Annotated in this window: 62 protein-coding genes and 2 tRNA genes (2 of these 64 cut by a window edge); 42 read left to right on the top strand and 22 right to left on the bottom strand. The window is 60.5% G+C overall.

Features of this window, described 5'->3' with window-relative positions:
- Both argC and ACQKP1_RS07795 read left to right on the top strand, forming a co-directional pair.
- Positions 1-768, top strand: the 3' portion of a protein-coding gene (gene argC / locus ACQKP1_RS07800; protein WP_427274835.1) for an N-acetyl-gamma-glutamyl-phosphate reductase. It extends 165 nt beyond the left edge of the window; only the last 768 of its 933 coding nucleotides appear in the window; its start codon lies off the left edge, out of view; its stop codon occupies positions 766-768.
- Between the two features lie 136 nt (positions 769-904).
- Entirely contained in the window at positions 905-1729 is an 825-nt protein-coding gene (locus ACQKP1_RS07795) for a DODA-type extradiol aromatic ring-opening family dioxygenase (protein ID WP_427274834.1), read from the top strand.
- Positions 1730-1735: 6 nt separating this feature from the next.
- Here the strand turns inward: ACQKP1_RS07795 and ACQKP1_RS07790 are convergent, their stop codons facing one another.
- A complete protein-coding gene (locus tag ACQKP1_RS07790) occupies positions 1736-2839 on the bottom strand; it encodes a COX15/CtaA family protein (protein WP_427274833.1) in 1104 nt (367 codons plus the stop codon).
- A gap of 116 nt (positions 2840-2955) precedes the next feature.
- Between ACQKP1_RS07790 and ACQKP1_RS07785 the strand changes: the two genes are divergently transcribed.
- Complete coding sequence (locus ACQKP1_RS07785; protein WP_006727534.1) at positions 2956-3183, top strand: DUF2842 domain-containing protein; 228 nt, start codon at positions 2956-2958, stop codon at positions 3181-3183.
- A 115-nt stretch (positions 3184-3298) separates the two neighbouring features.
- Positions 3299-4561 carry a GNAT family N-acetyltransferase gene (locus tag ACQKP1_RS07780; RefSeq protein WP_427274832.1) on the top strand — a complete coding sequence of 421 codons (1263 nt, stop codon included), beginning with the start codon at positions 3299-3301 and terminating at the stop codon, positions 4559-4561.
- 27 nt (positions 4562-4588) lie between these two features.
- Here ACQKP1_RS07780 and ACQKP1_RS07775 read toward each other — a convergent pair whose 3' ends face one another.
- Positions 4589-6781: a GumC family protein gene (locus tag ACQKP1_RS07775; RefSeq protein ID WP_427274831.1), complete on the bottom strand. Its 2193-nt coding sequence runs from the start codon at positions 6779-6781 to the stop codon at positions 4589-4591.
- A 189-nt stretch (positions 6782-6970) separates the two neighbouring features.
- On the opposite strand from ACQKP1_RS07775, the gene ACQKP1_RS07770 reads away from it, so the two are divergent.
- The 6 genes from ACQKP1_RS07770 (at position 6971) to ACQKP1_RS07745 (ending at position 12165) form a co-directional block, all read left to right on the top strand.
- On the top strand, positions 6971-7540 hold the full coding sequence (locus ACQKP1_RS07770; RefSeq protein ID WP_371418475.1) for a polysaccharide biosynthesis/export family protein: 570 nt from the start codon (positions 6971-6973) through the stop codon (positions 7538-7540).
- Positions 7541-7543: 3 nt separating this feature from the next.
- Complete coding sequence (locus tag ACQKP1_RS07765; RefSeq protein ID WP_427274830.1) at positions 7544-8686, top strand: glycosyltransferase family 4 protein; 1143 nt, start codon at positions 7544-7546, stop codon at positions 8684-8686.
- A gap of 109 nt (positions 8687-8795) precedes the next feature.
- On the top strand, positions 8796-10352 hold the full coding sequence (locus ACQKP1_RS07760) for an undecaprenyl-phosphate glucose phosphotransferase (RefSeq protein WP_427274829.1): 1557 nt from the start codon (positions 8796-8798) through the stop codon (positions 10350-10352).
- The gene (locus ACQKP1_RS07755) at positions 10349-11581 is read left to right on the top strand and encodes an O-antigen ligase family protein (RefSeq protein ID WP_427274828.1); all 1233 of its coding nucleotides are present in this window, start codon (positions 10349-10351) and stop codon (positions 11579-11581) included. Before ACQKP1_RS07760 ends, ACQKP1_RS07755 begins: the two co-directional genes overlap by 4 nt.
- 63 nt (positions 11582-11644) lie before the next feature.
- Positions 11645-11938, top strand: a complete 294-nt coding sequence (locus tag ACQKP1_RS07750) for a hypothetical protein (protein WP_069041666.1) — start codon at positions 11645-11647, stop codon at positions 11936-11938.
- A 77-nt stretch (positions 11939-12015) separates the two neighbouring features.
- On the top strand, positions 12016-12165 hold the full coding sequence (locus ACQKP1_RS07745) for a hypothetical protein (protein WP_006727526.1): 150 nt from the start codon (positions 12016-12018) through the stop codon (positions 12163-12165).
- A gap of 18 nt (positions 12166-12183) precedes the next feature.
- On the opposite strand, the gene ACQKP1_RS07740 is transcribed toward ACQKP1_RS07745, so the two are convergent.
- The gene (locus ACQKP1_RS07740; RefSeq protein ID WP_427274827.1) at positions 12184-13206 is read right to left on the bottom strand and encodes an extracellular catalytic domain type 1 short-chain-length polyhydroxyalkanoate depolymerase; all 1023 of its coding nucleotides are present in this window, start codon (positions 13204-13206) and stop codon (positions 12184-12186) included.
- Positions 13207-13654: 448 nt separating this feature from the next.
- Here ACQKP1_RS07740 and ACQKP1_RS07735 point away from each other — a divergent pair, with 448 nt between their 5' ends.
- The 24 genes from ACQKP1_RS07735 to ACQKP1_RS07620 all read left to right on the top strand — a co-directional run bounded on the left by ACQKP1_RS07735 (position 13655) and on the right by ACQKP1_RS07620 (position 31221).
- A complete protein-coding gene (locus tag ACQKP1_RS07735; protein ID WP_427276423.1) occupies positions 13655-14848 on the top strand; it encodes a tyrosine-type recombinase/integrase in 1194 nt (397 codons plus the stop codon).
- Positions 14848-15210 (top strand): hypothetical protein, encoded by a 363-nt coding sequence (locus ACQKP1_RS07730; protein WP_427274826.1) that lies wholly within the window; start codon positions 14848-14850, stop codon positions 15208-15210. Before ACQKP1_RS07735 ends, ACQKP1_RS07730 begins: the two co-directional genes overlap by 1 nt.
- A gap of 77 nt (positions 15211-15287) precedes the next feature.
- A complete protein-coding gene (locus tag ACQKP1_RS07725; protein ID WP_427274825.1) occupies positions 15288-15488 on the top strand; it encodes a helix-turn-helix transcriptional regulator in 201 nt (66 codons plus the stop codon).
- Positions 15485-15736 (top strand): hypothetical protein, encoded by a 252-nt coding sequence (locus ACQKP1_RS07720; protein WP_427274824.1) that lies wholly within the window; start codon positions 15485-15487, stop codon positions 15734-15736. Before ACQKP1_RS07725 ends, ACQKP1_RS07720 begins: the two co-directional genes overlap by 4 nt.
- 56 nt (positions 15737-15792) lie before the next feature.
- Positions 15793-15972 (top strand): hypothetical protein, encoded by a 180-nt coding sequence (locus ACQKP1_RS07715; RefSeq protein WP_427274823.1) that lies wholly within the window; start codon positions 15793-15795, stop codon positions 15970-15972.
- 67 nt (positions 15973-16039) lie between these two features.
- Positions 16040-16282 (top strand): hypothetical protein, encoded by a 243-nt coding sequence (locus ACQKP1_RS07710; protein ID WP_427274822.1) that lies wholly within the window; start codon positions 16040-16042, stop codon positions 16280-16282.
- A complete protein-coding gene (locus ACQKP1_RS07705) occupies positions 16263-17948 on the top strand; it encodes an AAA family ATPase (protein ID WP_427274821.1) in 1686 nt (561 codons plus the stop codon). Before ACQKP1_RS07710 ends, ACQKP1_RS07705 begins: the two co-directional genes overlap by 20 nt.
- Before the next feature lie 162 nt (positions 17949-18110).
- On the top strand, positions 18111-18293 hold the full coding sequence (locus ACQKP1_RS07700; RefSeq protein WP_427274820.1) for a hypothetical protein: 183 nt from the start codon (positions 18111-18113) through the stop codon (positions 18291-18293).
- Between the two features lie 357 nt (positions 18294-18650).
- Entirely contained in the window at positions 18651-18965 is a 315-nt protein-coding gene (locus ACQKP1_RS07695; protein WP_427274819.1) for a hypothetical protein, read from the top strand.
- An 80-nt stretch (positions 18966-19045) separates the two neighbouring features.
- Positions 19046-19753: a hypothetical protein gene (locus ACQKP1_RS07690; RefSeq protein WP_427274818.1), complete on the top strand. Its 708-nt coding sequence runs from the start codon at positions 19046-19048 to the stop codon at positions 19751-19753.
- Between the two features lie 380 nt (positions 19754-20133).
- Positions 20134-20538: a hypothetical protein gene (locus ACQKP1_RS07685; RefSeq protein WP_427274817.1), complete on the top strand. Its 405-nt coding sequence runs from the start codon at positions 20134-20136 to the stop codon at positions 20536-20538.
- On the top strand, positions 20522-21913 hold the full coding sequence (locus tag ACQKP1_RS07680; RefSeq protein WP_427274816.1) for a phage portal protein: 1392 nt from the start codon (positions 20522-20524) through the stop codon (positions 21911-21913). The genes ACQKP1_RS07685 and ACQKP1_RS07680 overlap by 17 nt, the downstream gene beginning before the upstream one ends.
- A gap of 15 nt (positions 21914-21928) precedes the next feature.
- Positions 21929-23764: a prohead protease/major capsid protein fusion protein gene (locus ACQKP1_RS07675; RefSeq protein ID WP_427274815.1), complete on the top strand. Its 1836-nt coding sequence runs from the start codon at positions 21929-21931 to the stop codon at positions 23762-23764.
- The gene (locus tag ACQKP1_RS07670; protein ID WP_427274814.1) at positions 23764-23994 is read left to right on the top strand and encodes a phage head-tail joining protein; all 231 of its coding nucleotides are present in this window, start codon (positions 23764-23766) and stop codon (positions 23992-23994) included. Before ACQKP1_RS07675 ends, ACQKP1_RS07670 begins: the two co-directional genes overlap by 1 nt.
- Positions 23991-24308 carry a DUF2190 family protein gene (locus tag ACQKP1_RS07665; protein WP_427274813.1) on the top strand — a complete coding sequence of 106 codons (318 nt, stop codon included), beginning with the start codon at positions 23991-23993 and terminating at the stop codon, positions 24306-24308. The genes ACQKP1_RS07670 and ACQKP1_RS07665 overlap by 4 nt, the downstream gene beginning before the upstream one ends.
- Positions 24308-24673, top strand: a complete 366-nt coding sequence (locus ACQKP1_RS07660; protein WP_427274812.1) for a hypothetical protein — start codon at positions 24308-24310, stop codon at positions 24671-24673. Before ACQKP1_RS07665 ends, ACQKP1_RS07660 begins: the two co-directional genes overlap by 1 nt.
- A gap of 137 nt (positions 24674-24810) precedes the next feature.
- A complete protein-coding gene (locus ACQKP1_RS07655; protein WP_427274811.1) occupies positions 24811-25086 on the top strand; it encodes a phage tail assembly protein in 276 nt (91 codons plus the stop codon).
- A 123-nt stretch (positions 25087-25209) separates the two neighbouring features.
- Positions 25210-27378, top strand: a complete 2169-nt coding sequence (locus ACQKP1_RS07650) for a phage tail tape measure protein (protein WP_427274810.1) — start codon at positions 25210-25212, stop codon at positions 27376-27378.
- Positions 27378-27944, top strand: coding sequence for a hypothetical protein (locus tag ACQKP1_RS07645; RefSeq protein ID WP_427274809.1), 567 nt, complete (start codon positions 27378-27380; stop codon positions 27942-27944). The genes ACQKP1_RS07650 and ACQKP1_RS07645 overlap by 1 nt, the downstream gene beginning before the upstream one ends.
- Before the next feature lie 123 nt (positions 27945-28067).
- On the top strand, positions 28068-28577 hold the full coding sequence (locus ACQKP1_RS07640) for a hypothetical protein (protein WP_427274808.1): 510 nt from the start codon (positions 28068-28070) through the stop codon (positions 28575-28577).
- Positions 28531-30270, top strand: coding sequence for a phage terminase large subunit family protein (locus ACQKP1_RS07635; RefSeq protein ID WP_427274807.1), 1740 nt, complete (start codon positions 28531-28533; stop codon positions 30268-30270). The genes ACQKP1_RS07640 and ACQKP1_RS07635 overlap by 47 nt, the downstream gene beginning before the upstream one ends.
- A gap of 10 nt (positions 30271-30280) precedes the next feature.
- Complete coding sequence (locus ACQKP1_RS07630) at positions 30281-30709, top strand: hypothetical protein (protein ID WP_427274806.1); 429 nt, start codon at positions 30281-30283, stop codon at positions 30707-30709.
- Between the two features lie 180 nt (positions 30710-30889).
- Positions 30890-31135 carry a hypothetical protein gene (locus tag ACQKP1_RS07625; protein WP_427274805.1) on the top strand — a complete coding sequence of 82 codons (246 nt, stop codon included), beginning with the start codon at positions 30890-30892 and terminating at the stop codon, positions 31133-31135.
- A gap of 7 nt (positions 31136-31142) precedes the next feature.
- Positions 31143-31221 (top strand) — tRNA-OTHER (locus tag ACQKP1_RS07620).
- Positions 31222-31457: 236 nt separating this feature from the next.
- Here ACQKP1_RS07620 and ACQKP1_RS07615 read toward each other — a convergent pair.
- From ACQKP1_RS07615 to ACQKP1_RS07580, 8 genes are all read right to left on the bottom strand, one after another.
- Positions 31458-31534: transfer RNA gene (locus ACQKP1_RS07615), tRNA-Pro, on the bottom strand.
- 121 nt (positions 31535-31655) lie between these two features.
- Positions 31656-32066 (bottom strand): hypothetical protein, encoded by a 411-nt coding sequence (locus ACQKP1_RS07610; protein ID WP_427274804.1) that lies wholly within the window; start codon positions 32064-32066, stop codon positions 31656-31658.
- A gap of 80 nt (positions 32067-32146) precedes the next feature.
- Complete coding sequence (locus ACQKP1_RS07605) at positions 32147-32680, bottom strand: MerR family transcriptional regulator (RefSeq protein ID WP_203019979.1); 534 nt, start codon at positions 32678-32680, stop codon at positions 32147-32149.
- Positions 32681-32805: 125 nt separating this feature from the next.
- Entirely contained in the window at positions 32806-33144 is a 339-nt protein-coding gene (locus ACQKP1_RS07600) for an integration host factor subunit alpha (RefSeq protein WP_006727522.1), read from the bottom strand.
- A 108-nt stretch (positions 33145-33252) separates the two neighbouring features.
- Positions 33253-34224 (bottom strand): beta-ketoacyl-ACP synthase III, encoded by a 972-nt coding sequence (locus ACQKP1_RS07595; RefSeq protein ID WP_427274803.1) that lies wholly within the window; start codon positions 34222-34224, stop codon positions 33253-33255.
- A gap of 16 nt (positions 34225-34240) precedes the next feature.
- A complete protein-coding gene (gene plsX, locus ACQKP1_RS07590; protein WP_203014796.1) occupies positions 34241-35287 on the bottom strand; it encodes a phosphate acyltransferase PlsX in 1047 nt (348 codons plus the stop codon).
- Positions 35288-35388: 101 nt separating this feature from the next.
- Positions 35389-35949, bottom strand: a complete 561-nt coding sequence (locus ACQKP1_RS07585) for a YceD family protein (RefSeq protein WP_203014794.1) — start codon at positions 35947-35949, stop codon at positions 35389-35391.
- Between the two features lie 60 nt (positions 35950-36009).
- Positions 36010-36549 carry a ubiquinol-cytochrome C chaperone family protein gene (locus tag ACQKP1_RS07580; RefSeq protein ID WP_203019978.1) on the bottom strand — a complete coding sequence of 180 codons (540 nt, stop codon included), beginning with the start codon at positions 36547-36549 and terminating at the stop codon, positions 36010-36012.
- 256 nt (positions 36550-36805) lie between these two features.
- Between ACQKP1_RS07580 and ACQKP1_RS07575 the strand changes: the two genes are divergently transcribed.
- Positions 36806-37294 (top strand): outer membrane protein assembly factor BamE, encoded by a 489-nt coding sequence (locus ACQKP1_RS07575; RefSeq protein ID WP_006727516.1) that lies wholly within the window; start codon positions 36806-36808, stop codon positions 37292-37294.
- A 96-nt stretch (positions 37295-37390) separates the two neighbouring features.
- Here the strand turns inward: ACQKP1_RS07575 and ACQKP1_RS07570 are convergent, their stop codons facing one another.
- From ACQKP1_RS07570 to ribH, 4 genes are all read right to left on the bottom strand, one after another.
- Positions 37391-39529, bottom strand: a complete 2139-nt coding sequence (locus tag ACQKP1_RS07570; RefSeq protein WP_040300466.1) for a sodium-translocating pyrophosphatase — start codon at positions 39527-39529, stop codon at positions 37391-37393.
- Positions 39530-39683: 154 nt separating this feature from the next.
- Positions 39684-40910, bottom strand: a complete 1227-nt coding sequence (locus ACQKP1_RS07565; protein ID WP_427274802.1) for an MFS transporter — start codon at positions 40908-40910, stop codon at positions 39684-39686.
- A gap of 10 nt (positions 40911-40920) precedes the next feature.
- Positions 40921-41400 (bottom strand): transcription antitermination factor NusB, encoded by a 480-nt coding sequence (gene nusB / locus ACQKP1_RS07560; RefSeq protein WP_006727513.1) that lies wholly within the window; start codon positions 41398-41400, stop codon positions 40921-40923.
- Between the two features lie 3 nt (positions 41401-41403).
- Positions 41404-41862: a 6,7-dimethyl-8-ribityllumazine synthase gene (gene ribH / locus ACQKP1_RS07555; RefSeq protein ID WP_427274801.1), complete on the bottom strand. Its 459-nt coding sequence runs from the start codon at positions 41860-41862 to the stop codon at positions 41404-41406.
- A gap of 328 nt (positions 41863-42190) precedes the next feature.
- Here ribH and ACQKP1_RS07550 point away from each other — a divergent pair, with 328 nt between their 5' ends.
- Positions 42191-42553 carry a hypothetical protein gene (locus ACQKP1_RS07550; protein WP_427274800.1) on the top strand — a complete coding sequence of 121 codons (363 nt, stop codon included), beginning with the start codon at positions 42191-42193 and terminating at the stop codon, positions 42551-42553.
- A gap of 233 nt (positions 42554-42786) precedes the next feature.
- On the opposite strand, the gene ribD is transcribed toward ACQKP1_RS07550, so the two are convergent.
- The 4 genes from ribD to ACQKP1_RS07530 all read right to left on the bottom strand — a co-directional run bounded on the left by ribD (position 42787) and on the right by ACQKP1_RS07530 (position 47169).
- Positions 42787-43875, bottom strand: a complete 1089-nt coding sequence (gene ribD / locus ACQKP1_RS07545; RefSeq protein WP_427274799.1) for a bifunctional diaminohydroxyphosphoribosylaminopyrimidine deaminase/5-amino-6-(5-phosphoribosylamino)uracil reductase RibD — start codon at positions 43873-43875, stop codon at positions 42787-42789.
- Between the two features lie 4 nt (positions 43876-43879).
- Positions 43880-44356: a transcriptional regulator NrdR gene (gene nrdR, locus ACQKP1_RS07540; protein WP_427274798.1), complete on the bottom strand. Its 477-nt coding sequence runs from the start codon at positions 44354-44356 to the stop codon at positions 43880-43882.
- Between the two features lie 12 nt (positions 44357-44368).
- On the bottom strand, positions 44369-45658 hold the full coding sequence (glyA, locus tag ACQKP1_RS07535; protein ID WP_427274797.1) for a serine hydroxymethyltransferase: 1290 nt from the start codon (positions 45656-45658) through the stop codon (positions 44369-44371).
- A 182-nt stretch (positions 45659-45840) separates the two neighbouring features.
- Positions 45841-47169, bottom strand: a complete 1329-nt coding sequence (locus ACQKP1_RS07530) for a L,D-transpeptidase family protein (protein ID WP_427274796.1) — start codon at positions 47167-47169, stop codon at positions 45841-45843.
- A gap of 326 nt (positions 47170-47495) precedes the next feature.
- Here ACQKP1_RS07530 and ACQKP1_RS07525 point away from each other — a divergent pair, with 326 nt between their 5' ends.
- Positions 47496-47882, top strand: a complete 387-nt coding sequence (locus ACQKP1_RS07525; protein ID WP_427274795.1) for a hypothetical protein — start codon at positions 47496-47498, stop codon at positions 47880-47882.
- 74 nt (positions 47883-47956) lie between these two features.
- Here the strand turns inward: ACQKP1_RS07525 and ldtR are convergent, their stop codons facing one another.
- Complete coding sequence (gene ldtR, locus ACQKP1_RS07520) at positions 47957-48466, bottom strand: transcriptional regulator LdtR (protein ID WP_054150565.1); 510 nt, start codon at positions 48464-48466, stop codon at positions 47957-47959.
- Between the two features lie 132 nt (positions 48467-48598).
- Positions 48599-49036 carry a DUF6163 family protein gene (locus ACQKP1_RS07515; RefSeq protein ID WP_427274794.1) on the bottom strand — a complete coding sequence of 146 codons (438 nt, stop codon included), beginning with the start codon at positions 49034-49036 and terminating at the stop codon, positions 48599-48601.
- 185 nt (positions 49037-49221) lie between these two features.
- On the opposite strand from ACQKP1_RS07515, the gene hemB reads away from it, so the two are divergent.
- From hemB to ACQKP1_RS07500, 3 genes are all read left to right on the top strand, one after another.
- The gene (gene hemB, locus ACQKP1_RS07510; RefSeq protein WP_203014757.1) at positions 49222-50238 is read left to right on the top strand and encodes a porphobilinogen synthase; all 1017 of its coding nucleotides are present in this window, start codon (positions 49222-49224) and stop codon (positions 50236-50238) included.
- A gap of 88 nt (positions 50239-50326) precedes the next feature.
- Entirely contained in the window at positions 50327-50785 is a 459-nt protein-coding gene (locus ACQKP1_RS07505) for an RDD family protein (protein ID WP_427274793.1), read from the top strand.
- Between the two features lie 121 nt (positions 50786-50906).
- The gene (locus tag ACQKP1_RS07500) at positions 50907-51668 is read left to right on the top strand and encodes an arginyltransferase (protein ID WP_427274792.1); all 762 of its coding nucleotides are present in this window, start codon (positions 50907-50909) and stop codon (positions 51666-51668) included.
- An 85-nt stretch (positions 51669-51753) separates the two neighbouring features.
- On the opposite strand, the gene ACQKP1_RS07495 is transcribed toward ACQKP1_RS07500, so the two are convergent.
- Positions 51754-52797 (bottom strand): class I SAM-dependent methyltransferase, encoded by a 1044-nt coding sequence (locus ACQKP1_RS07495; protein WP_427274791.1) that lies wholly within the window; start codon positions 52795-52797, stop codon positions 51754-51756.
- A gap of 164 nt (positions 52798-52961) precedes the next feature.
- Here ACQKP1_RS07495 and ACQKP1_RS07490 point away from each other — a divergent pair, with 164 nt between their 5' ends.
- A complete protein-coding gene (locus ACQKP1_RS07490) occupies positions 52962-55025 on the top strand; it encodes a putative bifunctional diguanylate cyclase/phosphodiesterase (protein ID WP_427274790.1) in 2064 nt (687 codons plus the stop codon).
- 103 nt (positions 55026-55128) lie between these two features.
- Positions 55129-55478 carry the beginning of a cyclic nucleotide-binding domain-containing protein gene (locus tag ACQKP1_RS07485; RefSeq protein WP_427274789.1) on the top strand. Its footprint extends 793 nt past the window's final position, so the window shows 350 of its 1143 coding nt (coding positions 1-350); its start codon is at positions 55129-55131; its stop codon lies off the right edge, out of view.

Genomic DNA, 55478 nt, shown 5'->3' with positions numbered 1-55478 from the left:
CTCTGCCTGCCCGACGATGCGTCGAAGCAGGCCTATGAAATGACGGCGGCCAACAACAATGTCCGCCTGCTCGACGCCTCCACGGCATTTCGCGTGCACCCGGACTGGGCCTATGGCTTTGCCGAAATGGATAAGGCACAGAAGGCAAAAATCCAGGCTGCGCGCTATGTGTCCAATCCTGGCTGCTATCCGACCGGTGCGATCGGTCTCATCCGGCCGCTGCGCGCTGCAGGAATCCTGCCGGACGGCTATCCTGTCTCGGTCAATGCCGTCTCGGGCTATACCGGCGGTGGCAAGCAGATGATCGCGCAGATGGAAGACAAGACCCATCCTGAGCACCTTAGCGCCAATAACTTCCTCTACGGCCTCACCCTTAAGCACAAGCATGTGCCGGAGATGCAGACCCATGGCCTGCTCGACCGGGCGCCGCTCTTTGCCCCCTCCGTCGGCCGCTTCGCCCAAGGCATGATCGTCCAGGTGCCGCTCTTCTTGGAGGATCTCGCCGCCGGCACGACAGTCGAGAGCATCCATGCGGCCCTCGTCGCCCATTATTCGGGCCAGGATATCGTCAGTGTCGTTCCGCTGGCGGACAGCGCCAAGCTGCCGCGCATCGATGCCGAAGAACTGGTCGGACAGGACACGATGAAGCTGTTCGTCTTCGGGACGCCCGGTGGCGCGCATGTCAATCTCGTGGCGCTGCTCGACAATCTCGGCAAGGGCGCGTCAGGAGCGGCTGTGCAGAACATGGACCTGATGCTGTCGGCTTAAATGGCCTGTTTGCCGGCGAGGTCGACGCTCCGACCTCGCATCGCCTGCGTTCATGATTAGCGAACGAAATGTCGATCATCTGCCTGATTTCAGGTGACGACCAGGGGTGCTAGTGTCCTCGTGAAAGTGAGGCACCATGAGCAACCGTTTTCCCGTCTACTTCATCCCTCATGGCGGCGGTCCCTGGCCGTTCATGGAATTCCCGCGGGATGCGGAGGGCAAGGCACCGTGGGACGATCTGCGCGCCTTTCTGCAGGGCCTTGATGCGGAGATCGGACGCCGGCCGAAAGCCGTGCTCGTCGTCTCCGGCCATTGGGAGAAGGAACCGGTGCCGACGGTGAGCACGGCCATAAAACCCGGCATGCTCTTCGACTACTACAATTTCCCGCCGCACACCTATGAACTCTCCTACCCTGCTCCCGGTTCGCCTGAGCTTGCGGCCCGCGCCAGAGCATTGCTTGCGAATGCGGGTATCGAGAGCGCAGAGGATGACACACGCGGCTTTGACCACGGCGTCTTCATTCCCTTGATGCTGGTCTATCCGGATGCAGCCGTGCCGATCACCATGATCTCGCTCAAGAACACGCTGGATGTCGAAAGCCATGTGGCGATGGGCGAGGCGCTGGCCCCTCTGCGCGACGAGGATGTGCTGATCATCGCATCCGGCATGAGCTATCACAACATGCGGATGTTCCGGCAGGCCGAACCGAACCATGTGCAGCAGGCGATCCGCTTCGACGATTGGCTGAGCGAGGCGGTCGCCGATCCGGACAGCGAGACGCGGGCGAAGGTGCTTTCGACCTGGGACCAGAACCCGGATGCGCTGGCCTGCCATGTGCCAGACCACGACCACCTTGTGCCGCTCTTCGTGGCATCGGGTGCGGCAGGCTCCGATGCTGGCCGGCAGGTCTTCCGGGGAGAATTCCTCGGAAAACCCTACTCCGCCTATCGCTTCGGCTAGTTCGGCTCAGTCGCGGATTTCCACCAGGACCGGCTTCGGGCGCTCGCCGTAGAATGCGCGCAGATGGGCAACCGCAAAGGCAAGTACAACCAGCGCCATGCCCTGGTGGGTGACGCCTGCATGCAGCGGCACCTGCGTGACGAGCGTGACGATGCCAATCACCGCCTGGATGCTGATGAGGACGAAGAGGACCACGCTGCGGCGTGCGTGGGTGGTCTCTGCCGCCCCGCGAAGGCATTGGATCATGTGCCACAGCGCAGCACCCCAAAGAACATAGGCGCCGATGCGGTGAATATATTGCACCGTCTTCGGATTCTCGAAGATGTTGATCCAGGCCGGCGTCTGAAGGAAGAGCCCCTCGGGCACCCAGGCACCGTCCATCAGTGGCCAGGTGTTGTAGGTGAAACCGGCATCGAGCCCCGCAACGAGCGCGCCGAGATAGATCTGAACAAAGGTCATGATCAGCAGAACGCCCGCGAAAAGACGGCTCCTCTCAGTCGGCGCCGCATCGTCCGTATGCGGGTAAAGGCTGCGATAGATCCAGACGCAGCTGGCGAAGATGAAGCAGGCCATCATCAGATGCACGGCCAGACGATACTGGCTGACGTCAGTCCGCTCGCTCAGGCCCGAGGAGACCATCCACCAGCCGATGAAGCCTTGGAGACCGCCGAGCGCCAGGAGACCGACGAGAGGCGCGCGCAGGCTCGGCTCGATCTTGCCGCGGATCCAGAAATAGGCGAGCGGCAGTGCAAAGATGACCCCAATCAACCGGGCGAGCAGACGATGCGCCCATTCCCACCAGAAGATGAACTTGAACTCATCAAGGCTCATGCCCTTGTTGATCTGCTGGTACTGCGGGATCTGCCGGTAGAGTTCGAGCTCTTCCTCCCACTCTGCGGCGGTGAGCGGCGGAATGACGCCATGGATCGGTTTCCACTGCGTGATCGAAAGCCCAGAGTCGGTCAGGCGCGTTGCGCCGCCCACCAGGACGAGACAGAAAAGTGCGAAAATCACGACGCCCAGCCAGATCCGGATCGCCTTTCGGTCGGCATCCACACGGGCTATATCTTTGCGCACCTGCAACTCGGTTCCGGTCAATACAGCTGTCATTCGTCAATCCTCTTTTCGCCCGTTGATTTGCATCAGTCAGGCGTGCAAAACAAGCCCGCCGGTTTGCGGCAAGCGGTCGCGTCACTGAAGGCGGCGACTTCGAGTAGGAAGAAGGCATGACACGGCGCCCGAAACTGAGATCCTTTGTCGGCACGATCCTGATCATCCTGATCGTGTCGATCTATGCGCTGCTCGCCACGACCATCGCAACAGCGACGCTCGCCACGGCTCCGTGGTGGGCCCATCTGCTTTACTTCCTGTTGACCGGACTGCTCTGGGTCATCCCCGCCATGCTGGTGATCAAGTGGATGGCCGGCCCCTTCAAGAAGAAGGACGCGGATTAACTCCGCCTTTACCCTCGCACGGTGTCGGACGATCCATATCCAAAGCCGATAACCGTTTGTTCGCAGTGTAAGCCTAAGCTCCGGCGCGTCAGTGAAACGGGACGGGATAGGGTGCATGCGGGCCCAGATACGCCATGATGCAATGGCATTTGCCGAAGATCTGCCAGATGACGGCGCCACCGTCGAACCCAATCATGCGAGCCTCGACAGCCCGGCCGGACAGCTCTCGCTGAGGGTCCACCCGCGCATGGCGCCCGTCGAACGGGCATGGCGGCAGCTCGAGTCCGATCCGTGGAACTCTCTGCATCAAGGCTATGACTGGTGCCGCGCCTGGGTCGAGACCCATGGCCATCCGCTTGCCATCGTCGAAGGACGCCTGAACGACGAGATCGCCTTTCTCTTGCCGCTCGAAATCGAACGGCACTATCTCGTGCGCAATGCCCGCTTCATCGGATCCGCCTTCACGAACTTCAACAGTGGCCTGTTCAGCGCCGCCTTCCGGTCGGTCGCTCCGACGCTTTCTGGTCCCACTCTGGAAACACTGCTTGTCGAAGCCTTGCGTGACCACGCCGATCTACTCAGCTTGACGAACATCCCCTTCGACTGGCGTGGCGAGCGGCATCCGCTATCGGCTCTGCCGCATATCCGCAACCAGAACGCATCCTTCCAGCTGCCGCTGTGTGCGACCATGGAAGAGACGATAGCGCCGCTGAATGCCAAGAGCCGCCGCAAGAAGTATCGGGCGCAGGTGCGCAAGCTGGAAGCCGCAGGCGGATTCGACCATATCCGCCCGACCAAGCTTGCCGAGCAGCAAGCCCTGCTCGAACGCTTCTTTCAGCAGAAGGCCGCCCGGTTTGCCGTAGGCGGCTTGCCGAATGTCTTCCAGCCCGCGGAGACAAAGGCCTTCTTTCGCATGCTTCTCGAATTCGATCGGGGCGGAAGCGACGTGCCGCTCGAACTGCATGCTATTCGCCTGAAGGGTGAGCATGACGGCAAGATCGCCGCGATCACCGGTCTGTCGCGTAAGGGCGACCACGTCATCTGCCAGTTTGGCTCGATCGACGACAGTCTGATGGCGGAGGCCAGCCCCGGCGAACTCCTGTTCTGGTTGGTCATCGAGCGCAGCGCCCTGAACGGTGCTGCCCTGTTCGACTTTGGCATCGGCGATCAGGACTACAAGCGGCGCTGGTGCTCCGTGCAAACCGTGCACCATGATGTCTTGCTGCCTCTGCGCCCTGCCGGTCACCTCGCGGCGATGACGCATCGCGGCCTCACCCGGATGAAAACCTTCATCAAGGGCAATCCGCATCTCTATACGCTCATCCAAAGGATCCGAGCCCAGGGCACGGCTGCGCCGACTGCCAAACCAGAGGATTGATCGTTCCAGGCCTGGGAACGGCCGATATCATGCTGCCTCTCTCGCGTGGCGGCTTGGCGGCGTCTTCACCGAAAGCAGGACGAGATCAGAGTAGCCGACATCCTCGAAGGTAACCATGATCTCGGCAAGTTCATCAGCCTTGGGATCGGGAGCCGAGAGAATGATCTCGTGGCGGCCATTGCGGCTGAGACGTGCAACGCCTTGTGCATTGGCAGGGCCGCATTCTACCAGCACCAGATCGTAGACGTCTGCGAGCGCATCGACGATCATGGATAGACGATCCGCACCCCGCATGGCCTGGCGGATATCCGCATTGCCCTGGGGCACGATATCGGCCGTCGAGGAACGATCCGGATGGATGCAATCGGCAAAGGCCGCTTCGCCCGTCAACAGATCCGTGACCCCAGGAAGATCGCGCCAGGACGCCATCAATCGCGTCGGGCAGGCCGATCCCGTCATATCGACGAGTACCATGCGCTTGCCGCGATCAGCCAGTTCGCGGGCGAGAGCGACTGTGCCGAGCGAACCATCGTCGCCGGACGGCGAGATTGCAAAGGCGATCCGCGTCTCCTGCTCCACGAGAAAGTTGGCGACAGACGCGATCGAGAATTCGTCGTGCTCCTCGGCTGTCTCAGCCGCCGGGATCTTGGCAGTGACGACCTGCTCCAGCTCCTCCACCAGATCGGCGTCCGGGGCAACGTTCAACAGGCTCGCGGGCGTATCGGTCGAACGATCGGGCTTGCCCGGATGGGGAGCGGCTTCCTGCCGAGGAAGTGCCTCTTCCTCACGACGGACGGCGACGGGGGCCACTGATCCCGTCGGACGCAATGCGCGACCGCTGAAAAGTTCGGCCAGCATCACGGCAACGGCCGCGAGGATCATGGTCGAGAGCGTGGCAACGATCGTGATCGGCAGGACCTTCGGGAAGTTCGGCTGCTGCGGCTCGATCGCGGTGGAGATCACGCGCGCGTCGGCAGGGCTCGAATCCTTGTCGAGGCGTGACGACGCCTCGCGGTAGCGGGCCAGATAGGTTTCGAGCAGCTGACGCTGGGCCGTCGCCTCGCGCTCCAGCGACTTCAAGCCCACTTCGTCCTCGCCTGCACGGGCCGTGTCCGCCTTCAGTGTATTCAGCTGGGCTAGCAGCTGTGTTTCGCGTTCACGGGCAACGGCCGCTTCATTTTCCAGGCCAGCCGCTACCTTCAGGGATTCGGCCCGTACCTGCTCGCGGATACCCGAAAGTTGAGCGCGCAATGCCTTCATCTGGGGATGCCCCTCGAGGAGGCGCGTGGAGAGATCGGAAATCTGGGCGCGGAGTTGCGATTCGGCGGCCCTCAAGCGCTGGATCGATTCCGAGCGGGCAACCGCATCCAGCGTTTCGGTCGACCTTCCAGCTTTAATGCTGGCGCGCAGGTTCTCGGCGGTCGCTTCCGCATTTGCCCGTTCGCCACGCACTCGGGCAAGTTCTGTCGAGATATCGGAGAGCTGCTTGCTGCTGAACGAGCTCTGATCGGAGCCGAGCGACATCAGGCCCGCCGAGGAGCGATATTCAGCAACCTTCTGCTCGGCTTCGCGAACTTTCTCGCGCAGGTTGGCGATCTCTGTCTCTAGCCAGCGGACGGCGTCGGAATTGCTGTCGAGCTTGGCACCGCTCTGCAAGGAGCGGTAGACGTCCATCATGGTGTTCGGGACGGCTGCCGCGAGCTTCGGATCCTGCGATGTGAACTCGATCCCGATCACCCGCGACTTGTCGACCTGATAGACGGCGAGCTTTTCCTTGAAGGCGTTGATGACGCGCTCTTCGGGCGGAAGTTCCAGCGGGTTACTCTTCAGTCCAAAGAGCACGAGGAAGTCGGTGACGACGGAAGGGCTGGAGTCCGGATCGAATTCGGTGCGCTCATGCAGCTTGAGGTCCCGGGCCACCTGTTTGATCAGATCGACGGATTGAAGCAGTTGCACCTGGCTTGCGATATTCAGTTCATCGGGCAAGGGTTCGGCGGTCGAGGACGCGGTTCCCGATGCGGAGAAGTTCGGCTCCCGCGGCTCGATCAGAAGTTTTGCATCGCCCTTGTAGGTGGGCGAGATCGCATTGGCACCGATGAAGGCCAACACCCCGACAAGAGCGGTCGCGGCCAGGATCCTCCCCTTTCGCTCCCACACGGCGCGAAAGAGCTGGGCCAGGTCGATATCGACATCATGTTGATCGCGGTCCACACTCGGCATTACAGACTCCCGGAACATCTTGCCCGCGAAAGTAAAGGATCATGGTAACTCAAGGGTTAACCGTGATGCTCCCAGTTTTGGCGACTGGATGAGCCAAGCTGCCTCCGGTCGTTTACCCGGCATTAACCCTAATCATTCGATAACAGGCCAACGAATATGGGTTCAGTGGGAGCGCAGCAGCGCATGGCGATGGTCGGCAAACAGGCGATGGTTTTGATCGCAAGCGTGGTCCTGTCGATCGGCGTATCGGGCTGCGCGAGCTATCGCCCCGCCCCGAAGGTCTTTCACGAGGCCACCATCCAGCCGTATCGGCTCGACAGCGGCGACCGTCTGCGCGTCACCGTCTTCGAACAACCGAGCCTCACCAACACCTACACCGTTGACCAGGCCGGCTACATCGCCTTCCCGCTGGTCGGTCAGGTTGCGGCTCGCGGTGCGACCCTCACCCAACTCGAAGGCGCGATCGCCCAGAAGCTCAAGCAGGGATACCTGCGTGACCCCGACGTTTCCATCGAAGTCGATCGTTATAGGTCCATCTTCGTCATGGGCCAGGTCGGGCAGCCGGGGCAATACGCCTATGTGCCGGGCATGACGATCCTGAACGCCATCGCCGTCTCCGGCGGTTTCAACAGCCGCGCCAATCAGCGGGATGTCGACGTGACCCGCAAGATCAACGGACAGATCATCACCGGCCGTGTGCCGATCACCGACCCGATCCTCGCCGGAGACACCGTCTACGTGCGCGAACGGCTGTTCTGATCAATGGTCGAAGCCCAGTCCCTGCGCATCGTGCATTGCTTTCGGTCGCCGATCGGCGGTATCTTCCGCCATGTCCGCGATCTGGCAGAACTGCACAGCGCGGCCGGACACAAAGTCGGCATTCTTTGCGACAGCTCGACGGGCGGCGCCCATGAAGACCGTCTCTTCGAGCAGATCATGCCGCATCTTTCGCTCGGCGTTACACGCTTCCCGATCCGGCGTTCGGTCGGCTTGAAGGACATGGCAGCACTTGCCGAAGCTTACAAACTCATCAAGGAATTGCAGCCGGATATCCTGCATGGTCATGGCGCCAAGGGCGGCGTGATCGCGCGGTTGATCGGCTCACTGCTGCGGGTTCGAAGGTATCGCGTCGCCCGCCTCTATTCACCGCATGGCGGCAGCCTGCATTTCTCGCGGTCAAAGCCATCAGGACAGGCCGTCTTCATGGCCGAGCGCGTTCTGGAGCGGATGACGGAATCGATCTCCTTCGTCTGCGACTACGAGCGCCAGACCTACGAGACGAAGATCGGCAAACCCCATTGCCAGGCGACCCGGGTCTACAACGGCATCAGCGAGAGAGACTTCGGGCGTATCCCGGTCGAAGCCGAGGGCGTGGATTTCGCCTATATCGGGATGCTGCGGGATCTCAAGGGGCCGGATGTGTTCATCAATGCCTTCGCAGAAGCTGAACGACTGGTCGGTCGACCGTTGAGCGGCGTAATCGTGGGAGACGGCCCCGACCTCAACCGCTATCGCGGGATGGTCGAACAGAAGGGCCTCAGCCACCGGATTGGCTTCAAACCCGCCATGCCCATCGCCGAGGCCTTTGCACTCTCCGACATCATCGTCGTCCCCTCGCGCGCCGAGGCCATGCCCTATATCGTCCTGGAGGCGCTGGCGGCGGAAAGGACGGTTATCGCCTCACGGGTCGGGGGCATTCCCGAAATCCTCGGCAATGACAGCGAGGCCCTTGTCGAGGCCGGCCGCGCAGATCTCTTCGGTGCCGTGATGGCCAGGGCGCTCACCGAACCGGGCTGGTCGAGGCGAACCATGCCGAGCCCTGAGAGCTTCCGCTCTCGCTTTTCGGCAAGCGTGATGGCCAGAGACATCGAAGCGCTTTATCGGGCGCAACTCGCACGCATTTGACCGCGGCTTGCGCCGAAACAGCACAGATCACACCATTTCTGAGGGGATCCTAAAGCGTTTCTTAGGACCTTCGCCGTAGTCTTCCCGCACACACGTGCGAGATCCAGAGATGAACAAGGTCGACAAACCCGAGGCATTCGATCTTGACGCATTGCGTCGCGGTCAGACGGCCGGCGACGACCCCCTGCACAAGGTGGAAGGGGAGCGCAAGGCCGAAATCAGCGCGTTGGCACGCCAGATCGCGTCGCAATATGCGGTGGCCAACTATTCGCCGTCAATCGTGATTGGCCAGCTCCGGTTTCTGGAGTTCTTAAGTCTGTTCGGGATTGCGCTCGGCGTGAACTTCTTCGTCGCCGTCGATCCGGGCGCTCACTTCCTCGACACGAGCATCAGTGCCTTTGTCGGCTCGCTGCTGGCATTGCTCTTCATGCAGGCCAGCGATTGCTACCACGTATCGATTCTGCGCTCGCCGATGGGATCCATGGCGCGGGTGCTCGGAAGCTGGATGGCTTCCCTCGGTTTTGTCGCTCTGACGAATTTCCTGTTCATCGACTATGACCCCAATTACCGCAGCATACTGGCCGCATGGTTCGTACTCGGTGCGATTTATCTCCTGATCGAGCGCAATCTTATCGGGTTTGGCTTTCGCCGCTGGGGACGCAACGGCGTGATGGAGCGTCGCGCCGTGATCGTCGGCGGCGGCAAACCTGCCAAGGACCTGATCCGCGCTCTGGAACAGCAGCCGGAAAACGACATCCGGATCTGCGGCATCTTCGACGATCGCAACTCTGCACGCTCCCCGGACGTGGTCGCCGGTTACCCGAAGCTCGGGACTGTTGCTGAACTCGTGGAATTTGCGCGCCTTGCCCATATCGACATGTTGATCATCTCGCTGCCGCTCAGCGCTGAAGCCCGCATCATGCAGCTCTTAAAGATGCTCTGGGTGCTACCGGTCGATATCCGCCTGGCTGCCCATTCCAACAATCTGCGTTTCCGGCCGCGCGCCTATTCGCATGTCGGCGCAGTCCCGCTTCTCGACATTCTCGACAAGCCGATCCGTGACTGGGATTCGGTTGCCAAGCGCGCCTTCGACATCTTCTTCAGCGTTCTCGCTCTCATATTGCTGTGGCCGGTGTTCATCGCCACGGCGATTGCGGTCAAGATGACATCCAAGGGACCGGTGTTCTTCGTGCAGAAGCGTCATGGCTTCAACAACGAGGTGATCAACGTCCTGAAATTCCGGTCGATGTATACGGAAATGAGCGACCCGACGGCGAAGAATGCCGTCACCAAGAACGACCCGCGCGTGACCCCGGTCGGCCGCTTCATCCGTAAAACGTCGATCGACGAGTTGCCGCAGATCTTCAACGTGCTGCGCGGCGATCTCTCGTTGGTCGGCCCGCGTCCCCATGCTGTCCTTGGCCAGACCCGCGACAAGACCTTTGGCGAGATCGTCGAGGGTTACTTCGCCCGGCACCGGGTCAAGCCCGGCGTCACCGGTTGGGCGCAGATCAACGGCTGGCGCGGAGAAATCGACACCGATGACAAGATCAAGTTCCGTACGGCCTACGACCTCTGTTACATCGAGAACTGGTCTCTCTGGTTCGATCTGAAGATCCTGTTCCTCACGCCACTCAGGCTACTCAATACCGAGAACGCCTATTGAGTGCCGTCGTCAATCAAGCAAGGCCCTTCAACCCGCAGGCAGCTGCCGTTCAGCTGATGATCTCCTGGATCATGGCATTCGGCGTCTTCCTGTCGGGCTTCGTCATATCCGAGCCTGCCCCTTACGAACTTCTGATGGTCGGCCAGGTCGCTCTCTGGTTCCTCTTTGGCCTGAAGATCTCGCGGGTCGTGGCCCCCCTGCTCGCGCTGTTGTTGATCTTCAACGTCGGAGGACTTTTGGCACTGACCATGCTAAGGACCATCCTGACGGAACAGGTGCTCTATGTTGCGGTGTCGATCTTCCTGGCGCTCACGGCCGTGTTCTACGCTGCGGTCATCGAGGACAGGCCGCAGCGGCTGAAACTGATCTTCCAGGCCTGGGTGGCTGCGGCCATCATCACGGGCATGCTCGGGATCCTCGGCTATTTCCACGCCTTTCCCGGGGCGGAGATGTTCACCCGCTATGACCGCGCCATGGGGGCCTTCCAGGATCCCAACGTCTTCGGCCCCTTCCTCGTCGCCCCGACCCTCTACCTCATGCATGGCATGCTGAAAGGCCGGCTCTTGGAATCACCGTTGCGGATCGTCGGTATCCTGATCCTCGCCTTTGCCGTGTTTCTGTCCTTCTCGCGCGCCGCCTGGGGACTGTTTCTCTTCTGCACCTTAGCCCTGGTCTTCGTCATGCTCCTCAAGGAGCGGACCAACGCCTTTCGCCTGAAGATCCTGGTGCTGTCGCTTGCGGCGGTTATTGCCATGGTCTTGGCGCTCTCGGTCGCACTGCAGTTCGAGAAGGTGCAAGCGCTGTTCGAGACCCGGACCCAGCTGGTGCAGGAATATGACGGCGGCCACCTGGGGCGCTTCGCCCGCCACCGTCTGGGTTTTGAACTGGCGATGGAGAGGCCACTCGGGATCGGGCCGATGATGTTCGGTCGGATCTTCCCGGAGGACGAACACAATATCTGGCTGAAATCCCTGATGGCCTATGGCTGGATCGGCTTCGTGTCTTACGTGACCCTGATGATCTGGACCGTGTCGATGGGCTTCCGCTACTTGCTGCGCGAGCGACCATGGCAACCCTATCTTATGGTCGCCTGGATTGTCCTTGTCGGCCATATCCTGATCGGCAACGTGATCGATACAGACCACTGGCGGCATTTCTATCTGGTGCTCGGCATCGTCTGGGGCTGCGGAGCTGCCGAATGGCGTCATCAGCGGGCCTTGCGGAACTGACGCAGATAGTGCCGATTGAGGCCGCTGCATTGAATTCTTGCCGGCGCACCCCATACTTTACTTATGATCACACCTGCTCAGATACGCGCCGCGCGCGCCATGCTCGACGTCACCATCGACCGATTGTCCCAGGAAAGCGGCGTGCCCGCGCTCCTGATCCTGCAGATCGAAGCCGGGAATGGCTATGATGCCACACCACAGCATTACGCGGCGCTGAAGACCGCGCTGACGGATATGGGCGTCGTCTTTCTGGAGGCGGGCGAAGGCGGCCAGGGTGCAGAAGGACTTCGTCTTGCCGCGCGCGGCGGTGACGACGGCATGCGCCCCGAAGAACTAACCGCCGCCAACGACGATTGAGTTTTTCCTATATGGCGATGGAACAATAACCGGCGCCCAGACTTTCCCTGTCCGACATCATCAGACAGGAGAATTTCATGAGCCGGAACAATGGCCTCTACCTCATCATCGGCGCTCTCGTCGTCGCCGTCATCGGCCTTGGCATCTATGTCTACCAGGAAGAGCAGAAGCCGGATGGCGTGGAACTCCGGATCGGCGAGAGCGGCGTCTCGATCGAGGAAAACTGAGCCATCGCTTCAGACAGCTCACATTCGGCGTGGCCGGATGAATGTTTCATAGAACTGCTGGGGGGCGCCGATGGCGCCCTCAAGCATGTAGGCCTGGCGCTCGGAGCCTGCGCGTCGCGCGAGTACCGGGAGACCATGGTCCAGGGCATCAAGCACGCGGTACTCCACCAACCGTCTGCCATTCTCATCCTTCCAGACGATCATCGATCCTTCCGGCCGGGCTTCACTCTGTCCGGCGAATTCATCAAGCCCATGGAAATCGAGCCATTGGGCGAGCAGCGCCTCGCCATTGCCCGGCGACACCACCCGATCCGCCCCGCCCTGCCAGATCGCGACGGCCGGTTTCCGGCTGGACGCGTCTCCTGCCGCACTCCGTGCCAGGTCACCCCATTCCCGCCTTTGGCGGCGAGGACCAGACTTCATCACTGAAAGAGCCGACATTGCATCACGCGCGGCGCCAAAGGGAAGCCCACCCACCACCTGGCCTGCGGCGAAGAGATGCGGATAAGTGACCAGAAGCGCATTGGCCATGGCACCGCCCGCCGACAGGCCCTGGATGAACACTCTGTCCTCGGCGATCCCGTGGCGTTCCATCGCATGTTCGATCATCTGGCGGATCGACATCAGTTCACCGCGATCCCGCGCCACCATGCTCGGGCGAAACCAATTGAAGCAGAGATTGTGATTGTTTTCCTTGGTTTGCTCGGGATAGAGCAGCACGAAGCCCTTGTCTCTCGCCATGCGGCTCCAGCCGCTGCCACGATCATACTGTTTTGCAGTCTGCAGACAGCCATGCAGCACCACTACGAGCGTGGCTGGGTCCCGGCGGGTGGACGGCACATATTCAAACATCCGCAGTCGTCCGGGATTGCTGCCGAAGGCATGCACCTGCACGAGGCCGGAACGCGGCGCACGGGGTTTTGAGACCTTCGGCGGCTCCGACACCCTGAGCTTGGGCATCGCCTTCTCCAGCCTGCGCTGCAGACGTTTCTGGCTGCGGAGCAGCGCAGAGAGCGGAGACATGGAGAACTTGAAGCGCATCGGATTTCGGCTCCCTTCGAACCTCTTCCCCATATAATGCTGCATTGCAGCAAACATAGGACAGAAACCAAAAGAAGCCGAGCGGGTTTCACGCTCGGGAGTTTTGGGACAGCCTGTCGCCCAAGAACGAAAAAACCGGGCACCTTGCGGTACCCGGTCTTTCTAACCATGCCATGAAATCAATTGCTTGATCCGTCAGCATAAAATGGTCGGAATGGCGGGATTCGAACCCACGACCCCTTGACCCCCAGTTTTGAAAAGGCTGTTTTATAGCCATTCATGGGCATTCTCAATACGCAAATTTCTGTTTAAATGCAACTAGATGAAACATAAGGCCGCTTGACTAAGTTCGTCGACCTTCCTAAATGCTGGCTACAATGTGGCTATAAAATTCTGGAGGTGGGGTTTGAGCGAGCTCAAAATTACGGCGGAGACAGTGACAGAATTGATGAAGTCCGCCCTGCCCAACAAGACGAAATTTTACTTCGATCGGGAGCTCCCCGGCTTCGGCCTCTATCGGACGCCAGGCGGCACCGGAACGTTCTTCGCGGAATTTCGCCCGGTAGCAGGTGGAGCAAAAAAGCGAATCAAGCTCGGTCGCGTCGGTATCCTTAAGCCAAATGAGGCGCGCGAGGCCGCTCGCAAGGCAATCGCGATGGCGGGGCTCGGCAAGGATCTGGCCAAGGATCGCGCCGATGGCCGCGCCAGCATGACGGTTGCCGAACTCGTCGAGGAATATATCAGCGGCAAGGAAATGAAGGCGTCGTCTCGTGACTTCTATCGCACCACACTGAAAACTCAGATAATGCCGCACATCGGATCCACTAAGGCCGTGGCCCTGATGCGTATCGACGTGCAGCGCGCGCATGACAAAATGAGCAGGAAGGCGAAGTATTCCGCGAACCGCGCCATGGCGCTGCTCTCTGCTGCCTATGTTTGGAGTGCTAAGCGCGGCCTTGTGCCGGAAGGCATGAACCCTGCAGCTGCTATCGACAAGAACAAGGAAATCAGACGCGAGCGCTATCTGACCGAAGAGGAGATGGCTCGGCTTGGCGATGCGCTGCGCGAGGCTGAGACAGTCGGGATCCCGCACAAGGCGTCGGAAAGCAAACACGCGCCGAAGGACAAGAACCGCACCGTATACGGCCCGCATGTCACGGGCGCGATTCGTCTTCTAATGCTCACGGGCTGTAGGCTTCGCGAGATCCTTCATTTGCGATGGTCCGAATACGATGCCGTTCGCGGCCTTTTGCACCTGCCAGATTCGAAGACTGGACGGAAAACCGTTGTCCTATCCGAAGCCGCCCAAGCGGAAATCGAAAGCATCCCGCGCGTCGGTGTTTACGTTATAGCTGGGCAGTCGGCCGCCCTCCCCGACGAGAAGCCGCGCGCCGATCTCAAAAAACCATGGGCGGCGATATCGGCCCGCGCTGGTATCCCCGATGTCCACATCCACGATCTAAGGCATACATTCGCGTCTGTCGGCGCTGGCGATGGCATGTCCCTGCTAACCATTGGCAAGCTGCTACATCATGCTGATGCCGCGACAACGCAGCGCTACGCGCATGTCGACGTCAACCCGCAAAGGGCTGCAGCCAACCTGATTGCCGGCAAGATTGCAACGGCGATTGGAGGCAAGTGATGGCCAAGCTACCGCCAATCGAAGTGAACGCTATCCTTGCGCGAGAGGAACTGCACAAGGGCAAGGGCAGCCGCGACAAGGCGCTAGAATTGCTTGAGGCGGCTGGCGATGGCCCGCTAGCGCAAGAACTGCGTGATCAGGTCAAGAAGCGAGGCCGTCAACCGTTCGGCGCGAAGCACCGATGGTGGGACATCGGCACACGCAATGACGAGCTGCTGGCCGCTGGTGCGTCATACGCGGAGAGGCTTGAAACATTGGCGCGGGAGTTTCATCTCAGCGATGAATCGAAGGTCAAAACAGCTATCGCGCAATACGAACGCGCTTACGCGGCGCGGCGGCGCATCGACGAGGAAAATCGGTAGGCCGATTTAAAGCAACTAATCCCATTTGTAGAATGCCCCCATAAACCTCCGTGCAATCTCAAGCAAAGGAGGCAATAATGAAGAACCTACGAGTACCCCAAGCGGCGGAATATCTCGGCATTTCAAAGTCCCTGCTCGACAAATTCCGCTGCTACGGCGGCGGTCCTACCTTCGCCAAGATCGGCAGGACGGTTATCTACACCACCGCAGATCTCGATAGCTGGCTGGCCACAAAGCGGATCTCCGACAACGACAACAGGTCGCAGGTGGCGGCATGAGCGACTTCCAATTCGAAAGCAACTCGCCATTCATTGAACTTGCCCTTGGGGCTGGCTTTGCAGATAGGGCGACGACTTGGCTCGGTTCAGCCATCACAGCGCTGGACGATGCAATAGCCACTGACAGGGAAATGAACGGTGTCGGAGAAGAGGTTTCCCTTACGCTGAGTGCGCGCCAGGCAGACCATCTGTCTCTTGGGCTTATCATGCTTCACCGGCACTTCAAACAGCAAGCACTAGTCATTTAGCAATTTACCTAATCATCAACACGAAGCGTCCGGCGCGTCCGGCGATAGGAGAAGTCATGCAAAAATTCGAAATCCACACATCCTGCGGCAAGGTCTTTCACGAGACCCTTGACCAGATGAGTGACCGGCAGATCGCCGGATTGATCGACGGAAATCCTGACCATCCGGACATTCCAGTTCTTCGCGAAGAACTGGAACGCAGGCGCATGGCGCGCGAGGCGCGGCAAGCCGCCTAACCACACACCCCACACCACCACAACCGCCTGCCGGTATCAGCCGGCGGGCATAACCCATGGAGACAAGATGCAAATCATCTCGTTCCGCCCGGCCCCGCCTGGCGGAGATAAAACGATTGCGCGCTTTGACGTCCAGCTCGACGGAATGCGCCTTTACAACCTCTCCCTCAAGCGAACAGGCGCAGGGCTGCGCGTGTTTGCGCCGTCCGCATTCGGATGCGCCGCCGCCACCTTCAGCCATGAAACTGCAGCCGCGCTGATTGCGCTCGCCACCGGAGAGATCGACCGACATGAACAGCGCACTTCCTAAAGAAACACCGGGTGCAGACGGCCGCGAAGCTCTGATTTTTGGCATCTGTGACCGCCTCTATGACCATGGGCACTGCTACACCAACGTTGTCTTGGCGCCGGTCGATGCTGATGGCGTGCCGGATTGGGAGAATGCAAGCCCAGACCGACTTGAGGCCCTTGAGGCCGACGAGTGGCCGGAAGATCCTCAAACAGCCAAACGTGCCGCGGTGCTGGTAGACGAAATCGACGGATGCGACAAGGCGACATCAATGCTGATTTTCCTTAGGGAAGATGGCCAGCCGTCCATGCAGCAAGTCGCGGGACCGGATCATGACGCTGACATCGCCATGCGCATCATCGGGCGCGACATTGGTGCGACACCTCCGGCAGCCGACCCGTCTCCCTTGCAGCAGGCAACTGCCAAGCTGATGGACGACATGCAGGCCGCGCACGAGCCTGTCCCCGCCGCGGCAAACGACAATGATCCGCTTGCGCGATATCTGGCAGCATTCAGCGGCCCGAAGACCATCATGGCCAACGGCAAGATCTACAACGCCGTTATCGAAAGCATCACGGGCAACATCTCTTTTGTCGACGGCAAGGCCATTTTCTCAGGCAGAGGCTTTTCTAAGACGATCGACCTTCCGCAGTCATCAGGCCCGCGTCTTGTGCCTTCGGGCGACTTCGTTCGCGGTTTCCAGCCTCCCGACTACGCCATCGAGGGGATTGCTCAGCGCGGTTTTGTCTACTCTCTCACAGCAAGCACGGGCACCGGAAAGACGGCAATCGCGCTCTTGCTGTCGCTTCTCACCGCACAAGGCAAAGAGCTAAATGGCAGAGAAGTCATGCAGGGCCGCGTCGTCTATTTTGCCGGCGAAAATCCGGATGATGTCGCTATGCGATGGATTGGGATCTGCCACGACCGGGGGATTGATCCTGCCAGCCTCGACGTCCACTTCATCACCGAGAGGTTTTCAATCCCGAACGCTATCGAAGCAATTCGGGCTCAGGTGAAGGCTATTGGTGGAGCCGGCCTTATCGTCGTCGACACATCTGCTGCCTACTTCCAAGGCGATGACGAGAACGGCAATACTGCACTTGGCGGACACGCTCGAGACCTTCGTGCGCTGACCACGCTGCCAGGACGGCCGTGTGTGATCGTTCCATGCCACCCCACCAAGAACGCACAGGCAGACGCATTGCTTCCTCGTGGCGGTGGTGCATTCATCGCTGAGATGGACGGCAACCTGACCCTATCGCGGGCTGGCGAGGCCGTCCGCTTGCATTGGCAAGGGAAGCATCGTGGCCCCGACTTCAAGCCGATTTCGTTCCGGCTGGACACGGTCAACGCGCCGCAACTTGTGGATAGCAGAGGGCGGCCAGTACCGACGGTCATGGCGACGCCACTGACCGACGGCGAATCTGCCGGGCCGGCTGCATCGCTTCTGAACGCCATTAAGGGACGCGCGTCGAGTGCGCTGGAGATCCTGCATTCTCTGGCGAGCGACGGCGAGCCCGTGCCAATGGCTGTCTGGCGAGAGAAGTGCCGGGCAGAGTTTGACACTGGCGCGAAGACGAAGGGTTCACTCGACCAGATGTTCAAGCGAGCCAAGGACGAACTGGTAGCAGCTGGCGCCGTCGATATCGTTGACGGCGGGGTGCGTCCCGTTATGCCGGAGAACTGACCATGTACGCGTGTACATGTACATGCAGCGTACACGCGTACATCACCACCAAAAGGCATCATCGACGCATGTACAACATGTACAAAACCCTAGGTTTGTACATGTGTACACGCTGAGAGCCTCGGAAAATTAAACCACAATAAAAACCAGAGGAGAGAAAGAATGACAAACGTGATACCCCTGAACGAAACTTACAAAGGCCTGCACCCCGACACCGGCAAGCCCGTCACTGTCGTCGGCGTCGACACGTCCGGCATAGCCCCTGCGCTGATCATCATCCGCTCAGACGAGCGCGGCATTCGCGCGGAAGTCGTCAACTCTGTTGATGCTATGCCCACGGCTTGACCAAATCCCGGCCACCGCTCTAAATCCATGAACGGCCAGCGGTGGCCATCACCAAGGCGGCGGCACGGAGAGAACCATGTCGCTTGGACCCGGCGCCCGTCGCCTTCATACATACCAGAACCAAAAGATCGTCGTTGCGTGCGAACGGTGCGGCTTATCGCGCCGATACGACGGGAACCAGATGATTGCGAAAATCGGCCCTGACGCGGTGCTACCTGATCTTCTGCGACGGATCGCCAAGGCAGAGGGATGCGAGCTTATAAGCGCGCCAACGCCGAACGGTTTGAGATGCGGCTTGCACTATGGCTGATCGTCTTCTGCTCATCCTGATGGCACTGATGATCCTGGCGACGATCGTTGGCGCAGGTGCGCAGGTCTGGCAGGCCTTTTGAGGCGGCCGACAGGCGTCTTGCTGACGAGTACGACAAGGCGCAGGAAATGGGGGAGGTTCGTCGCCCGAACAACGAGAAAACCAATTCCTGTGTGGAAGCGGTTTCTGCATCCGACATCGGCATCACCTACAAAGAAATCCACGAAGCCCGTAAAATTCGCGACGCTGAACGCGAATTGCCGGCCAGCCTAAAGGCGGCGCGCTTTACACCAAGACAAAATAAAAGTCAACCGCCGCTTGCCCGGCGCATGGCTTTTTCTTACATACCCTTTGAGGCGTGACGCTTCACGAATATAGCGCCGGGAACCCCGGCAATTGCCTGCCTGGGAGGGCGGGCTTTCTCTTTCAACGGGGGAAGACGTTGAAAATCAAGTTTGCACGCAAGAATACCGACGGCCAGATTTGGCAATGGCCGGCGAGCAACATGGGACCGCATCGGCCCGCAACACTTCAAGGCGCAAAAGTCACTGGTCCAGATATTGACGCATTCCGCCAACGTGGTGCTGCCGTCTACTCCTCAAACTTCCATGACCCACAAGCAGCCAACGACAACAAGGACTGGCCGCTGGCCAAGCTCTTGCGTACCGAGCGCAACGATTATTGCCTTGCCCTGGCGGAGCGCTACCGGGATCTGCACGACACAGCCACTCGCCCGACCGAACTCGTCGGCAAGGAGGCGGATGATACATTCCATCTCGTCCAAAGCTTCGACAAGGACGGGAAGCCGAAAGGCCTGAAGGTCGTCACAGGAAAGAAGGCCACGGTCGAATCCCAGCCTACGCGAAACCGCGCCGCGCCCGTCCCTAAGAAGTGGCAAGGCGACTGGCCTATTCTCGCTGCCATCGATGCAAAGCGCGAGTTGGCCATTATCCGCGCCAAGCTGGCCTACGTGCCGAAGATACTGGATGCGTTCGAATGGTCCGTCGTGGATAGCCTCACATTGGAGGAGATCGGCAAGCGGCTAGGTGCTGGCAGCAAGGGTGCAAAGGGCGAAGCCCGCGCGCGTGTTTTCGACGGCTTTGAGCTAGTCGATCGGCATTGGCGCACGCAGGACAGGAAGGCCGCTTAGGGGTACCCCATTTCCCCGCGCCAAATGGGTAGGGAGAGAGAGGCTCGCAGCGATGCGGGCCTTTATTGTTTCAGGAAGCTTCCCCTTCCTGACCGGTGGGCGGCCGCGCGCGGTTGCTCACCTCCCAATTCGGAATCGGCGGTTCGTCCTTGTCCCGCTGGTCGAGCCGGTTGAGCGCGTTGTCTCCTCTTCGCGATCCCGGCGAAGTTTCGAATTGCCATGCCGCATCATGGCAATCAGCCCGACGACTGACCTTCCCAGTAGGTTGTCGGGCACCCATTCCCTCAGTGAGCAACTGCAGCGCCTTCGGGCGCTGCTTTTTTTCTGCCCACGTCAAACCCTTGACCCGTCAAAAATCAACCACACCAAAGGAGGCGCCCATGGCGACCGACAGCGCTTTGCCGTCTTCCGAGCTCGGCCGTTACATCACGTTCGCGGACGTCGCGAAAACCACAGAAACCCCCGTCGACACGATTGTCACCTGGCATCGGCTGATCCGAGCCATGGGCTTCGCCTTCGGCGAGAAGATAAGAGGTTGCTGGAATTTCAGTCCGCACGAGCTCTACCAGTTCCAGATTGCGGCAAGCCTTTCAACGGCAGGCCATCCCGTCGGCATTGAGACTATCCGGCAGATCCTTGAGGCAACCAAGGACACGGCAAGGCCTGACGGCAGCCTCTTCCTGAAGACGAAAAGCACATTCGCAATCATCGCAGTCAACCTGCCTGGATTGTGGGACGTGCTTGCGCACATGTTGCAGAGGGCCGCCGATGCTATCGAGGATTAAAAACTGGCTCACCAGCAGCACCCGCTCCTACCAAGCGGCCCAAGGCGGCCGGCGCGGTTCGGCGCTGAAGACGATGCACCATCCGTTGCAGTCGATCGCCGCAGCACGCGGCACCCTTGCGGCCCGCGCTCGCTATCTTGCGGCAAACAATCCCTTGGCTGCCAGCGGCGTTGAAGCATGGGTTAGTGCGCTCGTCGGAACCGGCATCAAAGGACAGGCAAAAACACCCGGCCCGCTCCGAAATACGCTGAACATCGGGTTTGAGAACTGGACCGACGACGCGGACGCCGACGGGATCACCGACTTTTACGGTATGCAGGCTTTGATCGTCCGGCGCGTCGTCATCGACGGCGAGGCCCTGGCCATTTTCGTGCAGGACGGCGACCGTCTCGCCATCCGGGTTATCGAGGCGGAACAGCTTGACGCGAGCTACACGGCCAACCTCGCGAACGGCAACGTCATCGTTCAGGGCGTGGAGCATGACGCAAACGGAAAGCGCGTGGCCTATCACGTCTTCGACCGTCCGGCAGCGATGGATTACGCATCCACACGGCAGCGAACCCGCTACGCAGCCAGCGAGGTCATGCACGTCTTCCGGCGTGATGTCCCCGGCCAGGTTCGTGGTATCACCTGGTTCGCACCAGTTATCGTCCGCCTGTCGGATCTCGACGGATGGCGCGATGCTCAGATGATGCGGCAGCGCATGGCGGCCATGCTCGCCGGGTTTGTCGTATCAGCGGACGGCAGCGGCGCACCTCTTGAGGGACAGCAGTCTGGCAGCACCATTGTCGGCGGCTTCGAACCGGGCACGCTGCAATACCTCGAGCCCGGCCAGGACATCAGGTTCAGCGAACCGGCAAAGATCGGCCAGGAAGTCATAGATTTCGCCGACATCACCGAGCGCGAAATCGCGGTCGGCCTCGGTCTGCCGGACTACCTCCTGTCCGGCGACCTGAGCGACGTCAACTATTCCAGCATTCGTGCCGGCATGGTCGAGTTTCGACGTCGCGTCGAAGCGCTGCAGCACTCGCTCCTGGCGTTCCAGTTCCTTCGGCCCGCATGGCGTCGCTGGGCCACGCTGGAAGTCTTGTCTGGTCGTGTCGATGCACAAGTTGCCGAAGCTCTGCCAGTCTCGTGGATCACCCCGAAAGTGCATTGGGTGGATCCGGCCAAGGACGTGCGCGCCGAAGTCGAGGCGGTCGCGGCTGGCCTTATGTCGCGCCGTGAAGCCGTCGCGGCCCGCGGTATCGATATCGAACAGCTTGATGCCGAGATCGCCGCCGACAAAGCTCGGGCTGATGCCCTCGGCCTGACCTTCACCACCATGCCGCCCGCGGCGAATGACAATCAGCCTGCAGCGCAAGCCGCGGCATAACTTCCGAGGTCATCGATGACAAAGAAGAACGGCGACACCCCCGCCGAACGAACAGCCGTGCCCGAAATGCTAACCCGCGCCGATGCCAAACTCTCGAGCTTCAATGCAGAAGCCCGGACGGTCGATCTGGTACTCGCTACAGAAACTCCGGTTCGCCGACGTTCTTGGGACGTTGGCACCTATGACGAGATCCTTCTCGTCACACCACAGGCGATCGACGGCGCGCGTCTGGACAGCATGGCCTTGCTCGATAGCCATGACGCTTATTCGGGACTGGATTCCCGGCTTGGCTCTGTCGTGCCTGGTTCTCTTAGGTTCGAAGGCAAGACCGCTATCGTGACGGCCAAGATCAGCCGCAACCCCAAGGGCGAAGCGCTCTTCCGCGATCTGGAAGACGGGCACGTCATGGGCGTGAGCGTTGGCTACAAGATCACATCCCAAACCAAGACAGAGGCACCTGCAGGCGGCACGGCAACGATCCGCGCGACCCGCTGGCAGCCGATGGAAATCAGTGTCGTGTCCGTTCCGGCCGACCCTGGCGCAAGCACCCGCTCGCACGAGCCGGACGCTGACACCACCACCCCCGCAATTGAAAGGCAGACTATGACCCGCAAAGAACTGAATGCAGAAGTACGCTCTATCCAGAAGGCTGCCGGCCTTCCTGACACATGGGCACAGACGCACATCGACGCCGACGAGATCGACCTGAACGCGGTTCGCGCCGATGCTCTTGCGCAGCTTTCCACTCGCTCGCAGACCACGACGCCGTCGAACGTCCAGATCGTCGCAGACCACACCGACCCGGCTGCTGTCCGCTCGGCAATGGCTGACGCTCTTGCGCACCGCATCGCGCCCGGCGCAGTGAAGCTTGAAGGCCGCGCGGTCGAATACCGCTCGCACAAGCTTCTCGACATGGCCGGCGATATGGCGATTGCCCGCGGCGAACGTGTCAACATCCGAGACACCGAGGAACTGCTGAAGCGTGCTGTCGGCGCGCACTCGACCAGCGATTTCCCGGAGCTCGTTTCGGCCGCCGCCAACAAGGCCCTGCTCGCTCAGTATCAGATCGCCGCACCGACCTACCGTCAGTGGGCTGCTCGCAAGCCCTTCACCGATTTCAAGGAACATAACTTCCTCCGCGTTGGTGATATCCCTGCCTTCAAGGAAATTAAAGAAGGCGGCGAGACACCTTACGGCACCATGTCGTCTAGCGCTGAAAAGGTCACGGCCAAGGAGTACGGAACCGGCCTGGCAATTGGCCGTCGTCTTCTGATCAATGACGACCTCAGCGCCCTGTCCGACTTCGCCAACGGCATCGCCGTTCGCGCAGCCAACGACGAGAACGCGCTTGCATATGGCATCCTGAAGGCCAACCCGGTCATGCAAGACGGTCATGCGCTTTTCAGTGCTGAGCACAATAACCTGCCAGCAGGTGCCGCATTCGGTGCGACGACGATCGCAGCAATGGTGAAGGCATTGCGCGGCCAGACCAGCCTCGACGGCATGAAGCTCAACCTGCAGCCCGGCATGCTCGTCGTCGGCACCGATCTTGAGGTCTCGGCCCGCACGCTGCTTACGGCCATCCAGGCGACCAAGACCAGCGATGTGAACCCGTGGGCAAACTTCGCTGAACTGGTGGTGGATGCCGAACTCGGTGCGACTGAGCATTACCTCTTCACCTCGCCAACAGCCGCCCCGACCGTAGTCTACGGTTACGTTGGTGGCGCCGAAGGCCCGCAGATCCGCACCGAACGCGATTTCGACACGCTCGCCCTGAAGGTTGCGGCCAACCTCGACTTTGCTGTCGGTGCCATCGACTTCCGCGGCGTCGTCAAAAATGCCGGCGCATAATGTCGACCATCCCTGAATTGCAGGCAATGCGGGCGGCCCTAGTGGTCGCTCGCTCGTCGGGCACGCTCAAGACAGTCTTCACCTCCGGCAGCACCAGGCGTGAGGTTGAGTACAAGAGCGACAGCGAGATGGCGGCGGCAATCGCTGCCATCGACCGCGAAATCAATGCGGCCAGCGGCACGCGTCCGCGGCGCTTCCTCCCCACTTTTTCAGATGGATTCGATACATGAAAAACTTCATCCAAACCGGCGAAATCCTTGAAGTAACCGCACCCTATGACGTTGCGTCAGGTGGCGGCGTTCTTGTCGGCAGCATCTTCGGCTTTGCCGTCACCTCGGCCGTGTCCGGCGATAAGGTCAACATCAAGCGGAAAGGCGTTTTCGAGCACGCCAAGACCAGTGCACAGGCCTGGACGCAGGGCGCCGCCTTGTATTGGGACAACACTGCCAAGGTGCTCACCACCACCGCATCAGGCAACACGCTCGTCGGTGCGGCTGCTCTTCCGGCTGCCAATCCGACGGCAATCGGTCGCATTGTGATCTGATGGACTGGAAGAAACTGGAGGCGGCCACTGACCTGGCCGTCCTCGGCGCCTTCAGTGAGCTCGTGCGACACGCTCCCATGACATCATCGGGCACGATCGACAGCACCCGGCCAGCGCAGGACATCCAGGGCGTGCTCCACACCCCGACTCCGGCCGGCACCATCAACATCGGCAATGGCCTGACGACGACGGTTTCGGCCGCCGAGGCCGCGCTCGTGGTCAATCGCGCCGACTATCCGGGGATTGTCTTCAAGGCCAAGGACAGGATCCGCGGCAGCGAACTCACCGGACAGCCGTGGTGGGAAGTGAAGACGGTCAACGACCGCTATTCGAGCGTCATCATCCTCGCGCTCAACCAGGCCTAGCCCATGCAAATCATCGCGAAGATTGCGGCGCACTACGCCGCCACGCTCGGCCGTGTCTACTCGGCCCTGCCTCCCAAATCCCAAGACACACCAATCACCGCGGCAAGCCTGCGGGAAGCCCTCAAGGAGGAGACCCCATGCACGTCAACTATTTCCTGAAAACCCCGATCGAACACGGCGGCAAGACTTACTCGGAACTCACATTCCGCGAGCCGAAGACCGGCGACATGATGGTGCTCGACAAGTTCACAGGCGAAATGTCGAAGATGGTCGCGCTCATCGCCACCATCGCTGATGTGCCTATCCAGGTCATCAAGGATGCCAGCCTTAAGGACTTCACGGCCATCTCGGAAGCCGTGGCGCCGTTGCTGGGAAACGACCAGCCATCGACGGACGCTGGATCGACCTCATAACCATCGTCGCTGCCGAGCTCTCGACATCCATCGCGGATGTCGAGGACTTCCCCCCTGAGAAAACTATCGCGTATGCGCAGGCGGCTGTCCGCTGGCTGAACCAAAAGAACGGGGCTCCTAAGGATGGCTAAGACCCAAGACGCCAAACTAATTGTATCCCTGCTGGACCGTCTATCCGGTCCGGCTAAGGCCATCAGCGGCACGCTTTCCCGCCTTTACGCTATGCAGGCCCGCAACACCGCCGCTCTCGATCAGATGCGCGGGCGGATGCTCGACGCGATGGGTGCCGGCTATGCCTTGGCCCGCTCGCTATCGGCGCCTATCAATGCGGCAATCGCTTTTGAATCGACCATGGCCGACGTGTCCAAGGTCGTGGACTTCGAAAGCCCCAAGGCATTCGCTCAAATGGGGAAGGATATCCGCGAGCTCAGCTTGCGCATCCCCATGGCAGCCGACGGTCTTGGCCAAATCGTAGCGGCGGCCGGCCAGTCTGGCATTGCGAATAACGAACTGCTGAAATTCACGGAGCTCGCCGCCAAGGTTGGCGTTGCTTGGGACATGTCGGCGGACCAGACCGGCGAAGCCCTGGCGAAGCTCAAGACGGCCCTTGGCCGCAGCATCGAAGACACGGCGAGCCTGGCCGACGCTATCAACCACCTCGGCAACAATTCCGCCGCGTCCGCTCCCAAGATCTTGGACGTTGTCCGGCGCGTTGCCCCGATGGCATCGCAGTTCGGCATGACAGCCGAAGAGGTCGCAGCGCTCGGTGCGGCCATGACCGGCGCGGGTTTTGAATCCGAAGTCGCGTCTACTTCCATTCTCAATATCGGCCGTGCGCTGACCCGCGGATCCGGTGCGACTGCTCGCCAGTCGAAAGCATTCAAGACGCTCGGTCTTTCGTCCAAGGCCGTTGCCAAGTCGATGCAGAACGATGCCATGGGCACGCTGCAGGGCGTTCTCGAGCGCATTGGCAGGCTTCCGGCAGACATGCGCGCCAGCCTAGTCTCTGACCTATTCGGCGATGAAGCACGCGCCCTTGGCCCGCTCATTTCGAACGGCAAGCTGCTCGGCGATACACTCGACCTGATCGGCGACAAGAGCCAATACGCAGGCAGCGCAGCCAAGGAATTTGACGTTCGCAGCAAGACCAGCGCGAACAACATGCAGCTGTTCCGCAATCGCGTTACCGATCTCGCCATCAGCGTGGGGGACGCCTTGCTGCCGGCGCTCAACAAGGTCATGGACGTCCTCGGCCCGACGGTCACGAGCATCAGCGACCTTGCCCAACGCTTCCCCGCGCTTACGGCCGGCATCGTCGGCGCAACAGCTGCTGTCATCGCCTTCCGCATCGCACTTACTGCACTACGCTTCGCCGGCCTCTATGCCCTCGGTGGCATGATCTCGACGGCCATCGGCTTTACCACGTTCGCCGGTGCGGCCACAGCAGTTGGCGCTGCCCTGGCAGCCATCAGCGCGCCTGTATGGCTCGCCATCGGGGCAGCCGTTGCAGTCGTCGCAGGTGCAGGCGCGTTGCTCTACAAATACTGGGACCGCATCACAGCGACGCTGCGTGGCGTGGCGGCCGGCATCAGCGAAGAGCTTGCCCCGGCCTTCGAAACCTTACGGCCTGTCCTGGCGTCCATCGAAGCGGGCTTCCGCGCGATCGGCGACGCTGGCTCGTGGGTCATGGACAAGCTGTCCGGACTGACCGGCTTGTTCGACAAGGAAATTGTCACCTTCCAGCACGGGCAGGCGATCGAAGCCGGCGCCAAGGCGATGACGCAGCGGATTATCCGCGTCTTCATCGACGGGCATGCGCAGATCTTCGCGGCCGGTTCGCAGATGGTACAGGCCCTATGGGATGGCATGGTCGCAAAGTTCGACGCGTTCATTGCTTGGGTGAAGACGATCCCGTCGCGCATCCGCTCGGCAATTGGCAACATCGATCTGAGCGGCATGATCCGCCTACCGTCTTTCCTCGGTGGTGGTGGCGATTCTCCGCAGGTCGACGGCGCGCGTGCTGCAGGCGGTCCGGTTAGCGCCGGCAAGACGTACTTGGTCGGAGAGCGCGGGCCTGAATTGTTCTCGCCGAGCAATGCCGGCGTCATCACGCCTAACCATGCACTTCGGGCATCGTCGGCGGCGAACAGCAACGTGCCGCCGATCCAGGTGACGAACCACTTCCAAATCATTGGGGCGGGCAACGCTGAAGCCGTGGCCCAAGCCGTGGTGGATCGCCAAGCTCGCACAACAAAATCGGCCGTGGAAGCCGCTTACATGGATGCAGCCTAATGACAATGACAGCCAAGTGGTCTGATAAGACCATCCTCAAGTTCGGCCGGCAGATCGACCGGCTGAACAAGGAGTTCCCCAAGGTCATACCCCAAGAAATCAACAAGGTAGGCAACAGGGCGAAGACCGTCGTCATTCGCAACCTCGTGAAGCAGACGGGCCTAGCAAGGGCCGTCATCGTCAAGGCCGTCGGCGATCCTACACAAGCACGGCCTGGCAAACTGTCCTACGAAATGCAGACACGCGGCGGGAACATCAGGCTCAAGTATCTCAAACCAAAAGAGAGCGGCGGCGGTGTCGTGGCCAAGCCGTTTGGCAAAACGACCTACTACCCCGGCGCTTTCATGATGGGCGGCGCTATCGGTGCTCGTAAGGTCGTGCCCAAGTTCAAGGGACACGTCATGTTCAGGAATAGATCAAGCGGGCGGCACTACACATTCGCCCGCTCTGGCGTCTTCATCCCTGTCGAGATGATGCGCGGCCAGACGCTTGCAGCGTTCAACAAGATCGCAGTGCCGTTGCTTGAGCAGCGCGTTCAGAAGGTCATCGCGAAGCTGCTGAAGTAGCAGGCGAAGGCGGTCTGTCGATGGTTCCCCCTCCACCAATCCGAGGGCGGACCACCACGACCCCCGGAAATCAGTCTGCGAATATTTTCCTATGCGATTTCCTTCCTTAGAAAGTAATTCCTCATGGAGATGAAACAAGCCGCACTTGCGGGGCTTTTGGGCCTTTCTAGTAGAAGAATTTCCCAACTTTCCGAGGAAGGGATCGCGGTTCGCGTCGGTCCTGGCACCTTCGATGCGGCTGTCACAATCCAGAATTATATCCGGCACATCGCCGGCAAGGCTGGCAGCCGAGACGCCAACCTCGACCTGAACGCCGAAAAGGCACGGCTCGCCAAAGAGCAGGCCGACGGCCAGTCGATGAAAAATGCTCAGCTCCGCGGCGAGCTTGTCGAGGCCGAGGCCGTTGCCCAAGAGTGGGAAAGCATCATCGCCGACGTGCGCAGCGCCATGCTGGCCGTCCCTGGCCGCCTCCGAAGGCGTGCCGGCAGTGCGCTCGATGCAGCCGCCATCTCCCTTGTAGATCACGAAATTCGAGAGGCCTTGACCGCCCTTGCAAACGCTGATGCAGATCAGGCGGCGCGCCCTCATGAAGGCGAAGCCGCCACCGAAGACGAAACTATCTCAGTGGATTGAATCCGAGATCCGCCTTCCTGAAAGCGTTGCGGCCGTCTCAGGCCGCATCAGGCTCTACCGCCCTCAGGTAGACATTGCCGACGCCATCGGCGACCCGTCCATTGAGCGGGTAACGATCGTCAAACCAGTCCGCGTCGGCTTCACTACGCTCTTGACCGGCGCGATTGCTGGCTTCGTCGCAAACGACCCTTCTCCCATTCTTGCCGTCCTGCCGACCGAGGCCGACTGTCGCGACTATGTCGTGAGCGATATCGAGCCGATTTTCGATGCATCGCCGGCCATCCGGAAGCTGCTTTCCGGCGACACCAAGGAAGGCGACCGAGACACTATGCTGTCGAGGCGCTTTCCAGGCGGCTCGCTAAAGGTCGTGGCTGCCAAGTCGCCGCGCAACCTTCGTCGTCATAACGTCCGCGTCCTGCTCATGGACGAAGTCGACGGGATGCCGGTGACGGTGGAAGGCAACCCGCTGTTGCTCGCCGAGAAGCGGACGCTTTCCTTTCCGGATCGCAAGATTGTGGTGGGCTCGACCCCTACCGATGCCGACACCTCGAACGTTCTCGCTCGGTATGCGGAAAGCGACCAGCGCATATTCGAATGCCCATGCCCGCATTGCGGTTCGTTCCACGAACTGAGGTGGAAGGATATCAAGTGGGACGAAAAGCCGGAAGAAGCGGCATGGTTCTGCCCTGCATGCGGCACCGAGACCGACGAGAAGCACAAGCTTGCCATGGTCGAAAACGGCCGCTGGCGCGCCACCAAGCCGGAAGTCAAAGGCCATGCCGGCTTCAGGCTTAATGCCCTTGTGTCGCTCTTGGAAAACGCATCGTGGGGCAAGCTGGCCGTTGAATTCGTCGCCGCATCCAAAGATCCGGAAGACATCAAGACCTTTGTCAATACCATCTTGGCCGAGGGCACTAATGGCGGCGGCACCGAGCTCGACGAGCAGGATCTGCTGAACCGGCGCGAGCAGTTCGGACTAGAAGCTATGCCGGCCGAAGTGCTGTCTATGACGGCAGGCGTGGACGTGCAGCACGACCGCCTGGAAACAACCCTGATGGGCTGGGATCGCGCCGGGCTGCCGCATGTCCTTGCGCACGTCATCATCGATGGCCAATGGAATGATGACGAGACATGGGCGGAACTGGACGAGCTATTGAAGTCCCGCTGGCAGCACCCGCTAGGCGGCACGATCGGCCTTGACGCTGTCTGCATCGATGCAGGCGATGGCGTGACCATGGACAAAGTCCTTGGCTTCACCGGCCCGCGCATTCGCCGCAAGGTCATGGCCATCAAAGGCCGGCAAGGCAACATCCCCTGGATCGCTGCCAGCCGTTCGGAGAAGCGGCGCGGCAGTCTATGGATCGTCGGTGTCGACGGTATCAAGGCCGCATTGTTTGGCCGCCTGGCGAAAGGCGAGATCCGTTTTTCTGACAGCCTGGAGGCCGACTATTTTGAGCAGCTTACGGGCGAGCGCATGCTCGTTCGCTATCGCCGCGGCGCCAAGGTCTACGAGTTCGTTCCTGTCACCGGCAAGCGGCACGAGACCTTGGACTGCGCCGTGTATGCCATCGCGGCCCACAAATCCCTGACCATTAACCACGACCGGCGCGAAAGTGAGCTCCGCGTCGAACATCAGCCGCCGGCACGGCCGCGCGTCGTCAAATCAGAGTGGGCCACGGCTCACCGAAACTAAGGAGATGAAAGTGACCATCCAGTTGAAGAAGTATCAAACCAACTCGGCAGAGACGGGCTATGTCGCGTACTTCGACGTCCACTTTGATTGCGGAATGACCGCCCGCGGGCTCGCGCTTCTCCGACCCGTAGAGCGTCCGAATGTAGGTTGGCTCATGTTCCCGATGCTGGCGCGCGAATCGCGGAGAAGCATCGGCATGACGGAAGAACTGATGCAGCTGATCGGAACGCGTGCATGCCTCATGTACCAAGCGATGACCGGGACAGCGCTTGAGTTTCAGCTTCCACCGAATGTGCACACGACTGATGAGAAGAAGCCGCGTGTCGTTAAGTCAAGTTGGCTGTCAGGCGATCGCGAAAGCCATGAACCAGACGACGCAGGGCTTCGGCGCGTCCTTGGCGACGCCGAGCGGGATAGCTTGGAGATGGCGGGGATCTGACCCCCGCCTTTGCCAAGTCTTTGACTTCATTTTAGAGTTTTGACAAATGCGTAGAACAGGCCACTTCCGTTCTACAAATTTGTTAAAAAACAATGACTTAGGCGTGTTTTTTATGTTGACGGCTCCGATTTTCGGCGCCATGTTCCTCTTCATCAACACGGGCCGAGAGGGGCAACGGACATGCAGGCATCACTGATAGAATTGACGCAGGAAGAGGAAGAAATCGCGCTGAGAACGGTGCTCAACTCAAAGCGCTTCCTGGCATCCGAGGAGCATGTAAGGCGCCTTACCGGCCTAGTGATTTCAATGGAGCAGTTCATGGCCGAACTGGTCGATACCGAGGATGAGCTTTTCGAAGCGCTCGCCGACATGATCGATGTCGCCGGCAGCCAAGCGCGCGAGTTGCGGGCGGCATTCAGGGGATAAGAGTTTCGCCCAAGTACCGGCCCGATCTTCTAAATCGGAAGCCGTAACAGGATCATATGCGGGTTCGATTCCCGCCTTGGGCTCCAAAACAGCGACGGCCACGGCCACCACCTTGCCGGCCACCAACCGGATCCGCCCGTCGCGCCGCGCTCGGCTTTGGCTTTGAGCGCGGCAGAAATTCGGCGCAAGCCGAATCGTCCTGCCGGCCAATCGCCATGCGTAACCCATGGAATACCCGCCGGCAGGACGGCAGGACTGGCTACAATGTGGCTAAAAAGAAAATAGCCACCCCGCAAGGGAGTGGCTAAGTTCTTGTTATTAATGGTCGGAATGGCGGGATTCGAACCCACGACCCCTTGACCCCCAGTCAAGTGCGCTACCGGGCTGCGCTACATTCCGTCATCTGCAAGCCGTGCATTTTGGGTCACGCGTGACCCGCTCGACAGCAAGTTCCCTTTAGACAGTCAGCCATTTCTGCGCAAGGGGAAACTCCAGGGCGGATGAAAAAATGCGAGGATGATCAATCCAGCCGCTGCATCAGCGCCCTCACCTCTTCGAAGCGGCGGCGCTCCTCGGGCTCTTCGCTGTTGGCGGCGTAGCAAGTGCGGTCCATGCAGAAGCGGGTCACCTGCAACGGCTCGGCCCCCGGTTCGAACTGGCATTCGATCTCGTCGGAAATGTCCTGGGGTTCGCTGTCCATGCGGGTGGAATAGGTAAGCCTTGCGCCCGGCGGATCGAGCTCCGGAAAGGCCTGGACCACGCCGACCTTCAGATCTTTGACCATGAGCATGTTTTTCGCCACGAAGATGCAGGCATCCTGCACGGTGGTCGGTCTGGGTTCGGCGGCGTCAGACGACGGAGCCGCCTGCTGTGCCAGTACCGGGACAGCGAGCATGGAGAGAACTGGGAGTGTGATGAAGAGCCGTTTCATGGAGCCTCGCGCGGGTTGCGTGTCGGTCCTTCAACGTCTCAAGGCCTGACGGTGTTCCGTCCAATGGAACGAAGCGTCATTCAGCGCACCTGATCGAGCAGCCGCTTGCATTCGAGCAGGTCGAAGAGTGCCTCTTGCAGAAGCGCACGGTCTTCCTTGCCGATGGAGCCCTTGCCGACCGAAATTTCCAGTGCGTCATCATTGGCACCGCCACCGAAGCCGAAGAAGCGACCACTGGTGCGCACCTTGGGTCGGCCGACGACCTGGTCCTCGTCGAGATTGACCTTCGGCTCGTCGCTCTTAGAGGCATTGGCAGCAACAAGCGCTTCCATGGTGGCGACATCGCCGGTCGCGACCGCCATGACGAACTTGTTGCCATTGGTCTTCAGAAGCTTCTGCACGCCCTTGATCGTATACCCCTGATCGTAGAGCAGATGGCGGATACCCTTCAGCAGTTCGACATCATCAGGACGGTAGTAACGCCGTCCGCCGCCACGCTTCAGGGGCTTGATCTGAGGAAAGCGGGTTTCCCAGAAGCGCAGGACGTGCTGCGGCAGGTCGAGATCGTCAGCCACTTCACTGATCGTGCGGAAAGCATCCGGGCTCTTGTCCAACTGCATCACAGCGCTCCTCGAAGATCGCGCGGACGCGCGACTCGGATCACATTTCAACGGGGTGAGGGCTGGTTTTCAAGCGCTCGATGATCGGCGGCGAGATGCTCCACCGATTTTGGTCTTTCTCAAGCCGCAGGATTGGCCGGCTTCTGCTTGGCCTTGCGGGCGATATGGGCCCGCAGGATGCGCTGCTTCAGCACATTCGACGCCTTGAAGGTCATGACACGACGCGGCGAGATCGGCACTTCCTCGCCGGTCTTCGGATTGCGGCCGATGCGTTCGTTCTTGCTGCGCACCTGGAAGGTTGCAAAAGAGGAGAGCTTCACAGATTCACCGCGCACGATGGCATTGCAAATCTCGTCGATGACCGTCTCCACCAATTCGGCAGATTCGGTTCTGGAAAGACCGACCTTGCGAAAGACTGATTCTGCCAGATCCGCACGCGTCACTGTCTTTCCGGCCATTGTTCTCGCCCGCCCAAATCAATGATCTTGTTGAATTGTGCAGAGACTATTGCCCTTGGCCGCAACGGTCAAGTGCTTGTCGATGCGCAATTTTTGGGGTTTCAGCGGTTACCAGCGCAGGAGCACGGCACCCCAGGTGAAGCCGCCGCCCATGGCTTCCAGCATGACCAGATCGCCCTCTTTGATCCGACCGTCGCCGGCCGCAGTCGCAAGGGCCAGCGGAATGGATGCAGCAGACGTATTTCCATGCTTGTCGACGGTGATCACGACCTTCTCATCAGGAATGCCGAGCTTCTTCGCCGACCCGTCGATGATGCGCTTGTTAGCCTGATGCGGGACCAGCCAGTCGATGTCGTCAGCGGTCGTACCGGTCGCCGTGAAGGCCCCCTCGATGACGTCGGTGATCATGCCGACGGCATGCTTGAAGACTTCGCGGCCTTCCATGCGCAGGTGGCCGACAGTGCCTGTGGTCGATGGGCCGCCGTCCACATAGAGCTTTTCGCGGTGGACGCCGTCGGAACGGAGATTCGACGTCAGAATGCCGCGATCCGTAACCGCTCCCTCGCCTTCGGCCGCCTCGAGCACCAGTGCGCCGGCACCATCGCCGAAGAGAACGCAGGTCGTGCGGTCGGTCCAGTCGAGGATGCGCGAGAAGGTCTCGGCGCCGATGACCAGCACGCACTTGGCCATGCCGCCGCGGATATAGAGATCAGCGGTTGCCATGGCATAGACGAAGCCCGAACAGACGGCCTGGACATCGAAGGCGAAGCCGTGATGCATGCCGAGACGGTTCTGGATGTTGACGGCCGTCGCCGGGAAGGTGTTGTCGGGCGTCGAGGTCGCACAGATGATCAGGTCGATATCGGCAGCCGTCATACCTGCGCGATCAAGCGCTTCCTGGGCGGCGGCGGCACCCAGCGATGCCGTCGTCTCGCCTTCACCTGCGATATAGCGCTGCTTGATGCCGGTACGCTGAACAATCCACTCGTCGGAAGTTTCGACCTGGCTTTCGAGATCAGCATTGGTCATAACCCGTTTCGGGAGCGCTGCTCCGAAACCGCGAACTACAGAACGGATCATTGGAGTTTCCTACCTTTCACGCCGCTTCGGGGCCGGCCGGAGACGGGTGCCGCGCGTGATATTTTTTCAAGTCGTTTTCGATCTTCTGGGTGAGACCGTTCCGGGCCATGTCATAGCCCACATCGAGAGCCGCGGCAAAGCCTTCGGCATCCGTGCCGCCATGGCTTTTGATGACGATGCCGTTCAAGCCGAGGAAGACACCGCCATTGACCTTGCGCGGGTCCATCTTTTCGCGAAGACGATCGAAAGCCCCCTTCGCCAGGATGTAGCCGAGCTTGGCCATCCAGGTGCGCGACATGGCCGAGCGCAGATATTCAGCGATCTGCCTCGCCGTGCCTTCGGCGGTCTTCAACGCGATATTGCCGGTGAAGCCTTCGGTGACGACGACGTCGACCGTGCCCTTGCCGAGATCATCGCCCTCGACGAAACCGTAATAGTCGATCGTGTCGAGGCCGGCCTCACGAATGAGACGCCCGGCTTCCTTGACCTCTTCCTGCCCCTTGATCTCTTCCACGCCGACATTGAGAAGACCGACCATGGGCTTCTCAATTTCGAAGAGCGCGCGCGCCATGGCACCACCCATGACGGCGAAGTCGAGCAATTGCTGCGCATCGGCACCGATGCCGGCACCGACATCGAGCACGATGCTTTCGCCCGACAACGTCGGCCAGATGGCGGCGATCGCCGGGCGCTCGATGGTCGCCATGGTGCGCAGGCAGAATTTCGCCATGGCCATAAGCGCGCCGGTATTGCCGGCCGAGACGACCACATCGGCCTGGCCGGACTTCACCGCCTCGATCGAGCGCCACATGCTGGAGACGTAGCGGCCGCGGCGAAGCGCCTGGCTCGGCTTCTCATCCATGGTTACGGAGATGTCGCAGTGGTGGAAGGTCGACCTTTCCTTCAGCTTTGGAAACTGCGCGAGTATCGGCAGGCAGCGTTCCTGCTGGCCGAAGAGAAGGAAGGTTACATCGGGATGACGCTCAAGTGCCTTGGCGGCTCCGGGGATGACGACCTCGGGACCGAAGTCTCCACCCATGACGTCGACAGAAATTCTGATCACTTAGACCTGACCCTTCTTCATCGCTGGTCAGCGATATTTTCGGCCAAAATAGCGCTTTTCATTCGGCACACAACCCACCCGCAGGTGCAGATGGGGGATGATCAATCCTTTTTCCAGTCTTTCAGGACCGCAAAGGGCGACGGCTTCTTGTCCTCTTCAACCTCGCTTTCGATGTGTCCGGAGAAGGCAACGCCTTCTTTCTTTGGATAGGGATCGATGTCGAGAGCGGCAAATTCGGCGACCAGCGCGCCGGCGTCGATCGTGTCACCGGTAAATTGCTCGGGAAGGTCGGGACCTTCGGGATCGAGCACCATTTCGCCGGCTCCATCGAGCACGATGCGCGCGAGTTTCGAGCCTTCGGGCACGAAGATCTGGTCGATCTCCTGATCGATCGTGGAGACCACCGGTTCCAGGGTGACGACGCAGGCCTGCACGAGTTCGCCCGTGACATTCCCCTTGATGCGTACACCGTCCTTTTTCCAGCGGGCGATCTGCAGGTCGGCGGACAGGCGATTGACCGCCTCCACGTTCCAGAGGTCCGCAAGGCCCGCGCGCTCACGCTCGTCGGCTTCCACATGGACCTGTACCGGGTTGGCGGAGATATGGGCGACTTTCACCAGATAGGTGAACTCGCGAGGGTCCCTTGCATTGCTGCCTGTCATGTCGTCAATCCTTGTTCTACCGTCCGGTCCAACCTCCGCGCTCCAAGCGCTTGCCGCTGCTCAGGTTCCCGGGACGGCCAGGCGGGCCATGCCCGTCTCGATTTCGTTTTCATCCAGCGCCGCCAACGCCTGCTCGGCTGCAAACATCCAGTCGGCCAGCGCCTGCATGGAGGGAGCCGCCTCGCCTTCTTCGGGATGAATGTTGCGCTTCAGCGCGGTCGCAAGCGCTTCGCGGTCGTTTTTATCCAGTGCCGCCGCGTAGGACTCCAGTCGACCATAATACATGCCGGCGAGCTTCTTCATGCGCTTCGGCACGCCGGGATCGCCGACACCCAATTCGCGGATGGAGTGATCGACATCCTCGAAGAAGGCATCGATGATGTTCTGAGCGATCTCCTGGCCGCTGCGCGGAGATTTCGCCGTGCGGCGGAAATAGAGAATCAACATGATTGTCAACATCTCGAACCGGCCGATCACGGTGTCCGGAACATTCATGTCGAGATAAAATGCCGGCGTGCGCGCAGCCGCCGTCAGCGCCCCATACTGGCGCTCGACGATCACTTGATTGTTTCTTTTCTGCCGAAAGAAGCCGAATACCATCCAATTCCACCAAAAAGAGCCGACCGAAGTGGTGAGCCCGGACGTGGTCGTGTTGCATGATTGCGAAAGCTGGTTTACCGAAGCAGGCGTGAATTGCAATGCCGATATCCGGCACGGATGCCGCATCTCGCGGCAGATTGACCGGCAAATTGGCAGCGCAGGCTTTGCGGCGGCTTTCCCCGGAAAGGCCACAATGCTATGCGCAGAAGCGATCCGGCACCGAAAGGCGCCATCGACAGTCATGGGAGACGTTTGAGTGGATATCAGGATTTTCAAGTCGGACAGGAAGCTCCTGAGCACGACCGCACTTGCTCTTGCCGTCACCATCGGCCTCTCCGCCTGCCAGACCTCAGAGGTCTTCCACAACGGTTATGTCGTTGACCAGGCAGCACTTGATCTGGTGCCGGTCGGCTCCAGCCGCGAACAGGTCCTTCTTTCGCTCGGCACGCCGTCGACCACGGCAACCTTCGACGGCGAGGTCTTCTACTACATCTCCCAGAAGCGTACCCGCCCGGTCGCCTTCATGAAGCAGCAACTTGTCGACCAGCAGATCCTCGCGATCTACTTCGACAAGGACGGCGTCGTCGCGCAGCGCGCGAACTACACCCTGCAGGACGGCAAGGTGTTCGATACGATCTCCCGCACGACGCCGACCGGCGGTCGCGATCTCACCTTCCTGCAGCAGCTGCTGGCCGGTGGTGGTGGCGCAGCCAACAGCGTCCGCAACATTCTGGGTGGCAACTAAGGCCATCCGCCAAGGGGCTCTCCCCCTCAACCGTCGAGACATGAAAAAAGACCGCGGAAGTTTCCTTCCGCGGTCTTTTTGTTTGGCCTCGTCGCCTCAGCCCGCGAGAACAGCGAGCAGCAGAAGTGCGACGATGTTGGTGATCTTGATTGCCGGATTGACGGCAGGGCCTGCAGTATCCTTGTAGGGATCACCGACCGTATCACCGGTGACGGAAGCCTTGTGCGCGTCAGAACCCTTCAGGTGCTTGACGCCATCCTTGTCGATGAAGCCGTCTTCGAAGCTCTTCTTCGCATTGTCCCAGGCGCCACCGCCCGAGGTCATGGAGATCGCGACGAAGAGGCCGTTGACGATGACGCCGAGCAGCGAGGCGCCGAGGGCGGCAAAGGCGGAAGCCTTGGAGCCGGAGATCAGGAGCACGCCGAAATAGACGACGAGCGGCGCCAGAACCGGCAACAGCGACGGGATGATCATTTCCTTGATCGCGGCGCGGGTCAGGATGTCGACCGCCCGGCCATAGTCCGGCTTTTCGGTCCCCTGCATGATCCCCGGCTTGTCGCGGAACTGCTGGCGGACTTCCTCGACGATCGAGCCGGCCGCACGACCGACCGCGGTCATGGCGATGCCACCGAAGAGGTAGGGGATCAGACCGCCGAAGATGAGGCCGGCAACGACATAGGGGTTGGAGAGATCAAAAGAGATCGACCCCATGTCCGCGAAATAAGGATACTGGGCGCTGTTCGCGGCAAAGTAAGCCAGGTCGTTGGAATAGGCAGCGAAAAGGACGAGAGCGCCGAGGCCAGCAGAGCCGATGGCATAGCCCTTCGTGACGGCCTTGGTGGTGTTGCCGACGGCATCGAGCGCGTCGGTCGACTTGCGCACCTCAGGCGGCAGGTGCGACATTTCGGCGATGCCGCCGGCATTGTCGGTCACCGGGCCGAAGGCGTCGAGGGCAACAATCATGCCGGCAAGGCCAAGCATGGTGGTCACGGCGATCGCGGTCCCGAAGAGGCCGGCGAGCTGGAAGGTCGCAATGATACCGCCAACGATGACGATGGCAGGAAGCGCAGTGGATTCCAGCGAGACCGCCAGACCCTGGATGACGTTGGTGCCGTGACCGGTGACCGAGGCCTGAGCGATCGAGTTCACCGGACGCTTGTTGGTGCCCGTGTAGTATTCGGTGATCACGACAATCAGCGCGGTCACCACGAGGCCGAGAATGCCGCAAATGAACAGGTTCATCCCGGTGATGTCGGTCCCGGCGACGGTGCCGATTGAACCCCAGCCGATGGTCAGAGAGGTTGCGATCGCGAGGCCAGCCACCGACAGGAGGCCGGTGACGATCAAGCCCTTGTAGAGCGCACCCATGATCGAGCCGCTGGTGCCGAGCTTGACGAAGAAGGTGCCGATGATCGAGGTGATGATGCAGGCGCCGCAGATGGCGAGCGGATAGATCATCGCAATATCGAGCACGGCCGAACCGGCAAAGAAGATCGCAGCCAGAACCATGGTGGCAACCACCGAGACCGCATAGGTCTCGAACAGGTCGGCGGCCATGCCGGCGCAGTCGCCGACATTATCACCGACATTGTCAGCGATGGTGGCCGGGTTGCGTGGATCGTCTTCGGGAATGCCGGCTTCCACCTTGCCGACGAGGTCCCCACCGACGTCGGCGCCCTTGGTGAAGATACCGCCGCCCAGACGGGCGAAGATCGAAATCAGCGAGGCGCCGAAGCCGAGCGCGACGAGCGCATCGATAACGGCACGTGAGCCGCTTTCATGACCGAGGATTGCGGTCAGGATATAGAAGTAGATGGAAACGCCCAGCAAAGCGAGGCCCGCGACCAGCATGCCGGTGATGGCGCCAGACTTGAACGCGATGTCGAGACCGGCCGCCAGACTATGCGAGGCGGCCTGAGCGGTGCGCACATTGGCGCGGACCGAGACATGCATGCCGATGAAGCCGGCAGCGCCGGACAAGACGGCGCCGATCAGAAAGCCGATGGCAGCCGTGCCGGACAGAAGAAGCCAGGTAGCGACGAATACGACGGCGCCGACGATCGCGATGGTCAGGTATTGCCGAGTGAGGTAAGCCTGAGCACCCTCGCGAATATAGCCTGCAATTTCCTGCATCCGGGCATTGCCCTGATCAGCGGCCAGAACCGAGCGCGTCGCCCAGACCGCATAGACCACAGACAGCAACCCGCATAAAATTACGCCTAGAAGAACCGTCATTCGCAATACCCTCCCGTATTGCCCGCGCCTCACTCATCGCGGGCCGTGACTCGCAGACTCAGGCCCCCTCCTCTGAGACCTCGTCAACGCGTGGCGAGATTGCGTCGCGCTTTTAGCGACGTCAAGTACGCATATTTTACAGTGGGGTGGGAACTCAGGCGGCTTTGCGGGCCGCCGCGCGAAGCTGGAGAACGACCAGCAGGAGGCAGGTGATCGTGATCGGCCAGATCACCAGATTCATCACCGACCAACCGAAGGCGGTGAAGACCTTGCCCGAGGAGAAGGACGAAAGTGCTACGGTCGAGAACAGAATGATGTCGTGGAAACCCTGCACCTTGTCGGCCTCGGCCGGACGATAGCTCGAGGCGACGATCGCGGTGGCACCGATAAAGCCGAAGTTCCAGCCGATGCCCAGCAGAACGAGCGCGCCCCAGAAGTTCCAGAGCGCAATGCCCATATGGGCGATAACGGCGCAGGCCATGAGGATCAGCAGACCGCCGGCAACGACCTTCTCGGCGCCAAAGCGGGTGATCAACATGCCGGTGAAGAAGCTTGGCGCGAACATGGCGATGACGTGCCATTGTATGCCGAGCGTCGCCAGGTCCGACGAAAATCCGCAGCCGATGACCATCGCGAGCGGCGCACCGGTCATCATGAAGGTCATCAGGGCATAGGAACTGATGCCGCAGATCATGCCAGTCATGAAGCGTTGGGTCATGACGATTTCGCGCAGCGGGCGCACGGGGCCTGAAGCTTCCGCCTTCTTGTCGGCAAGGCTCGGCAGCTTCAGGAAGAAGAGGACACCTATCGCGCAGAGCAGCAGAGGCACCATGCCGAGGAAGGCGCCGGCGAAGGTCACAGGCGCGAGCGCATCCTTGAACCAGATGGCGATCTGCGGTCCGGCAATGGCAGAGATGATCCCCGCAGCAAGGATCCACGAAATCGCCTTGCCCTTGTAGAAGCTCGGCGATGCGTCGGCGGCGGCGAAGCGGATCTTCTGGGTGAAGCCCCCGGATATGCCCATGAGCAGCAGAGAGAAGGCGAAGAGCCAGAAGTTCGACTGGATGAGCGCAAAGGCGGCCAGCGCACTACCGAGCGCCCCCATCAAGGCGCCTACCATGAAGCTTTCGCGGCGGCCAAGAACGCGGGAGGCCGCGGCCACCACGATCGCACCGACGGCCACGCCGATGTTAAAACCCGTCAGCGGCGCGGTCGACAGCGACTTATCGGCGCCGAGCATCTGGAAACCGGCGAGACCACCGACGGCAAAGGCGAGCGGCGGTGCGGAACCGAGGATTGCCTGCGCTACGGCGAGCAGCCCGACGTTACGCTTGGCTGTCGAAAGTTGTCCGTCCAGCCCTGCCTCAGTCGCGATGCTCATCCGTCTGTTCCTACTTTTGCGCTGGAGCGCGAACCTGCTTTGCAATCCGGTCGAGAACGGCGTTGACCAGCTTCGGCTCGTCTTCGGTGAAGAAGGCCTGCGCGATCTCGACATATTCCGTTACGATGACCGCAATGGGTACATCCTTGCGCTCGATCAATTCGAAAGTGCCGGAACGCAGAATGGCGCGCACGGTGCTATCCATGCGCGACAAAGACCAGTCGTCCTGCAAGGCGCCACGGATCAACGGGTCGATCTTCGTCTGGTCGCGAACGACGCCCGCAACGATCGAGCGAAACCAAGAAGCGTCCGCTTTCAGATACGTCTCGCCGTCGACCTCCTGGCCGAGACGGTGCGCCTCGTATTCCGCCACGACCTCAAGCACGCCGGAACCGGCGATGTCCATCTGGTAGAGCGCCTGAACGGCCGCGAGGCGGGCGGCGCCGCGCTGGTTTGCCGGCTTTACCGGATGCTTGCCTTCGCCCGTCATCACTCAGCCACCCAGCTTCTTTTTCAGTTCGATCATGGACAGCGCTGCGCGCGCCGCAAAGCCGCCCTTGTCCTTCTCGCTGCGCTTGACGCGCGCCCAGGCCTGCTCGTCGTTCTCGACGGTCATGATGCCGTTGCCGATCGGCAGCGATTCCGAAACAGCGAGATCCATCAGCGCCCGCGAGGATTCGTTGGCAACGATGTCGAAATGATAGGTCTCGCCACGGATGACCATGCCAAGCGCGACAAAGCCATCATACTGCGTCCCCTCGTCGTCCATGGCATCCAGCGCCATGGCGATCGCCGGCGGGATTTCGAGCGCACCCGGCACGGTGATGACATCGAAGGTCGCGCCGGCCTCGTTCAGCGCGTGCTTGGCGCCATCCAGGAGAGCGTCCGACATATCGTCATAGAAGCGTGCCTCGACGATCAGCAAATGCGGCGATGCCGTCTTGTTTCCCATGGGTCTGATCCGATCTTGAATGTGATAGCGGCCCCTGGCCGAACAGAAACGCGGTCAAACCACGCCGTTTCCCGGAAGGCAAGTGTTTTTGCTGAGGGCCGGACCTGCGCTCCTGGCAAGGCTTATTGCGTCAGGCCAATCTTCGCCCGGGATCGATTGTTCCACTCTCGCTAATGCAGGCGGAAATCGGGCAGCCCGCGTGACAAATGTTTAATGGAATTCAGGGGCTTAGAGCCAGGATTTCGCCACAAACCGACACCACCTTCAGTCCTGCAAGCGAGCGACGGAATCCCCCGCCATCGCGAACATCCTCGAAAGGAACAGGGCCATGAATCGCTTTGCAACCGTTCTGAGTGCCTCAGCATTGTCGGCCATTGCTTTCGGCGCCGAGAGCTTTGCCGCCATGCCTTCTGCAGCCGGCATGCCCGACAGCAGCATCGAAACCACCATCCAGACCATGTCGCCCAAGGACTTCAACGTCATCCGCCTCGACTCGCTGAAGACCCATGATACGGCACGTGAACGCTTCGCAAGCGTGTCTCCGACCTCACAGGAAGCCCGGCACGTTCAAGCCGCCGTCATCGCCAACCGCTCTCTTGCCCAGAAGCTTGAAGGTCAGAAGGTCGAGCTGACCAATATCGTTGGCGCCGAGCAGGCGGCAGACGGAGGCGTCACCTTCTACGTCCGCTGATCAGCGTTCGTCTCCCTCCATACCCAATCTGTCTCCCCCCGTGTCTTCGGACACGGGGCTTTTCGGGTATGATGGAACCTTTGATGGTGCCCACGTGTTTCCAGTCATGAAAGGCGCCCTGAGGAGGTTGCCTCACAACACGAAAGATGGAGGCACCCCATGGGTCGCGGCATTCTTCTCTGGCTGATCGGCGTACCGATCCCCCTTATCATTCTTTTCCTGCTGTTCTTCCGTTAAACCCAGGCAGACGCAGGCAGTCTCTCAAAAATCTGCAGCCGGTCGCTTCCGATCTGTCTCTCGTCGATCTTGACGAAACCGGCAGGCAGGCGGCCGGCTGAAATCGGTGAGGGAATACCACCTTCCCCGATCGTCACCGGAGAATCGTAGAGTTCGATCCGGTCGACTATTCCTCGCGCCAGCATGTCGGTCGCGACACGCGCGCCACCTTCCACCATCAGTGACGACACACCCCGCTGCGCGAGCGCGCCGAGCAATTCCTCGACGCCCGGAACCTCCATAATTTCGACGGCCATCTCCGCAAGAGCAACACGATTGCCTGTGGCTGAAGGCTCGACGGCCACGAGAACAGGCACATCCTGCGCCGTTCTCGCCAGCTTGGATGTCACCGGCAGCTCCGCCTTGCGATCGAGAACGATCCTCAGCGGTGAAGCGCTTTCGAGACCCGGCAAGCGGACCGTCAGTTCAGGATCATCGGCGAGCGCGGTGCCGATGCCGACCAGGATCGCATCACTCTGGGCCCGCAGGCGATGCACGGCTTCGCGCGCTTCGGCACCCGTGATTGCCACCTGGCCTACGCCAGCGCGCCCCAGCATCCCATCGGACGAAATGGCAAGTTTCAGAATCACTTGCGGACGTCCCTTCGTCTGCCGGGTGAGATAACCCGCCATGGCCCGACGCGCCTCTTTCTGCAGGATGCCGATGGTCACCTCGATATCGGCATCGGCCAGGATCTTCAGCCCCCGCCCCGACACACGCGGATCGGGATCCGCCACCGCCACCACGACTCGGGCAATACCGGCGGCGACGATGGCATTGGCACAAGGCGGCGTCTTGCCATGATGCGAGCAGGGTTCGAGCGTGACATAGGCTGTCGCCCCCCTCGCCTTCTCGCCGGCTTCCGCAAGTGCCTGTGGTTCTGCATGAGGGCGTCCACCGAGTGCGGTCACGCCGCGACCGACGACCTCGCCATCCTTGACGATCACGCATCCGACGGAGGGGTTGGGGCCGGTGCGACCGACATGCGTCAGGGAGAGCTCAATTGCCTCCCGCATATGCCGTTCGTCGCGGGCGGTGATGGACACGTTGTCAGTCCGCCGTGCTGTCTCGGGAGATCTTGGCGTTGATCTCGGAGATGACGTTTTCGAAATCCTCGGCATGGCTGAAGTCGCGATAGACCGAGGCGTAGCGCACGAAGGCCACGTCATCGAGGGTCTTCAGGGCTTCGAGCACCTGCAGACCGATTTCTTCCGAGGAGATCTCGGTCTCGCCGGAGCTTTCAAGGCGGCGCACGATGCCGGAAACGGCGCGCTCAATGCGGTCCGCATCAACAGGGCGCTTGCGCAGTGCGATCTGGAAAGACCGCACCAGCTTGTCGCGGGCGAAGGGTGCCTTGCGGCCGGTCTTCTTCAAGACCATCAGCTCGCGCAGTTGGACCCGTTCGAAGGTGGTGAAGCGCCCCCCGCAATCCGGACAGATGCGCCGCCGGCGGATGGAGGTGTTATCCTCCGCCGGTCGCGAGTCCTTGACCTGGGTTTCATCCGATCCGCAGAAGGGGCAGCGCATCAGCCTAATGCCTTACATGTAGGGGTACATCGGGAAACGGTCGGTGAGAGCCACGACCTTCTCGCGAACCGCACCTTCGACGGCGGCATTGCCTTCATCCGAATTGGCGACCTTCAGGCCGTCGAGCACTTCGACGATCAGGTTGCCGATTTCGGTGAACTCGGCTTCCTTGAAACCGCGTGTGGTGCCAGCCGGCGTGCCGAGGCGGATACCCGAGGTGACGAAGGGCTTTTCCGGGTCGAAGGGGATGCCGTTCTTGTTGCAGGTGATGTAGGCGCGGCCAAGGCCCGCTTCCGCACGCTTGCCGGTGGCGTTCTTCTTGCGAAGATCGACCAGCATCAGGTGGTTATCTGTGCCGCCCGAGACGATGTCGAGGTTGTGCTTGATCAGCGTGTCGGCGAGAACCTTGGCGTTCTTCACGACCTGAGCTGCATAGTCCTTGAACTCGGGCTGCAAAGCTTCACCGAAGGCAACGGCCTTGGCGGCGATGACATGCATCAGCGGACCGCCCTGGAGCCCCGGGAAGACGGCCGAGTTGAACTTCTTTGCCAGATCCTCGTCGTTCGTCAGGATCATGCCGCCGCGCGGACCACGGAGCGACTTGTGGGTCGTGGAGGTGGCAACATGGCAATGCGGGAATGGCGACGGATGCTGGCCACCGGCGACGAGACCGGCGATGTGCGCCATGTCGACCATGAGATAGGCGCCGACCGAGTCAGCGATTTCGCGGAAGCGCTTCCAGTCCCAGGTGCGGGAGTATGCGGTGCCACCGGCGATGATCAGCTTCGGCTTGTGCTGCTCGGCCTTCTTGGCCACATCTTCCATGTCGAGCTGGTGGTCGTCTTCACGCACACCGTAGGAGACGACGTTGAACCACTTGCCGGACATGTTGACCGGCGAACCATGGGTCAGGTGACCGCCCGAGTTCAGGTCGAGGCCCATGAAGGTGTCGCCGGGCTGCAGCAGCGCCAGGAAGACGGCCTGGTTCATCTGGCTACCGGAGTTCGGCTGAACGTTGGCGAAGTTGACGCCGAAGAGCTTCTTGGCGCGTTCGATCGCCAGTTCTTCGGCAATGTCAACGAACTGGCAGCCGCCGTAGTAGCGCTTGCCCGGATAGCCCTCGGCGTATTTGTTGGTCATGATCGAGCCCTGGGCTTCGAGCACGGCGCGGGAGACGATGTTCTCAGAGGCGATCAGCTCGATCTCGTGACGTTGACGACCGAGTTCCTTCTCGATCGCACCGAAAATCTCCGGGTCGGTATCGGCGAGAGAACGAGAAAAGAAGGCATCGTTGTTCGACATGATCGCTGGCTCCTCAAAAGCGTTTGATGCTGTGGGGTCTTAAACTTCCGCAGTCACGAGAGCAATACGGAGAGCGACATTTGCAGATCAATTGACGCGCGGGGGCGAATGGCCGCAGCCCCGAAAAAAGAAAAGCCGCGCACGAGGCGCGGCTTGGGATCGGTCAAGTGCGGCAGAGCCCCTTATTGCAGCGGAACGAAATCTTCTTCCACGGAACCTGCAAACTGCTCGACGCCGATATTGGCCTGCAGCGCGAGCTGCGCGTCGCCGTCCTTCTGATAGATGTCGTCGCGGAACTGGACGATGTTGTCACGGGTCGACCAGGCGCTGATGTAGACGATGTAAACAGGCACTTCTTCGGCCAGTTTGATCGGGTTGTTCTGGCGGGTCGTGATGACGCGCTCGATCTCCTGGCGTGACCAGCCGGGCGTGTCGCGCAGCAGCCATGTGACGAGGTCACGCACGTTCTGCACGCGGATGCAGCCCGAGGATTCAAACCGCATGAGCTTGTTGAACAGGCCCTGCTGGGGCGTGTCATGCATGTATTCGTTGTGCGGATTGTGGAAGTCGATCTTGGTCGATGCCATAGCGTTGATCTTGCCGGGATCCTGACGGAACATCAGGTTCGGCGCCTTGGCCGCATTCCAATCGACCGTTTCCGGCGCAACTTCCCGGCCGCTGTTATCGAACAGGCGGATGGCGTTGCGCGTCAGATAGGTCGGATCCTTGCGCATCAACGGCACGATGTCCTTCTCGATGATCGAGCGAGGCGCCGTCCAGTAAGGGTTCAGAATGACCTGATAGATCTTCGAGTTGATCATGTGGGTCGGGCGGTCGATACGGCCGACGACGGCGGTGTTGCGCAACGCGACGCGATCGTTCTCGACGGCTTCGACGGAGGCACCGGGAACGTTGACCGTCACGTAACGGCGGCCGAGATCGCCGGACATCGACTGCAGGCGAACGAGATTGGTATTGAGCTGGTTCAGGCGGACATCAGCACCGACATTCAGCGCCTTGACGGTGAACTCGCCGAGGACACCGTCCTCCGGCAGACCGTGACGAGCCTGAAAGCGCTTGACCGCGCCCTCTACGTAGGAATCGTAGGAGTTGGACATGCCGGCTTCGCGCGGCAGGTCGCCCGAGATCATCAGGCGCTGGCGCAGGCTCTGCACAGAGGGGTCCGTGGCGCCGATGCGCAAGGCCGACGGTGCGTTAATCGTAGGCCAACCGCCATTCGAGACGATCATCTGGTGCTGGCCGATCGCCTGCTGCATGTTGACGAGGTTGCTCGCGCTCAGCATCGGCGTGTTCGACGTGACGGCGGCAACAGAACGCGATGCCTGGGCGTCAAACTGGTCATCCCAGTTGCCGCGACGCGGTGCATTGATCAAGTCATTGACCGTGTCCTGAGCCAGGGCCTGTCCGGTGAATGCCGCAGCACCGGCAGCGGCGGCACCACGCAGCAGGGAGCGGCGCGAGAGAGCAACAATTCCAGACGTCTTGGACATATTTCCTACCGTTTCATCCTGAACCTGTCCCAAACGCATACCGCGCCATGGTTAACAAAGCGCAGCCAGAGAGGCAGGGACATCCATTTCGGGGTCGATCGGAGGCTATCGACGCACCTCCGTTCCTAGTCTCGGCGGTCCCATATCAATATGGCCAATTCGTGTCACCAAGGGGTTGTGTCACGGGAGTGTGTAGACCGTATCCGGGGCTATCGGGCTCAAGTAGTCCCGCCCAAAGATCGTCGTCGAGACATGGTTCAGACTGCTTGCTCGCGCCCGGGTTCGCTGATTCACTTAGATGTGAGCGGTGATTTGCGGGGGCTTTGATGGAAGAGGTCGATGACAGTGTGGTGGTGTTCAGCTTTGAGGATGGGTGGCGCATCGTCGAGCTACTGACCAAATTCGACTATCAGCGCGAAGGCGGTTTGATGGGCAATTGCGTCGGAATGTTTTATGACGGGCCTCATACCATCTATTCCCTCCGCAACTCGCTCAACGAGCCGAGAGCCAACATTTTGCTTGTGGGCCGTGAGGTCACAGAGGTCGCTGGTCGATACAACACGGTTCTCAAACCGAAGTACACAAAACGGGTGAAACGGTTTCTTGCCGAGCGCGGCTACACGGTAGCACCGACAGCGTTTCTCATCACGGAACTGCGGTCAAGAAACGTCGGACGAACCCAAAACGAGACAAGGCGCTACGGTGCAGGCTGAACCCGCGACCTAGCGCCTTCTCAATGCCACCGCATGACTGGAGGAAATGCGTGGGTGTCTCAGCCTCTCGTGGATTAGAGGCGGTACATGATCGAGTCGTTCCAGAAGCGGTCGAGGCGCTGCAGAAGCTTGTTCATCTGGGTGAACTCGTCGGTGCCGATGCCGCCGACTTTCTGGATCGAGCCGATGTGGCGCTCGTAAAGCTTGGCGACGGTCTCGGCGATTTCCTGGCCGGCATCGGTCAGGCTGATGCGGACCGAGCGACGGTCGACGCGTGAGCGCTGGTGGTTGATGAAGCCGAGATCGACAAGCTTCTTGACGTTGTAGGAGACGTTCGAGCCCAGGTAATAACCGCGCGAGCGCAGTTCACCGGCGGTCAGTTCCGAATTGCCGATGTTGAAGAGCAGGAGTGCCTGGACGGCGTTGATGTCGGAGCGACCCTTGCGGTCGAACTCGTCCTTGATGACGTCGAGAAGGCGGCGGTGAAGACGCTCGACGAGGTGGAGGGATTCGAGGTAGAGCGAACGGATCGCTTCTTCCTGCGGGTCGAGAGTGGCCGGCTGCGGCTTGAGCTTGGTGTTCATATCGGTCTGCCTCACTGTTTTGTTTGGCGGTGTTGGTTTTTTCTCCCGCCTTGGTGAGGACCGTATCCAATGCGCATAAAATTCTATTTAAAACGCAGGCTTAACAGAGGCTTACTAAAGCCCAGCCTGTGATCAGGGTAAATCAACCGTTATACGCTCCTGCTTGTGTCTCCCTTCGAGCCACAACGCCAGGCGGAAAAGAACGAAGACGACGAAGACCGCGGAATGCATGGTGACGGCCAGCGTGTTACGGCCGAAGATCTCCGGCCAGACGGTGAACATCAGCATCTGGCCGCCTGCCGCGAGCAGCCACATGACCGGGCCCCAGGAGCCCGCGACCCAAAGCCCGAGGGCGGCGACCGGAAACACGACCGCAAGCCCCGTGGCCGCCACACGCCAGGGTGTGGACAAGAGGTCGAAGCGGCCAAGCCCGCTCTGGCTGTAGCCGACGAGGAGAGCCCAGTACTGCAGGCCGAACCACAGGCAGGACAGCGCCACCACGCGCAGGAAGAGCACGAAAATGGTCTCAGTGAGACTGCGAATGGGTGTCTGCGACGAATCAGCTTCCATGGGAAGGAAGATAAGCTGGGGACACCCCCTCCGCCAGCGCGGCTGCGGCGCCCTCCCCTGCTGATGTCATCGCCCCCGCCGAGCCATTGTCGATAAGACGTAGATCACCCGCCGTCAGGCTTCCGTTTTGCAAGCATCCATCGGCGTGCTAATCAGCAGCCGAAGACAGACCAAGGATCGCGAACATGACGGACAAGACACATCAGGTAGACGACGTCACCGGCCACCGGCGCATGCGCCGTCTGCGCAAGTCCGACTGGCAGCGCCGCATGGTTCTGGAAAACCGGTTGACCGTCGATGATCTGATCTGGCCGATCTTCGTCGTGCCGGGCTCCGGCATCATGGAGCCGATCGCGGCGATGCCCGGCGTTTTCAGGATGAGCGCCGACAAGGCGGTCGAGGCAGCCAGGGAAGCGGCCGACCTCGGCATTCCGGCACTCGCGACTTTCCCGAATGTGGAAATGGAGCTGCGCGACCAGACAGGCTCGGAGGTGTTGAAGAGCAACAATCTCCTCAATCAGGTGACCGCTGCAATCAAGAAGGCGGTTCCCAATATCGGCGTGATTACCGATGTGGCACTCGATCCCTTCACCAGCCACGGCCATGACGGCATTCTGCGGGATGGCGAGATCGTCAATGATGAGACGGTCGACCAGCTGGTGCGCGCCGCTATCGCCCAGGCCGATGCCGGGTCCGACATCATCGCGCCCTCCGACATGATGGACGGACGTATCGGCGCGATCCGCCGGGGGCTGGATGCTGCCGGTCATCAGAGCGTCGGCATCATGTCCTACGCCACCAAGTTCGCCTCCTGCTACTACGGCCCTTACCGCGAGGCGATCTCGACCAGCGGCCTCCTGAAGGGTGACAAGAAGACCTATTACATTGATCCGGCCAACGGCACCGAGGCCGTGCGCGATGCAGCGCTCGACGTCGAGGAAGGCGCCGACATGCTGATGGTCAAGCCTGGCCTTCCCTATCTCGACATCTGCTGGCGCCTGAAGGAGAGCTTCGGCCTTCCGGTCTTCGCCTATCAGGTCTCCGGCGAATACAGCCAGATCAAGGCTGCGGCGGCAAATGGCTGGATCGACGGCGAGCGCGCCATGCTCGAAACCTTGCTCTGCTTCAAGCGCGCCGGCTGCGACGGGATCCTCACCTATTTCGCGCCCGAGGTTGCACGCCTGCTGGCGAAACAGGGCTGAGGTTCACCCGGCGCGGATGACCCTCACGGATTATTGTATTCGTGATCGGGCTCCCCATATCTGAGACACAACCTTAAAGGAGCCAGATATGAGCCTCGACAGCAATTCGTCCTATGCCGCCCCCGAAGACTGGCGCGCCTATAGCGGCGTGCTCTCGCGGCGCGTCTTTGCCTTTCTCGTCGACTATCTCTTCATAGGCCTTCTCTGGATTCCGGCGGCCGTGGTGGTGTTCTTCCTTGGTATCCTGACGCTCGGTCTCGGCTGGCTTCTCTATCCGATCCTGTTCTTCGTCGTCGCCGGTCTCTATTTCGGCATGTCGCTTGCGGGCCCGTCCCAGGCCACGCCGGGCATGCGGATGATGGGCATTGCCATGGTCCGCCTCGATGGTCGCAAGATCGACTTCGTCACGGCGATCGCCCACCTCGCGCTGTTCTGGATCCTCAACTCCGTGCTGACGCCGCTCGTGCTTCTCGCCGGCCTGTTCATCGAGCGTTCGCGCCTGGTACACGACCTGCTGCTCGGCACGGCTGCGGTACGAACCTACTGATCACGCTCGGCGCGTCATCCGAGACAATGCACTCCGGCGTCTCGCCGGAGTGTTGACCTTTTTCATTCTTGCGCCATCCTACCTGTGACAGGTCACGCCAAAGGATTCTCTTCATCCGCATATGAACACGCAGACCAGCCCCTCTCCGCAATTCTACCTGACGGCGCCTGCACCGTGCCCGTATCTTTCGGGAGAGATGGAGCGGAAGGTGTTCACCCACCTGGTCGGGCAGCGGGCGACCGAGATGAACGATCTCTTGACACAAGGCGGCTTCCGTCGGTCTCAAAACATCGCCTATCGACCGGCCTGTGAATCCTGCCGCGCCTGCGTGTCTGTCCGTGTCCTGGTCAATGAGTTCGAACTGAGCCGCGGTTTCAGGCGCGTCGAGGCCACCAATGCAGATCTTGTCTCCACCGTCTTTCCAGCCCAGCCTTCAACCGAGCAGTTTTCTCTCTTCCGCCACTATCTCGATCATCGGCATCAGAACGGCGGCATGTCCGACATGTCGGCGCTCGACTATGCGATCATGGTCGAGGATAGCCATGTGCAGACGCGGGTCATCGAATACCGCCTGCGCGTCCCCGGCGACGGAATTTCCGCTCAGCCGCGCGGCGAACTGATCGCAGTTGCGCTGTCCGACCTGATGAGCGACGGGCTCTCGATGGTCTATTCGTTTTACAATCCGGAAATGGAAAAACGGTCACTCGGCACGATGATGGTGCTCGACCACATTCGTCGGGCCAAGGCGCTCGGCCTGCCGCATGTCTATCTCGGCTACTGGGTGCAGGGCTCGAAGAAGATGGGCTACAAGACACGTTTCCAGCCGCAGGAACACCTGATGCATCAGGGCTGGACACGTTTCCCCCTCGATTCCGAGGGCTGAAGCCAGAAATAGTCGCGGAAGAAAAGTCCCATTTTAGGACAGGGCAGCCCTTCGCAGATCAAACGCTGCGAAGGGCTGTTTCATTTCAGGACAGTTTACGGATGATGCCGTAGACGATGTTCTTGTTCTGGCCGAAGCGGAGCGAGCACTCGACGTCGAGGCCTTCTGTCGTCGCCCGCATGATGCGCCACATTTCTTCTTCCGAACGCAGCAACAACGCCCAGTTCATGAAGGTTTCCATATAGCCGTCATCCGGCACTTCCTGGGAGAAGTTCGCAAACAGGAAGGTACCGTTCGGCTTCAGCATCTGCAGGCAACGCTGCGAGAGCTTGATGGCAACTTCGTCGGCGAGATAGTCGTAGAGACCGGCCGCATAGACGAAGTCGAAGGTTCCGAGCGTCTGCGCGCGGGTCAGCACCGTACGGACTGAGCCGTTGACCGCTTCAACCGCAGTCCCGGCGAATTCGCTGGCGACGGCGCCAACGCTCATCGGGTCCTGATCCAGCGCAATCCACCGCTTGATCGCCTTGTCCTTCAGGGCCTGCGACATGCTACCTTCACGCAGATGGCCAGCTGCAATCGTCAGGATTTCCGCCTCTCCGCCGCGAGAAGACGCCACGTCGTCAACGAATTGAGCGAGCAGATCTCGGCGTTCACGCACTGCAACGCATGCCGGCGACTGGCTGGTGAAGGCATGGACTTCCTTGCCCATCGGGCTTGCCGCATCCAGCATCGGCTGGACCGAAGGATGGCCATAGATGAAGTCGAGGAGACCCGCGTCACCCGAGTAACCGCGCGGCTTTTCGAAAGACCAGCGGGTGAATGGATCCTCATGGAAATGGCGGGCGATGGCATGGTTCTGGGCCACCGGGATGAGTTGCTCCCAGACCTTGGGAGAAAATCGGTTGCGGATTTCGTGGAGGCCGGTCAGCAAGCGGAGCATGATCTGGCTGACGGCAGTTTTCTGCTCGAACTGCTGCTCCGCAACACGAAGGTGAAGTGCCATTTCGGCACGTGCCAGAGCAAGATCCTTATCGGTGGCATCGACCGAAGTCGAAAAGACCGTCGCCGCAATAGAGTCCGGCGTGATGAGGCTCTGTCCGTCGAATGCAATCTTTACATCACTCACACTTCGCTCCTTATTTAGTCAAAACTCACATTAATTCTTTGTAAACCATAATCGCGGATGGCAATAAGTGCACTCCGAATTTAGTCAGACTTTAAAACATAGTTAACACGTGGGCGAGCTAGTGTAGACGAGCGCATGACGTGCGCGGTGACGATGGAGTCGTGATGGATCGGGTCATCAAGAACCCAGTGCGCGGAAATCGCGTCACAAACCCGCACATGCACAGCGGGTCTACAGCTGATTCCGCATGGAGCGACGGTTCGAATTACAGCCCTCCTGCAGTCGATGCCAAGACCATCACCCTCCCTGCCCTGAACGCGCTGTACCAGACGCATCGTAGCTTCACGCAGTTGCGCCAGACCCGTCAGGGTCTGTGGCTTGCGGCGCTCGTCTACCTTCTCTTCGGCGTCGCGGATGCCTTCCTTTTGCCAGATGTGGCAGTCCAGACTGTCACGGCACGACTGATTGCGGCGATCCTCGCAATCTCGGTCATGGAGGTCTGCGTGGCGCGGCGGGTCGGCCTCCATTGGGTCGATCTCAGTTGCGCCGCAACTGTTGTCGTCGGATATGTTGCCTGGCTCATTCCGGCGACCTACACCACGGCTGAGGATGCATTCCGGTATTACATGCTGTTCGGCACCATCTTCATGATGAGTGCAAACCTGTTCTTCAATCTCGTCTTCCGGCTGTCGGTCATGACGTCGGCAACGATCCTCGTCATCTTCCTCTACAGCATGCTGCATGCGCCCGCATTGTCGCTGGAACAGACCGTAGTCGTCGTCCTGTTCTATGCATCCTGCTTCCTCTTCACCTCCTACGTGAACTGGAAGCTCAACGAGGAACGCTACAACGTCTTTCTCAATGCGGTGGAAGCGGCTCATCAGCACACTGAGGCTGAGAAACGTGGGGAAGCTCTGGAGCGTCTCTCCAACACCGACTACCTCACCGGCATGGAAAACCGCCGCGCTGTGGACAAGCGCCTTCGCGACTACTGGAACGACTGGCAGAGCGAAGGAAAGGCCTTTGCGGCGATCCTGGTCGATGTCGACTTCTTTAAGAAATACAATGATTTCTACGGCCATCAGGCCGGCGACCGCTGCCTGATCCTGGTCGCGAGCGTGCTCAACGACACACTGAAGCCGCTCAACGCTTCGGTCGGCCGCTATGGTGGCGAAGAGTTTATCGTGCTGTCGCGCGTCACGGGCCGCGATCAGGTCATGGCACTCTGCGAGATCATCCGCAGCGCCGTCGAGGGATTGCATCTCGTCCATGACCAGCGGCGCGATGGCCAGGCGGTGGTGACCGTCAGTGTCGGCGCCTCCTATACGCGTCCGCAGAGCGGCCCCAAGCTCGAGCGCATCATCAACGAGGCGGATCGGGCGCTCTATTCGGCCAAGGCGAATGGTCGAAACTGCATCCGGCTGTTCAACCCGAACGATCCGCTGACCAGCGACGACAACGAGAATATCGCAGCGACGCTCCGGATGGCGGTCAAGAACGACCTCGTGCATCTGGTCTACCAGCCGATCCAGAACCTGCGCACCGGCCGCGTCGAAGCGGTCGAGTCGCTGATGCGTATGAAGATGGTCGACGGCACGCCGCTGTCGCCGGCCCAGTTCATCCCCGTCGCCGAACGCACGGGTGCGATCCTCGATCTCGGCCTCTGGGCGATCCGCCGAGCCTGCACCGAAGTGCTGGCAACCGGCATAGCGCCGATGGCGAGCGTCAATGTCTCGGCCATTCAGCTCAAGTCGCGCGGCTTTGCTCTGGCCGTTTCGACGATCCTCGAAGAGACCGGCGTTTCCGGTTCGCAGCTCGCCTTCGAAATCACCGAAGGCATCGACATGGAGGGGCAGTCGGATGTCATCCGCTGCATCACCGATCTGCAGGCGCTCGGGATCCGCATCTGGCTCGACGACTTCGGCACAGGCTTTGCCGGCCTCTCCTGGCTGCGCCTCTTCCCCTTCGACACCGTCAAGATCGACCGCTCCTTCCTGCAGGATGCCCGCCGTCCGGCAGGGCGCGCCATGCTCGAGGACATCATCCGCCTCATCCGCAATCGCGGCCTGAAGATCCTGATCGAGGGCCTGGAGACGGCCGACCATGTCGAGCTGATGCACGAACTCGGGATCGAACTCGGACAGGGCTATTATCTCGGCCGCCCAGTGCCGATCGACGAAGTCAAGATCAAGTCCTTTCCGCGACTGGCGAGCGTGTCCGGTCTTTAAGGGCGAGTGCTGATTGACCCCAGAAATGGACGATCGACACCTCTGCGTTTCCTGAACGAAATCAGTAGTATCCGGCCAGATTCCAATCTGGACGGATACACGCATGAGCACGGTCGACGCAACGCAACGGGCCGGACAGCCTGATTTTGCCGAGAAGCTGCTGAAAGACACCTCCATCAGGGTGAGCGACAGCTATCTCGACGCCTTCCGCAGCCATGTCGATCCGGTGCACCATGAAGCCGGTACGATCCTCTTCCGCAAGGGAGACGATAGCCACTTTGCCATCCTGATCGCCGAGGGCGAGATCGAGGTCTATGACGAGGAGAGCGGCAATGTTCTCGCGATCGCCGGCGAAGGGTCCCTTATCGGGGAACTGGGGCTGATCAGCGGAGATCCGCGCAGTGCTTCGGCCAGAACGCTGACACCGCTGCGTGGCTGGACAATCGACCGCGC

Origin of the sequence: Allorhizobium sp. NPDC080224 (genome assembly GCF_050281005.1) — a bacterium.
In the GTDB taxonomy this organism is placed as follows: domain Bacteria; phylum Pseudomonadota; class Alphaproteobacteria; order Rhizobiales; family Rhizobiaceae; genus Allorhizobium.
This window is presented reverse-complemented; position numbering and strand designations above follow the sequence as displayed.

Bases quoted from the DNA above. Each gene is read 5' to 3' on its own strand.
- ACQKP1_RS07795 (WP_427274834.1), top strand. From the start codon at position 905: ATGAGCAACCGTTTTCCCGTCTACTTCATCCCTCATGGCGGCGGTCCC.
- ACQKP1_RS07790 (WP_427274833.1), bottom strand. From the start codon at position 2,839: ATGACAGCTGTATTGACCGGAACCGAGTTGCAGGTGCGCAAAGATATA.
- ACQKP1_RS07785 (WP_006727534.1), top strand. From the start codon at position 2,956: ATGACACGGCGCCCGAAACTGAGATCCTTTGTCGGCACGATCCTGATC.
- ACQKP1_RS07780 (WP_427274832.1), top strand. From the start codon at position 3,299: ATGCGGGCCCAGATACGCCATGATGCAATGGCATTTGCCGAAGATCTG.
- ACQKP1_RS07775 (WP_427274831.1), bottom strand. From the start codon at position 6,781: ATGCCGAGTGTGGACCGCGATCAACATGATGTCGATATCGACCTGGCC.
- ACQKP1_RS07770 (WP_371418475.1), top strand. From the start codon at position 6,971: ATGGTCGGCAAACAGGCGATGGTTTTGATCGCAAGCGTGGTCCTGTCG.
- ACQKP1_RS07765 (WP_427274830.1), top strand. From the start codon at position 7,544: ATGGTCGAAGCCCAGTCCCTGCGCATCGTGCATTGCTTTCGGTCGCCG.
- ACQKP1_RS07760 (WP_427274829.1), top strand. From the start codon at position 8,796: ATGAACAAGGTCGACAAACCCGAGGCATTCGATCTTGACGCATTGCGT.
- ACQKP1_RS07750 (WP_069041666.1), top strand. From the start codon at position 11,645: ATGATCACACCTGCTCAGATACGCGCCGCGCGCGCCATGCTCGACGTC.
- ACQKP1_RS07745 (WP_006727526.1), top strand. From the start codon at position 12,016: ATGAGCCGGAACAATGGCCTCTACCTCATCATCGGCGCTCTCGTCGTC.
- ACQKP1_RS07740 (WP_427274827.1), bottom strand. From the start codon at position 13,206: ATGCGCTTCAAGTTCTCCATGTCTCCGCTCTCTGCGCTGCTCCGCAGC.
- ACQKP1_RS07735 (WP_427276423.1), top strand. From the start codon at position 13,655: ATGAAGTCCGCCCTGCCCAACAAGACGAAATTTTACTTCGATCGGGAG.
- ACQKP1_RS07730 (WP_427274826.1), top strand. From the start codon at position 14,848: ATGGCCAAGCTACCGCCAATCGAAGTGAACGCTATCCTTGCGCGAGAG.
- ACQKP1_RS07725 (WP_427274825.1), top strand. From the start codon at position 15,288: ATGAAGAACCTACGAGTACCCCAAGCGGCGGAATATCTCGGCATTTCA.
- ACQKP1_RS07720 (WP_427274824.1), top strand. From the start codon at position 15,485: ATGAGCGACTTCCAATTCGAAAGCAACTCGCCATTCATTGAACTTGCC.
- ACQKP1_RS07715 (WP_427274823.1), top strand. From the start codon at position 15,793: ATGCAAAAATTCGAAATCCACACATCCTGCGGCAAGGTCTTTCACGAG.
- ACQKP1_RS07710 (WP_427274822.1), top strand. From the start codon at position 16,040: ATGCAAATCATCTCGTTCCGCCCGGCCCCGCCTGGCGGAGATAAAACG.
- ACQKP1_RS07705 (WP_427274821.1), top strand. From the start codon at position 16,263: ATGAACAGCGCACTTCCTAAAGAAACACCGGGTGCAGACGGCCGCGAA.
- ACQKP1_RS07700 (WP_427274820.1), top strand. From the start codon at position 18,111: ATGACAAACGTGATACCCCTGAACGAAACTTACAAAGGCCTGCACCCC.
- ACQKP1_RS07685 (WP_427274817.1), top strand. From the start codon at position 20,134: ATGGCGACCGACAGCGCTTTGCCGTCTTCCGAGCTCGGCCGTTACATC.
- ACQKP1_RS07680 (WP_427274816.1), top strand. From the start codon at position 20,522: ATGCTATCGAGGATTAAAAACTGGCTCACCAGCAGCACCCGCTCCTAC.
- ACQKP1_RS07675 (WP_427274815.1), top strand. From the start codon at position 21,929: ATGACAAAGAAGAACGGCGACACCCCCGCCGAACGAACAGCCGTGCCC.
- ACQKP1_RS07670 (WP_427274814.1), top strand. From the start codon at position 23,764: ATGTCGACCATCCCTGAATTGCAGGCAATGCGGGCGGCCCTAGTGGTC.
- ACQKP1_RS07665 (WP_427274813.1), top strand. From the start codon at position 23,991: ATGAAAAACTTCATCCAAACCGGCGAAATCCTTGAAGTAACCGCACCC.
- ACQKP1_RS07660 (WP_427274812.1), top strand. From the start codon at position 24,308: ATGGACTGGAAGAAACTGGAGGCGGCCACTGACCTGGCCGTCCTCGGC.
- ACQKP1_RS07655 (WP_427274811.1), top strand. From the start codon at position 24,811: ATGCACGTCAACTATTTCCTGAAAACCCCGATCGAACACGGCGGCAAG.
- ACQKP1_RS07650 (WP_427274810.1), top strand. From the start codon at position 25,210: ATGGCTAAGACCCAAGACGCCAAACTAATTGTATCCCTGCTGGACCGT.
- ACQKP1_RS07645 (WP_427274809.1), top strand. From the start codon at position 27,378: ATGACAATGACAGCCAAGTGGTCTGATAAGACCATCCTCAAGTTCGGC.
- ACQKP1_RS07640 (WP_427274808.1), top strand. From the start codon at position 28,068: ATGGAGATGAAACAAGCCGCACTTGCGGGGCTTTTGGGCCTTTCTAGT.
- ACQKP1_RS07635 (WP_427274807.1), top strand. From the start codon at position 28,531: ATGAAGGCGAAGCCGCCACCGAAGACGAAACTATCTCAGTGGATTGAA.
- ACQKP1_RS07625 (WP_427274805.1), top strand. From the start codon at position 30,890: ATGCAGGCATCACTGATAGAATTGACGCAGGAAGAGGAAGAAATCGCG.
- ACQKP1_RS07610 (WP_427274804.1), bottom strand. From the start codon at position 32,066: ATGAAACGGCTCTTCATCACACTCCCAGTTCTCTCCATGCTCGCTGTC.
- ACQKP1_RS07600 (WP_006727522.1), bottom strand. From the start codon at position 33,144: ATGGCCGGAAAGACAGTGACGCGTGCGGATCTGGCAGAATCAGTCTTT.
- ACQKP1_RS07595 (WP_427274803.1), bottom strand. From the start codon at position 34,224: ATGATCCGTTCTGTAGTTCGCGGTTTCGGAGCAGCGCTCCCGAAACGG.
- ACQKP1_RS07585 (WP_203014794.1), bottom strand. From the start codon at position 35,949: ATGACAGGCAGCAATGCAAGGGACCCTCGCGAGTTCACCTATCTGGTG.
- ACQKP1_RS07580 (WP_203019978.1), bottom strand. From the start codon at position 36,549: ATGGTATTCGGCTTCTTTCGGCAGAAAAGAAACAATCAAGTGATCGTC.
- ACQKP1_RS07570 (WP_040300466.1), bottom strand. From the start codon at position 39,529: ATGACGGTTCTTCTAGGCGTAATTTTATGCGGGTTGCTGTCTGTGGTC.
- ACQKP1_RS07565 (WP_427274802.1), bottom strand. From the start codon at position 40,910: ATGAGCATCGCGACTGAGGCAGGGCTGGACGGACAACTTTCGACAGCC.
- nusB (WP_006727513.1), bottom strand. From the start codon at position 41,400: ATGACGGGCGAAGGCAAGCATCCGGTAAAGCCGGCAAACCAGCGCGGC.
- ribH (WP_427274801.1), bottom strand. From the start codon at position 41,862: ATGGGAAACAAGACGGCATCGCCGCATTTGCTGATCGTCGAGGCACGC.
- ACQKP1_RS07550 (WP_427274800.1), top strand. From the start codon at position 42,191: ATGAATCGCTTTGCAACCGTTCTGAGTGCCTCAGCATTGTCGGCCATT.
- nrdR (WP_427274798.1), bottom strand. From the start codon at position 44,356: ATGCGCTGCCCCTTCTGCGGATCGGATGAAACCCAGGTCAAGGACTCG.
- glyA (WP_427274797.1), bottom strand. From the start codon at position 45,658: ATGTCGAACAACGATGCCTTCTTTTCTCGTTCTCTCGCCGATACCGAC.
- ACQKP1_RS07530 (WP_427274796.1), bottom strand. From the start codon at position 47,169: ATGTCCAAGACGTCTGGAATTGTTGCTCTCTCGCGCCGCTCCCTGCTG.
- ACQKP1_RS07525 (WP_427274795.1), top strand. From the start codon at position 47,496: ATGGAAGAGGTCGATGACAGTGTGGTGGTGTTCAGCTTTGAGGATGGG.
- ldtR (WP_054150565.1), bottom strand. From the start codon at position 48,466: ATGAACACCAAGCTCAAGCCGCAGCCGGCCACTCTCGACCCGCAGGAA.
- ACQKP1_RS07515 (WP_427274794.1), bottom strand. From the start codon at position 49,036: ATGGAAGCTGATTCGTCGCAGACACCCATTCGCAGTCTCACTGAGACC.
- hemB (WP_203014757.1), top strand. From the start codon at position 49,222: ATGACGGACAAGACACATCAGGTAGACGACGTCACCGGCCACCGGCGC.
- ACQKP1_RS07505 (WP_427274793.1), top strand. From the start codon at position 50,327: ATGAGCCTCGACAGCAATTCGTCCTATGCCGCCCCCGAAGACTGGCGC.
- ACQKP1_RS07500 (WP_427274792.1), top strand. From the start codon at position 50,907: ATGAACACGCAGACCAGCCCCTCTCCGCAATTCTACCTGACGGCGCCT.
- ACQKP1_RS07490 (WP_427274790.1), top strand. From the start codon at position 52,962: ATGGATCGGGTCATCAAGAACCCAGTGCGCGGAAATCGCGTCACAAAC.